The organism is Mycobacterium sp. NPDC050041, assembly GCF_049541695.1.
Taxonomy (GTDB): Bacteria; Actinomycetota; Actinomycetes; order Mycobacteriales; family Mycobacteriaceae; genus Mycobacterium.
In genome coordinates, this window is the sequence record NZ_JBMVDG010000001.1 from 1 (window position 1) to 54,988 (window position 54,988).

A 54,988-nucleotide genomic window follows, 5' to 3' on the forward strand; every position below is an offset into this window, starting at 1 on the left:
CCTGAGCAACCACCCCGCCCCAAAACACCCCCAACCCCACCCCCCCCACGTCCGTTGAAAAAAAAACCCCCCCCCCCCCCCCCCCCCCCCGCGGGCGGGGCGCCCCCCCCCCCCCCCCCCCCCCCCACGACGTACTTGAAGCTCGTTTAGACCGCCGTCACTCCGACAGCCTGAGGTCCCTTGGCGCCCTGTTCGATCTCGAACTGGACACGCTGGTTCTCTTCGAGCGACCGGAATCCGCTTCCGCTGATCTCCGAGTAGTGGACGAACACGTCAGCCGCGCCACCGTCCGGGGCGATGAAACCGAAGCCCTTGTCGCCGTTGAACCATTTCACAGTTCCCTGTGCCATACGCTTTTCACATTCTCTCATTGAACGGATGCAGAACACACCCAACACAAGGGTAGCACGCCCACCGCCCCGACGCGGCCATCGTCTTTTTCTGCGAATCAAGGAAATTCGTGCGCGCCCGGCAATTCGGCCGCGTGCCGGTTACGCGCGACTACTCCGCCGTGTACCGTTGAATGTGAACGGTTTGTGACGCCGTCCGAACCGATTCGCATCTCGACGCCCGTAATTCTCGCGCGCCGGATCGATCTGGAAGCGAGGACACCGGCCATGGTGTACGCACACGAAAGCATTGTCCGCCAACTGAACTCGTTGTTGTGAGCGCGACTGACCGGCGGGGGTCCAACAACCCCATCCGGCTCACTCTCGCCTCGGAGCTCGGCAACTACCTCGACGGCGCCTGGTGGCCTTACACCGCGTCGATCGCCCGTGAACTGCCCGACCTCATCGAGGCCGTGAGCACCCGGCTGGGCGACATCGTGGACCTCGACGTCAACTGGTCGTCGCTGCAGGGCGCTCCGGACCTGAATCCGATGCCCTTCGGCGGGAAGGTGCCGCTGCCCGGTGCGCGGATCCGTCAGCAGCGGGTCATCTCCATCACCGGCAAGCAGGGCCGGGCGAACCTGTTGGTCGTCCCATCGAGGACCACCCGAGCGCTGGCCGTGATGGTGCTGCGGCACGCCGCGTCACTGCCGATCGAGTACGGCCACGCCGACACCTCGGCGTGCCGGACCGCCGAAGAGGTCGTCCGCAACGCCCGCGCGGAGTGCGCGCAGCGTGCGCTGGCCGGACGCACCAAGACGTCGGCAGTCGACACCAAGGATTGAGCTAGGACCTGAGCTAGGAGCGCCAGAACCGGCGCACCTTCCTCGTCCGCTCGTCGCCCTCCACGTCGGCCCAGTCCCCTGCGGCATACGACATCGGTTTCGCCCCCGTGCGGCAGATGTCCAGCGTGCCGTCGTGATGCTTGACGTACGCGTCGCCGAAGCGCATGTATTTGTCGGTAGCGCCGTCTGGCAGCGTCACTTTCACGGTCATGGGGTACACCTCCGGATCAGCCGACGGCGCACGGGCCGTCCGGGCGAGAATGGATCGATCACACACGCGCACAACGCAACAGCCGATACGCGCGGAGTCTCAGAATCGTGTCGTCGGCGAATCAGGACGCACGACACACGGTGGGCGAAGTCATCGGACTTCTCTCGTAGCCGGGCGGATTCGCTCGAGATCGAGCTGCCCGATACCACGACGGTACGCCTGTTTACCGTCGGGGGTAGGGTAACGGCATGGGCCAACAACAACTTTCACTCGGCGTCCTGGCCCATTCCCGCAAGCCGGACGAGCGTCGGTTGCCCCTTCACCCGGCACACCTGAGCCGGATCGAACCCGAACTCAGGGCCCGCATCCTGCTCGAGCGTGGCTACGGCGAGGACTTCGGCGCCACCGAAGCGGAACTCACCGAACTGGTGGCCGGCGTCAAGAGCCGCGAGGAGATCATCGCCGGCAGCGACGTCATCCTGCTGCCCAAGGTGCAGGCCGAGGACCTCGCGGAGTTCGGCGACGGCGCCATCGTCCTCGGCTGGCCACACTGCGTGCAGGACGCCGCGCTCACCCAGATCGCCATCGACCGCAAGCAGACGCTGATCGCCTTCGAGGCGATGAACCACTGGCAGGCAGACGGCGGCTTCGGACTGCATGTCTTCCACAAGAACAACGAACTCGCCGGCTACTGCTCGGTGCTGCACGCGATGGCGCTCGCCGGTGTCACCGGCACCTACGGCAGGCGGCTGCAAGCGACGGTCATCGGCTTCGGCGCCACCGCACGCGGCGCGGTCACCGCGCTCAACGCCCACGGCATCGACGGCGTGCGCGTCCTCACCACCCGCGACGTCGCCGCCGTAGCCTCGCCCATCCCCGGCACCCAGATCGTCCAGATGGGTCAACACGAGGACGATCCCGACCACATATGGGCCGACACCCCCGAGGGCGGCGAGATCCCTGTCGCCCGGTTCCTCGCCGACAACGACATCGTCGTCAACTGCGTGCTGCAGAACCCCGAGAAGCCACTGATCTTCGTCACCGAGGACGACCTGCCGTCGTTCTCGCCCGGCAGCCTCCTCATCGACGTCTCCTGCGACGCGGGCATGGGGTTCTCCTGGGCGCAGCCCACATCCTTCGCCGATCCGATCATCGAGGTCGGCGACCGGCTGCTCTACTACGCCGTCGACCACAGCCCGTCCTACCTGTGGAACTCGGCGACCTGGGAGATCAGCGAGGCCCTGCTGCCGCACCTGGACACGGTGCTCGCCGGACCCGACGCCTGGGCCGAAAGCGCGACGATCCGCCGCGCCATCGAGATCCGCGACGGCGTCGTGCAGAATCCCGCGATCCTGGCCTTCCAGGACCGCGAGAAGGAGTACCCGCACCCGGTGCGGTCGAGCTGAGTCGTCCGAACAATCGCCCCCGGCGCGGATCGGTCGTACCGTGAATCCATGCCCGAAGCGATCGACGTCGCCCACCCGCCACAAGCCGTCCTCAACGTCGTCAACCGCGGGCTCCGGCTGGCGCTGCGCTCCCCGCTCGGCGCCGCGCTCAAGGAGTTCATGCTCGTCGGGTTCAACGGCCGCAAGACCGGCAGGCGCTTCTCCGTCCCCGTCAGCGCCCATCACATCGACGGCGACCTCTACGTGATCCTCGAGGCCGGCTGGAAGCACAACTTCCGCGACGGCGCACCCGCCGACGTCTCCTACGCCGGCAAGACGACGGCCATGCAGGGCCAGCTGATCAGCGACACCGCCGCCGTGGCCGACCTGGTGCACCGCGCCGCCGAGTCCTACGGCGCCAAGAAGGCGCAGCGCACCATGGGCCTGAAGTTCCCCGGCGACGCGGTCCCGTCGCTGCAGGACTTCACCGAAGCCGCGCAACGCCTCGGCATCGCCGTCATCCGGCTGACGCCGGCCCGCTGACGTGACCGATCGCAACGTGCTCGGCGGCCCGCTGCAGGAATGCAGCACCGATCCGATGACCGGGTTCTTCCGGGACGGCTGCTGCAGCACCGGGCCCGAGGACGTCGGCGTGCACACCATCTGCGCGGTGATGAGCCGCGAGTTCCTCGACCACCAGATGTCCATCGGCAACGACCTGTCGACGCCGAGGCCGGAATTCCGGTTCCCCGGCCTCAGTCCCGGCGACCGCTGGTGCGTCACCGCACGCAACTGGATGCTGGCCCACCAGGACGGCTGCGCCGCGCCCGTGGTGCTGGCCGCGACCCACGAGTCGACGCTCGCGCTGGTGGCGCTGGACATCTTGCAGCAGCACGCCGTCGATGTGCCCGACCACATCGGCGACCTCTGAGCTCACCCTGCCCGACCCTCGAAGGAGATACCCATGCCCTCATCCGTCGACGAGCTGATGGTCGCCAACCTGATCGAGGTCTTCAACGAACGCGACGCGACGACCCGGCAGGCGGCGATCGATCGCACCTACGCCGCCGACGTCCGCTGGACCGACGAGGACGGTGTCAGCACGGGCCGCGAAGCGCTCGAAGCCAAATGCGTTGCGCTGCAGAGTAATCTCGGCGACCTCCAGTTCGTCGCCGCAGGCCCGGTGCACGCGCTCCCCGGCTTCGGCCACCTCGCATGGCAACTGGTCACTGCCGACGGCAACGTCGCGATGGCCGGCTTCGACGCCGCCCTGGTCAACGACGGCGTCATCACCGACCTCTACACGGTGCTCATCCCCCCGCAGCAGTAAAAGCTGCGCAGGGCACCCGAGGCGCGGCCCTAGACTGGCCAGCCATGGCCACCCCGCCCAACTTCGCCGACCTGCCGCGCGCCTGGCAACCACGCTTCGAGTTCTTCCACGCCTACGGGCCGACGTCCACACCGCAGGGGCGCGAGGCGTACCGCGCGTTGCCGTTCGGCGCCAAGATGCGCATCGGCACCAACTTCCTGGCGTTCCTGTTCGGTCCGATCTACTTCTTCGTCAAGGGCATGTGGCGCAAGGGACTGACGCTGCTGGGCATCGGGGTGGCGCTGGGCGTGCTCGCCTACGGGGTCGAGCTGCCCGAGTTCGTGGACCGGGCGATCAACTTCGTCGTGCCCGCCATCGCCATGACCACCGCAAACTTCGCCTACTACCTTCAGGTGACACGGAACAGCGAGTCGTGGAACCCGTTCGAAGGTCAGGGCCGCCGCACATCGTGACCGCACCGAGCGCGTTCCGCTACCCGCCCACCGACGGCGGACGGCTCCGGCTGCGGAACCGCGTGCGGCGGCTCACCGGCTTCGACCTGCTGCCCTCCGATGCGACGGCGGACGGGTTCATCGCCGGCCTGAACGAGGGCGACCCCGTCGCCGAACGCTTCGTCGCCGAGACCTATCACGGCGAACTCGGCGCCAGGAAGGCCCGCGACCTCGTCGAGCGGGCCCAGCGCGTCGGCATCGACCGAGTGCCCGAGGCGCCCGCATCGATGCGCGCACTGTTCGACGAGTTCGAGCAGCTCCCGGACTGGGTCGACCCGGAACTCGTCGAGGAAGGCGCGGCGGTGTGGCGCCGCTGGGCCTACGCACTCGGCGCGCTCGGCAACGCCGGCACCAACGACACCTACACGGAGGCCTGGTTGGCAGTGCCGCTGTCGCTGTCGGGCGGCTACGCCGGTGACCGCGCGCTGCACCGCTATCTGGAGACGTCGCGGTGGTGGATCGAGGTCTGCCGGCCCGGCGCGATCCTGACCCCGGGATCGTTGGGCCGCAACATCTCTCTGCACGTGCGCATCATGCATGTCAGCGTGCGCGACCGGGTCCGCAAGCACCCGGAGTGGGACGCCGAACGCTGGGGCCTGCCGATCAGCCAGTCGGCGATGCTGTTGACCCTGCTGGGCGGCAGCATCGCGCCCGCGTTCGGGCTGTTCCTGCTCGGCCACCTGACCAGCCCCCGCGAGATGCGGGCCGTGCTGCACTTCAACCGGTACTGCGGGCATCTGGTCGGCGTGCGCTGCGACGGCTGGTTCCCCGAGACCGTCGCCGACGCCTGGCGGATCCTGTTCATGGCCGACGCCGCCCGCAGCTACGACAGCGCCGACAACGGAGCCGAACTCGTCGAGTCCTTCGTCCCGGCATTCGCCCCGAAGCCGAGTCATTCTGGGCTGCAGAGGATTCGCGCGCAGTACCACTACCGCGTGCAGGCCGGCTACCTCGGGCTGTACATGTTGCCGTGGAACCGGTCGCGCTACCGGCTGCCGTCGGCACTGCCTGGCATCCTGCTGCTACTGCTGCGTTTTCCGCTCATCGCCGTCCTCGAGATCGCGCGTCGCGTCTCACCCGCGCTGGATCGGCGGTGGCAGCGGTGGAATCTGCGGCGCTGGGAGCGCTGGCTCGAGTGGCAGTCCTCCGGTAGGGCGGCGGCGTTCGAGGCGGCGGCGCCGCTGCGACGGTGAGCGCGTCAACCTTTGTTGACGCGCGCGGGTGCGGTGTCCACCGCTGAAACCGACGTGGTGTCCGCGGCCCCATCGGCCCGCTCCTGGGGGTACCGTCGAACCATCGGGACCACTCAGGCCCCCAATCAAAGGGCCGACAATGTCTGACAAGTCACCCCGACAGTCCATGACCAAGAAGTCAGGAAAGTCGCTCAAGGAGAAACGCGCGGTCAAGCAGGACAAGGCGGCACGCGCAGCATCCTCGGCCGAAGCGCTGTTCGACAACAAGAAGCGCTGACGCAAAAGGTTTTCCGGCCGACCGGGGTCAGCCGCTCGCGCCGTTGACCACCGGCTCGGTGATCATCCCCCGCTCGACGCCCCAGATCGTCGCGATGGCCCGGTATTCGCCGGTGCCGATCAGGTGCTCGAGCGCCGCCCGCAGCGACTCGCCGAGTTCCGAGTCCTTCGCGACCGGCCAGCCGTAGGGCGCCGAGTCGAACACGTCACCGGCCGCCTCCAGGTCACCCCGGCTGAGCTTGATCGCGAAGCCCGTCACCGGTGAGTCGGCCGACATCGCGTCGACCTCGCCCTTCACCAGCGCCGCCGTCACCTCGTCCTGGCTGGTGTAGACGACCTTCTCGATCGCCGGCAGCCCCGCCGCCACGCACTCGCCGCTCTTGTTCGGGATCTCCTTGGTCTCCTGCAGCGTCCCGAACGCCACCGCGACCCGCAGCCCACACGCCGAACTCGGATCGAGGAACGACTGCGGCCGCTGCGCCCACAGCGTGCCTGCCTGCAGGTACGTCACGAAGTCGACCATCCGCTCACGGTCCGTCGTGTCGGTGAGCGCCGACATGCCGACGTTGAAGCTGCCGCCCTGCACCGACGGGAGGATGCTCTCGAAGGCGGTGTCCCGGTAGTCCGGCACCAGGCCGAGCACCCGGGCGACCGCGTTCATCAGGTCGACGTCGAAGCCGACGATCTGCCCGTCCGCGTTCTTGAACTCCATCGGCGCGTACGGGGTGTTGACGCCGATCACCAGCCGGCCCGTCGACCGGATGTCGTCGGGCACCGTCGCGGCGATCTCCGGCACGGCGCCCAGCTGCGGTCCCGGCGGCACCGTCGGCTCGGCGACGCTGGCCGGCCGTGCCTCGTTCGACGACCCCCGCCACTGCCACACCCCGAACGTGCCTGCGGCCGCCACCAGCACCAGCGCACTCGTCACCGCCAACACACGCTTGGACACGCTGCGCCGCGGCACGATCGTCCGTCGCGCTGTCACAGGCCGCCGTGCCGCATGCCTGCCCGACCGCGTGGTGCGCACCGGCACGCTCAGCGCCGTGCGTGCCGCAGCGGCAAGCTCACCCGCTGACTGGAACCGCTTGGCGGGCTTCTTCGCCATCCCCTTGGCGATCACCTCGTCGAACGCCGCCAGCCGCGGGTCGATCGCCGACGGTCTGGGCACCGGCGACACCATGTGCCCGGCGATCTGCTGCTCCAGACTGTCCGCGGGATAGGGCCGCGAGCCCGTCAGGCACTCGTAGAGCACGCACGCCAGGGCGTACACGTCGACGCGCCAGTCGATCTTGCCGCCCTCGAACCGCTCCGGCGCCATGTACGCCAGCGTGCCCAGCGTGCTGCCCGCGGTCGTCATGCCCGACTCGCCCGCCGACCGTGCCAGCCCGAAGTCGATCAGATACACGAAGTCACGATCGGTGATCAAGATGTTCGACGGCTTCACGTCGCGGTGAATGAGGTCCGAGCCGTGCGCGGCGTCGAGCGCACAGGCCACCTGCTCGACGACCGTCACCACGAACGTCGGGTCCAGCGGCTTGTCCCTCTCGCTGAGCATCGTGCCCAGGTTGCGGCCGTCGATCAGCCGCATGTCCAGGTAGAGCCGGCCGTCGATCTCGCCGAATCCGTGGATCGGCACGACGTGCGGGTCGTTCACCCCGGCCGCGGCCTGCGACTCGCGGCGGAAGCGCTGCTGGAAGGTGACGTCCTCGGCCAGATGCGGCGGCAGGACCTTGACCGCGACGATGCGATCGGTCCTGGTGTCGAAGGCCTGATAGACCTCGCCCATCCCGCCCCGGCCGATCAGCTTCTGCAGCTGGTAGTGCCCGAATGGTCTCGCTTCCACCGGTCAACTCCCCAGCGTCCAATCGGTGTGTCGACCGAACCTACCGCACGTTTGCCAGTGAGTTGAGCCGGAGCGTCGATATCAAGGGAAACCGCCCGCGCACACCCCGTGCTGGGCGACTGCCATGACACGCCCGACGGCCTTGCCGGACTGCGGTCCCGTCGCCGCGCGAATTGTGTTCCGAGGCCCAATTGTTCCGTGCGTCAACCCCGTAGGGTGCGCTGCCGCGCTGGTGACGGGCGTAACCGAGCGCTCCCCGCTGGCGTATCGTCGCACCCAAGTGTGGAAGCAGAGGACATCGCGACCATGAGTACCGATCACCAGTACCGAGAGGACGCCCCCGTGGCAGACACCACCAGCGCATCGCCCAAGGCCGAATCGAAGTGGCTCGCCAAGTCCGCGTCGCAGACCCGCGGTTCGGACAAGAAGGAAGTGCAGTTCCACTACGACATCTCGAACGAGTTCTTCAAGCTCTGGCAGGACCCGAATCAGGTCTACAGCTGCGCCTACTTCGAGAAGGACGACTACAACCTCGAGCAGGCCCAGATGGCCAAGATCGACCTGTCACTGGGCAAGCTGGGCCTTCAGCCCGGCATGACGCTGCTCGACATCGGCTGCGGCTGGGGCGCGACGATCATGCGCGCGGTCGAGAAGTACGACGTCAACGTCATCGGTCTGACGCTCTCGGAGAACCAGAAGGAGCACATCGAGAACCACTGGTTCGCGAACTCCACCAGCAAGCGCAACATGGAAGTCCGCCTGCAGCCGTGGGAGGACTTCAGCGGCTCGGTGGACCGGATCGTGTCGATCGGCGCGTTCGAGCACTTCGGCTTCAACAAGTACGACGACTACTTCAAGAAGACCTACGACTGGCTGCCCGAGGACGGCGTGCAGATGCTGCACACGATCATCATCCCGGAGGATGAGGAGATCAAGGCCAAGGGCCTGCCGCTGACGATGTCCCGCGTGCGGTTCATCAAGTTCATCATGGACTACATCTATCCCGGCGGCCGTCTGCCGCTGGCGTCGATGGTCAAGCAGCACGCGGTCAAGGCCGGCTACACGGTCACCCGCGAGCAGCACCTTCAGCCGCACTACGTGAAGACCCTCGACACCTGGGCGCGCAACCTCGAGTCCAAGAAGGACGAGGCCATCGCCATCACCAACGAAGAGATCTACGAGCGGTTCCTCAAGTACCTCGACGGCTGTGCCGACCTGTTCCGCGAGGGCTACACCGACGTCGCTCAGTTCACCCTGGAGAAGGCGCCCGCTTAGCAGATCTAGGCAAGTTGGGCTATACACAGGTCATGATCTTGGGAACGGAGGACTGCGGAGTGACGGACAGCGGGTCGGGGGGCTCGAACATGAAGGTCGCGTACGAGGACGTCCAGGCGCACTACGACATCTCGAACGAATTCTTCGGGCTGTGGCAGGACCCCACACGGACGTACAGTTCGGCCTACTTCGAGCGTGAGGACATGACGCTCGAGGAAGCACAGCTGGCCAAGATCGACCTCGCGTTGGGCAAGCTCGGCCTGGAACCCGGCATGACGCTGCTCGACGTGGGCAGCGGCTGGGGCGCCATGATGAAGCGCGCCGTGGAGAAGTACGACGTCAACGTCATCGGGCTGACGCTGAGCCACAACCAGCGCGCGCTCAGCCAGCAGATCCTCGACGAGATCGACACCGACCGGTCGCGGCGGGTGCTGCTGCGCGGCTGGGAGGAGTTCGACGCCCCCGTCGATCGCATCGTCAGCATCGAGGCGTTCGAGGCGTTCCCGAAGGAGCGCTACAAGGCCTTCTTCGACCTGTGCTACCGCAGCATGCCCGCCGACGGCCGGATGGTGCTGCAGACGATCATGGGGCACCCGCTCAAGCGGTGGCCGGAGATGGGCATCCCGATCACCATGAGCGACCTGCGGTTCATGAAGTTCATCGCCAAGGAGATCTTCCCCGGCGGGTCGGTGCCGTGCGACGAGGACGTCGTCGAATACTCGGGCGCCGCAGGCTTTTCCGTGGAGAAGCGCGACGACCTGACGCCCGACTACGTGCGCACCCTCGACACCTGGGCCAAGGCGCTGGAGGCCAACCGGGACGAGGCGATCGCGGTGACCTCCGAGGAGGTCTACGACCGCTACATGAAGTACCTGATCGGATGCTCGGACTTCTTCAACCGCAACGTCAGCTACGTCGGGCAGTTCACGCTCGTCAAGTAGTCGGCGGTGTGGCCTTCAGTCCGCGCCGCAGTTCGTCGAGGGCTTGCGCGAGCGTGACCCGCGGGGTCCACCCCCAGCGGCGGGCCCGGTCGGCGACGATCTGGCCGGTCCACGCGGGGTCGTCCTGCCACGCCGGTTCGATGCCCAGTGCCTCGGTGACCGTTCCGAAGTAGTCGCGCTGGGTGGCCGGCCCGCCGGCGACGTTGACCGCCGCGCACCCGCCGTCCACCGGCCCGCGTTCGGGGTCGTCGGCGGCGGCGATGCGGCCGGTGGCGAGGTCGGCCAGCAGGTCGGCGAGGTCGTCGACGTGCACCCACGCGAAGGTCTTGTCCGCGACGGTGCGACGTGCGGACTCGTCCTTCGCGATGTCGTTCGGGCGCAGCGTGTTCCAGATGGAACTCTCGCCGGGCCCGAGGATGGCCGGTGGCCGCACCAGCACGCGGGTGATGCCGTCGACCTCGGCCAGCGCGGCATCGGTGTCACGCTTGGTGACCGGGTAGTCACCCATGTCGTCACCGACCAGTGCCGCGGACTCGTCGACGTCGCCGACGCCCGGCGACCGGTCGTAGACGCCTGCGGTCGACATGTGCACGAGGCGGCCGACACCCGCGTCCCGCGCCGCGCGGGCGATCACCGGCGTCCCCTCGACACCGACACGGTGCTGGGTGTCGCGGTCGGTGCCCATCGGGTGCACGGTGGTGACGACGGCATCCGCGCCGGCGACCACCTCGGCTGCGAAGTCCGGGTCGCCGAAGTCCCCGACCCGTTCCTCGACCCCGTCGATCGCGGGCGCGGCGCCCGCCCGGCGGACCACCGCACGCACGGTCGCGCCGCGTTCCGCGAGGGCCGCGCAGGTGCGCGCGCCGACGAATCCGTTTGCGCCGGTGACGACGACGACAGGACTGCTCTTCTCATCGGTCATGTGATCACCATGTCATCGGGGTTACCCGAATCGGCGGCTCAGATCGCGCCGAACACCAGTGCGGTGTTGAAGCCGCCGAATCCGAACGAGTTGCTGACGGCGTAGCGGTAGTCGCCTTCGCGCGGTGCGCCGGTGACGACGTCGAGACCGATCTCGTCGTCGACCTGCTCGTGGTTGCGGGTCGGCGGGATGACCCCGTCGCGCAGCGCCTGCACGGTCAGCACCGCCTCGACGGCGCCCGCCGCGCCCAGCGAGTGGCCGAGCGCGGCCTTGGGCGCGTAGACCGCAGGGGCATGGCCACCCAGCGCGTGACGGATGGCACAGGCCTCCGCGAGGTCACCGTCGATCGTCCCGCAGGCATGGGCGTTGACGTGGTCGATGTCCGACGGCGCCAGGCCCGCGAGGTCGACGGCACGGGCCATCGCGTCACCGGCGACCTCGCCGGTCGGGTCGTGCTGGATGGCATCGAAGCTGTCCGCCGTCATCGCAACGCCCATCAATCGGGCCAGCGGTGTGACACCCCGGGCCCTGGCGTGCTGCTCGGTCTCGATCAGCATCAGCGCGCCGCCCTCGGCGAGCACCGTGCCGTTGCGGTTCCTCGCGAACGGCCGGCACGCCCCGGCCGGGTCGTCGTTGTCGGTCGACAGCATGCCCGCCGAAGCGAACGCCGCGACGGGGACGGCTTCGATCCTCGTCTCCACTCCACCACAGATCGCCACGTCGGCTTCGCCGAGGATGATGTGCCGCCAGGCCTGGGCGATGGCGCCTGCGCCCGACGCGTCGGCCATCAGCGGCGAGATGATCCCGGCCTTCGCCTTGTGGTCGAGTCCGACGGCCGCCGCCGGGGCGTTGGGCATGAACATCTGAACGGCCAGTGGCGACACCCCCCGCATGCCCTTGAGCTGCCACTCCTCGTAGGCCTTGAGTATCTCCTCGGTCGAGCCGAGCGCCAGCCCGACCGAGACCAGTAGCCGCCGCGTATCGACCTCGGGTGATCCGGCGGCCTGCCACAACCGGCGGCCCAGCACCGTCGACATCTTCTGCATGTAGGACAGCCGGCGCAGTTCGACGCGATTGAGGTGCTCGTCGAAGTCCTCGACGAGTTGCCCGCCGATACGGACCGGCGAATCGAGCTCGTCGACGAACCAGCTGTCGAGTGTGCGGATGCCGCTGCCGCCCTGCTGCAGCAGTTTCCAGGTCTCCTCCGCGTCGGCGGCGAGTGCCGTCGTGGAAGCGATCGCGGTGACGACGACGTCGGGCAGTCCGTCGCCGGTTCTCAACGGTGCCATGCCTACTGATCCCCCCCTCGAATGTCGAGCCTGCGCGTCGTAGAGGCGAAACTGATCGTCAATTTTCGTCCATCGCCGCGTTCCCTGCAACGCCTTACCCCGAGGTGCGCGGGTAGCCTCGACGCCACCGATCAGGAGGGCAGGTCCGATCGCCGATCACCGTCGCACCCGTCGTGCCGCACTGGCCGCGGCGGTGAGCCTGGCGGTGGCCATGGTCGTCGCGCCGCCGGCCGTGGCGGCCACCGTGCATCCGGTCACCGCCGAGGAACTCGGCGCGACGTGGCGGCCGGGGTGTCCCGTCGGGCCGGAGGTGTTGCGGCGGGTCGAGCTCGAGTTCGTCGGCCTCGATGACCGGACGCACAGCGGCGAGCTGGTGGTCCATCAGGACGTCGTGTCCGATGTCATCGCGGTCTTCGAACAGCTCGAGCAACTGCGCTACCCGATCGCCCGGATGCAATCCGCCTTCCGCTACCCCGGCGCCGACGATCAGCTGTCGATGGCCGACAACAATTCCTCGGCGTTCAACTGCCGTGACATCCCCGGCACCGGACGCTGGTCACCGCACGCCTACGGCCGCGCGGTCGACATCAACCCGCTGTTCAACCCCTACGTCCGCCGCGACGGCGCGTTCGAACCGGCGAACGCCGGGGCCTACACGGACCGCGGCCGCACCGACCCCGGCGTGCTGCACGGCGGCGACCCCGCGGTACGCGCGTTCACCGACCTCGGCTGGGCCTGGGGTGGGTACTGGCAGCGCCACAAGGACTACCAGCACTTCGAACGGCCGTAGAAGTTGCGCTCTGCGGGTTTGAACCCGGTCAGGCGTGGTACAGCGCCGCCATGTTGACGCAGCTGAAAATCAGTCTCCCGGTGATCGTGGCGGGCGCCGCGATCGCCATCGCTCCGGTCGCCTCCGCGACCTCGATGTTTCCTGCCGGCGGCCCGCCCGGGTGTTACGACCCAGCGGGCACGGGGTGCGCGGTGGCACCGGCTCCGGCCGGAGTCGCGGGGCCGCAGGGCGCCGCAGGCACCGTCCCCGGCGGACCCGCGGGCGTGGCGGGGCCGCAGGGTGCCGCGGGCACCGTCCCCGGCGGACCGGCCGGCGCGGCGGGACCGCAGGGCGCCACCGGTGCGATCCCAGGTGGTCCCGCGGGTACCGCGGGACCGCAGGGCGCGTCCGGCGCGATCCCGGGCGGACCCGCGGGCGCGGCCGGACCGCAGGGCGCGACCGGCGGCATCCCCGGCGGACCCGTCGGTACAGCAGGACCGCAGGGCGCGTCGGGCTGCATTCCCGGGCTGCCGTGCGCCAGCGTTCCGGCGCCGTAAGCACATCAATCGTCCGCGGCCGTCAACATGTGTTGACGGCCGGCTGACGGCACCCCGTCACAGCCGATTCAGCGCCGCCGCCCGGTCCGGCGTCACGAACGACGCGCCGGTCCGCACCGGTGCGCCAGGACGCGACACATACGGCAGCACCCGGAAGTCCGCCCGCATCTCGTCGGCCGTCACTCGGGCGCGGACATAGCCGCGCCGATTGCTGAAGTACCGGACGTGCGGGTTCTCCGGCAGCACTGCGTCAACATCGGCCCTGGTGTCCGATCCGTCGCCGCCCGAACTGATCGACGTCGTCACCAGTTCGGTCGCCACCACCGGTGACGACACGTCGCCCGGGCGCTCGTGCACCTCGGCCGCCCAGTGACTGTGCACGTCCCCGGTCAGCACCACCGCGTTGCGCACCGCCGGACCCTTCAGTCCCGCGACGATGCGGTCGCGATTGACCGCGTAGCCGTCCCACGCGTCGGGGTTCACGCCGCGCGCGGGCCCCGGCGTCAGCTCCACCTGTGAGAAGAAGACCTGCTGCCCCAACACGTCCCAGCGGGCCCGCGACCGCTGGAGACCGTCGAGCAGCCAGCGTTCCTGCTCATCACCCGTGAGCGTCGCGAACGGGTTGAACCGCTCGGCACAGTCGGTGCGGTACTCGTCGCGGCACGGCTGATCGGTGCGGTACTGCCGGGTGTCGAGCAGGTGGAAGGTGGCCAATCCACCCCAGCCGATCCGCCGGTACAGCTGCATGTCGACTCCGCGCGGTTGCGCGGACCGTCGCAGCGGCATGTTCTCGTAGTACGCCTGCATCGCCGCCGCCCGCCGGGCGAGGAAGTCGGGCTGCGGGGCCTCCGGCGTCTCGTCGGCCCAGTTGTTGTCCAGTTCGTGATCGTCGTAGACGGCCAGCCACGGCGCGACGGCGTGGGCGGCCTGCAGGTCGGGGTCGGTCTTGTACTGCGCGTACCGCCGCCGGTAGTCGGCCAGCGTGACGGTCTCCGGACCGACGTGGCTGCGCACCCCACCGGGTCTCGCCTCGTACTCGTACTGGTAATCACCAAGGTGCACAACAAGATCGGGTTGTTCCTCGGCCAGCCGCCGGTATGCGGTGAACCAGCCCTGCTCATAGTGCGAGCACGACGCCACGCACATGGTCAGCGCTGTCGCGAGGGCGTCGGGCGCCGGCGCGGTGAGTGTCCTGCCGGTCGGCGAGAGATAGCCCGCGGTGCGGAACCGGTAGAAGTACTGTGCGCCCGGCCGCAATCCCTGCAGCTCGACGTGCACGCTGTGTGCGGTCTCCGGCGTCGCCGTGGCGGTACCGCGTTGCTCGACGCGCGCGAACCGCTCGTCGGTCGCGACCTCCCACTCGACGTCCACCGGTCGCGCAGGCATGCCGCCGAACCCGCTCTCCGCCAACGGGTCCGGAGCCAGACGCGTCCAGATCAACGCACCGTCGGGTGCCGGATCGCCGGACGCCACTCCGAGGGTGAACGGGTCGGCGGGCACCAGGTTGGTGCTGCGCGCGACGGCGCAGCCCGCGAGCGGCAACACCCCGAGCGCGACCGATCCCCGCAGCAACGCCCGGCGGCTGAGTTGGGACACGGTGCAGTGTCGGCGACCGTGTTGTCCTGACGGTGACGGCCGACTGTACAGCGCCCCGCCGCCACGATGCCGTTACGCGAACACCGGATACGCTCGAAGGCGTGCCGCTGCCATTCGATCCGGAGATCCTCGCCGCGCTGCTCGCTGCGCCGCAGCCACCCGACCCGACACCTCCTCCGGTGGGCGACGTCGCCACCCGTCGGCGCAACACCACGGCGACCTTCGACCTGATCGCTGACATGATCCCAGCCGTCGATGGCATCGAAGTCGACCACCACGTGCTCACCACCGCAGACGGCGCCGACCTGCCACTGTCCTGGTACCGGCCGGTCGACGCGCCCGAGAACGGCAGTGCCGCACTGTATCTGCACGGCGGTGGGATGCTCATGACCCTCGAGCAGACCGGCCGCGGCTACGACGCGATCGTGCGGCGCTACGTCGCCGAGTCCGGAGTGCCCTTGCTAGTGGTGGACTACCGCGCCGCACCCGAGCACCCACACCCCACTCCGGTGGAGGACTGCTACGCCGCGCTGCAGTGGTTGGCAGAACACGCAGGCGAACTCGGGGTGGACCCCGGGCGGCTGGCGGCGATGGGTGACAGCGGCGGCGGCGGGCTCTCCGCGGGCGTGGCACTCTTGGCCCGCGATCGCGGTGGACCCGCGCTCGCGCTGCAGCTGCTGATCTATCCGATGCTCGACGACCGCAACACCACACCCGACCCGCAGATCCCCACCGAAGGCATGGTGTGGAGTTACGACGACAACCGCACCGGCTGGGGCGCTCTGCTCGGCGACCGCGCCGGCGGGGCCGACGTGCCCGTCTATGCGGCACCCGCCCGCGAGCAGAACCTGGCCGGGTTGCCGCCCGCCTACCTGGACACCGGCGACCTGGACATCTTCCGGGCGGAGATCGTCGACTACGCGTACCGGCTCGCCGCCGCCGGCGTGCCCACCGAACTGCACGTCCACCCCGGCTGCCCGCACGGGTTCGAGATGATCGTTCCCGACGCGGACGCCTCGCGTCGTGCGATCGCCGACCGGGTCCGACGGCTGCGCGCGATCTGACGCGCGGCAGCCACACCTAAGCTGGGGTGATGTCCGACGAGATCTCGACCGCACTGATCATCGGCGCGTTCCTGGCCATGGTCGTCGCCTTCATCGCCGGCCGTGCGCTGACCTACAAGCCGGAACTCGGCCGCCGCGTCTACTGGGGCGGCTGGGCGGTGGCCATCCCGCTGTTCGCCCTCGGCATGGCGGCGCCGCTGTGGCCCAACGTGGTGGCGGCGGTGTCGATCCTGAGTATCGCGGCGATCGGGCTGGCGTATGTCATGACGCCGTACCTGCGGATCGGCGACTACACCTACACGATGCAGGACCGCTTCCGGTCCGGCGAGTAGCCGCTCACACCGGCCTTTTGCGCTGCCGTCAATGTGGCCCTCCTCCGCTTCTTTGTGTGCTACATCTTGGACCGGCAATGCACGGGCACGAACGATGAAGATCAAATCCTCTCCGACGGCACCAGGGCGGGATTTCCGGAAGGCGGAATCATCGGTCCGGAAGGCTGTTCGCCATGAGTACCTTGTCGACGGTGGTGAACTCGTGGAACGAGTGGGATCCACTCGAGGAGGTCGTCGTCGGCTCCGCGGACGGCGCGTGTTTCGAGCCCACCGAGCCCGGCAGTCGTCCGCAGATCCGTAATGCGCCCCGCGGCACGCCTTTTCCCGAGGGACCGAAGCCACCCGGCGCCATCGAGCGTGCGAATGAGGAGTTGGCCGGGCTTCAGGCCCTCCTCGAGTCGCACGGAGTCAAGGTTCGCCGACCCACACCACACGACTTCAGCAGAAGTGTCGCCACTCCGCACTTCTCGGTCGCGAACCAGTATTGCGCCGTGTGCCCGCGCGACGTGATGATCACGATCGGAAGCGAGATCATCGAAGCACCGATGTCACGTCGGTCGCGGTACTTCGAGTTCACCGCCTACCGCGACCTCGTCTACGAATACTGGAAGGCCGACCCGCGCGTCGTCTGGACGAGCGCCCCGAAGCCATCCATGGCCGACAGCATGTATCGCGAGGGCTTCTGGGACTGGTCCGACGAGAAGCGGCATGCCGAGATGCACGCCTTCGAGTTCTGCGTGTCGCAGGACGAGGTGGTCTTCGACGCGGCCGACATCAGCAGGTTCGGCCGAGACCTCGTCGTCCAGGAGTCGATGACGTCCAATCGGGCAGGCATCACCTGGCTGAAAAGGCATCTCGAGCCCAAGGGCTTCCGCGTGCACCCCGTGCACTTTCCGCTCGACTTCTTTCCGTCGCACATCGATTGCACATTCGTTCCCCTACGCCCCGGGCTGATACTCACCAACCCCGACCGGCCGCTGCGTGCCGGCGAGGAGAAGCTCTTCCTGACCGATGATTGGGAGTTCGTTTCCGCTCCGCGACCCACATCGAGCAACTCCGAGATGCCTGACTACTGCCAGTCGTCGAAGTGGCTGTCCATGAACGTCCTGAGCATCTCGCCGACCAAGGTCATCTGTGAGGAACGGGAGCGCCCGCTGCAGGAGCTGTTGTCCAGGTTGGGCTTCGAGGTCTTCACCATTCCCTTCCGGAACGTCTTCGAGTTCGGCGGATCGCTGCACTGCGCCACCTGGGATGTGCGCCGCATCGGAGAGTGTGAGGAGTACTTCTCGGCAGGCGACTACCGCCCGCTGGTGACGTGAAGATCGGCCTGATCTGCGGCGACGGCCTCCCGGTCTCGGGACTGTTGACCGTGTTCCGCAACGTGTTCCACCTCGGACGGTCGATGGGCGTCTTCGACGACACAGTCGTCGCCGATCTCGGGTACTCGTGGCGGTCGGACAAGACGCGGTTCTTCCCGAACGGACCGGAATCCCACCCATACCCGCCGTGGCTCAGGCCGACGATCAACGACTCGATCGCGGGGCTGGACCGAGCCGAGCTGTCGGCAGAGCTCGAGGACATCCGTCGACGCGTCGCCGCCTTCGATCGGTTGGAAGAAGCCGAGCGGCAGTCGCTCGTCGACCGGATCGAGACCCTGCGGCAGGTGTACTTCGACCACTTCACGACATGGCTGGAGCGCCACGATCCGGATTGGGTCTTCGCGGTGAATCTCACTCTCCCGCATGCGGTCAGCGTGACGTCCGCGCTGTACATGGCCGCAGACCGCCACTACCGCGCGCGCCGGGGCGGGCTCGTGATCTGGGACCACGACCTGTGCGGCTCAAATGGACGCTGGGACATCGCCATTGATCGACGGTTCTATCCGTCCGTTCCCAACGGCGTGACGCCGCTGCCCGCCGAGGCGGCACACGTCGACTGGATCGTGGTATCCCAGGGGCTCGCGCGAGAGGCCGAAAGCTACGGCACCGCAGCGCGGCCGAGGGTCATCGCCAACCTGCTGCCGGCGATCCCACCGGGAATCGACGAACGCCATCACGAGTTCGCGCGACAGCTCGGGTTGAGCCTGGAACGGCCGATACTGGTGAGCCCGGTACGGATCTACCGGGTTAAGGGCGTGGATCAGTCGCTGCGCTTCCACGCGGAAGTCGTGGGTGAATGTCTCCGCCGTTCACTTCCACCGCCCTACCTGCTCGTCTTCGGAGACCTCGCCGAAGATCCGGACTACGGCGACGAACTCGTCGCCCTCCGCGACGAACTCGCCACGCAGGAGGACGTCCGATTCCTCGGCGGCGTCCCTCTCGAAACGGTGCGGGAAGCCTACGGGAACTGGCGGTTGAACGAAGTGGACCTCCTGCGGCTGGCGCGAGCGACCCACGGCGGCGTTGTCTTCACGCCCAGCGTCAGCGATTTCGAGACGATCGGCCTGGGTGCGGGACTGGCAGCTGCCGCAGAGATTCCCGCCGTGTCGACGCGATACAACGCCTTCGACGAGATCTACGGTGCCGCGGGTGTCGAATGTACGACGTTCGAGACCGACGGAACCGGCATGGGCGCAGCGGCAGTGACATTCGTCGATGTACTGGCCGCATTCGCCGGCCACGATGCCGACCTCACTGCCGCCCTGAAGCGAAACCGGCACGCCGTCGAATCCTTGTTCCCGACGGAACCGTGGAGGACACTGCTCGACTCGATGAACGGTGCCATCGCCGGGTCCGATCCTCTTGCCGAAGAGCTGACGATGTGACGTCCGAGCACCTCAGAGTGGTTCTCGTCGCGCCGCCGTATTTCGAGGTTCCGCCGAAGGATTACGGCGGAACCGAGGCCGTCATCGCGGACCTGGCCGATGGCCTCGTCGCGCGCGGGCACACCGTGTTCGTCCTGGGCGCAGGGCATTCCAGGACCGGCGCGCACTTCGTCGCGATCTCACCCGAAGCCGTTCCCGAGCGACTGGGTCAGGTCCGTCCCGAGATCGTCCATGCCATCGAGGTACGCCGGGCGATCACGCGGCTGGCGCACCGGGACGGCGTGGACATCGTTCACGACCACACCATGTCGGGCGCCCTCAACGCGTCGAGCTACGACAGCCTCGGCATCACGACGGTGTCCACCGTGCACGCCACGATCGACGCCGACATGCGCCGCTACTACTCGGCACTCGATCGAGACCTCGGGCTGGTGGCCGTCAGCCATCGTCAACGACGCTCATCGCCGGAGCTCAACTGGGTGGGGGCCGTTCACCACGGCCTTCGTATCACCGACTGGCCCTTCCGCGCGACCAAGGATGACTTCGCGCTGTTCCTCGGTCGATTCTGCCCGGAGAAGGGAACCCATCTCGCGTTGGATGCCGCTCACTCCGCCGGTGTCCCGCTGGTCCTCGCCGGCGGGTGTGTCGAACCGAGCGACGGCGCCTATTTCGCGCAGCAGGTGGTGCCCCGACTGACCGATCGCGACAAGGTGATCGGGCCTGTCGGCGGACCGGCGAAGCGTGAACTCATCGCGGCGGCCCGGTGCCTGTTGTTCCCCATCCGATGGGAGGAGCCGTTCGGGCTGGTGATGATCGAGGCGATGGTGACCGGCACACCCGTCGTCGCCCTGCGGGCCGGGTCGGTCGACGAGGTCGTCGTCGACGGCAAGACCGGATACGTCTGCGAAAAACCGTCGTCTCTCGGCGCCGCCCTCGAGGCTGTCGGCGACATCGATCCGGACGCGTGTCGCGCTCACGTCCAGGAATTCTTCGACGTGGAGCGCATGGTCACCGGCTACGAGGAGGTGTATGCGTCCGTCGCGGCATCGACGCAGTGACATGCGGCAGCGGGCCCACCCGTGCCAGGAGAACGACTTCAAGGGAGAAGCATCATGACCATCACTCGCGGGCTGCCTGCAGCCCTCATCATCGCCGCCGGCGTGGCTGTCGGATCGGCGGGCACCGGCTGGGCCGGCGGGCCCACACACGTTGTCCCGTTTCCGCCGAACCCGACTGCGGCGGGCGGTGAGCCGTTCCAGGGCGTCTACGACCTGCGGTACACCCGGGCGTCGGGGCAGGTCCTCACCGGCACGTGGACGGCCACTGCGTGCGGGCCCGGATGCGCCGACGTCACCGCGGCCGTCGAGATACTCGTGCCGTACAGCGGCAACGCCCGGCTCACCGGCAACCAATGGTCGATGACGATCAACAGGCCGGACGCCGTCATCTGCCCCGACGAACGCCGGCTTCCCGGCACCACGACCTACACCTGGGACAACACGACACTGACCGGAGGCACGAGTACCACCGCACCGGTGAACTGCGAGGGCGTGCCGCAGGGACCCAACAGGCCTGGGACGTTCACCCTGACGAAGCGCGGATAGCGCCACGTCATTGGGCTGGCTCGAGCGCTTCGAAGTACGGTTTCATCGACGGGTAATAGGCATCGAAGTCCGGCAGTGGCGACTGCTCCCTGGCTGCCACCAGGTTGTCGAGGTAGTACTCCCAGCCAGGTCCGACGTCCTCGATCCCGCGCAGGTTCTCCAGACGCTGGATCAACCGCAGTTCGGTGGTTCCGCCCGACTCTTCGAGGAACAACGCGAGGTGCCACGAGCCCGATTCATCGATCATCGTGAGGGCGAGATGGCGCGGCGGATCGCACGCCTCGATCCGCATGTCACACCACGGCGCGCCTTCTTCGAAGCCCAACTGGACTTCGATGGTCGAACCCGGCGCGCCGTCGCCTCTCCAGGTACCGAACCATCTGGCACTGCGCTCGGGTTCGGTCACGCTCGCCCACACGTCGTCGGCGGATGCGCGAAACGTCCGGGTGAAGGTGAGGTCGTACCCGGCGGCGGTGGCGAAGAGCCGGGCCGTCGGTGAGGGCGGTTTCATGCGGTGGCCTCCTCTGTCGTCGAGTCTCCGCGCCGCTCGCGGCGTGTGCGGTGGACCTCCGTGTCGAGCGCGTCGAGGTGCGCTTCCCACCTGAGCGGAGCCACGAGGCCGGCCAGCCACGTCATCAGGGGCGTCACGGCGTCCGGGTTGAGAGCGTAGATCCGCTGCCTGCCAACGACTTCAGCCGTCACCAGGCCGCAGTCCCGCAGTATTCGCAGGTGACGACTCACCGCCGGGCGGCTGATCGGAAACATCGCGCTCAGCTCGCCGGCCGGCATCGGCCGGTCACGCAGGGACTCGAGGATGTCGCGGCGAACGGGGTCCGCGACGGCCCCTGCGATCGCGTCCACAGAAAAAGCGTAACAGACTGGTTACACGTCCGGGGATCGAGTGGCCACTTGGCGCACGCCTGGCGGCCCGAAGCGCGTCATAAGTGGCCACTCGCGGGCCGGAAACGCAACAAGCCCCCTCGAGAGGGGGCTTGCACAGCGTGGCAGGTGCAGGATTCGAACCTGCGTAGGCGTAAGCCGACGGATTTACAGTCCGCTCCCATTGGCCGCTCGGGCAACCTGCCGGGATGGTCGCACCCTGGAATTTGGTGCGAGTAGCAGGGTACAACGAGGATGGGCCAAGAACGAAAACGGGCCGAACACTTCAGGGAGGGAGCGAGTCCATGGCGGATTCCAGCTTCGATATCGTCAGCAAGGTCGACCGTCAGGAGGCCGACAACGCGCTCAACCAGGCCGCCAAGGAGCTGTCCACCCGCTTCGACTTCCGCGGCACCGACACCACCATCGCGTGGAAGGGCGAGGAGGCCGTCGAGATCGTCAGCTCCACCGAGGAGCGCGTGAAGGCCGCCGTCGACGTCTTCAAGGAGAAGCTCATCCGCCGCGACATCTCGATGAAGGCCTTCGACGCGGGCGAGCCGCAGGCCAGCGGCAAGACGTACAAGGTGTCCGGCTCGATCAAAGAGGGCATCACCAGCGAGCAGGCCAAGAAGATCACCAAGCTCATCCGCGACGAGGGCCCCAAGGGCGTCAAGGCGCAGATCCAGGGCGACGAGATCCGGGTGAGCTCGAAGAAGCGCGACGACCTGCAGGCCGTTCAGGCGCTGCTCAAGGGCGCCGACCTCGACGTCGCGCTGCAGTTCGTCAACTATCGCTGACGCCCGACACTCGGATCAGCCTGATCGCAAGTCGCCGTCCGCCCGCCCGGGTGGCGCATTGACGCGGCCATCGCCTGTCGCCGCAGGTGAACGGGGTCGCCTGCTGGCGCATTGACCCCAGCGGGGCGGGCTACCTCGCACCGCTCCCGTCTCGACTCCTGAATCCGCCGTTACGGTTCGTCCGACCAGCTCAGCGGCACAGAAGGAACGTGATGGCGGCAGCCCTCCGACCATCCGGGACCCAGCGTCGGGGTACCGCATGACCACCCTGAAGTCCCGGCAGCACACCTCACCGACCCGGCCGGACACCACGGCGTCCTCACGGCGCTACGGCTACGTGCTGCTGTCGACGCTGAGCCTGGGCGGCGTGGTCGCACTGTGGGCGCTGTCGGTCCGGCTCGAGGTGTTCTCACCCTCGCTTCTCCCATCGCCCGCCGAGGTCGTCGACGCCGCCGCCGACATGTACCGGCAGGGCACCCTCGTCGACGATGCCGCCGCCAGCTTCCGCCGAGCACTGAGCGGCTTCCTGGTCGGCTCGGCCCTGGCGATCGTCGTCGGCACGCTCACCGGCCGCAGCCGCGTCGCCCGCGTCCTGCTGGAGCCGGCCATCCAGGTGGTACGACCCATCCCCGCGATCGCCCTGGTGCCGCTGGCCATCCTCTGGTTCGGGATCGGTGAGGAGTCCAAACTCTTCCTCACCAGCCTCGGCGTCTTCTTCCCCGTGTGGGTGAACACCCACGCCGGCATCGCGTCCACCCGGCAGGACTACCTGCGGGTGGCCGCCTGCCTGGGTGCGCCTCGACAACAGGTCTTCACTTCGGTGGTGCTGCCCGCGGCGTTGCCGTTCATCCTCACCGGCCTGCGACAGGGCATCGCGATGTCGCTGATCCTGATCGTCGCCTCCGAGCAGGCCGGCGTGACCGAAGGCCTCGGCTTCCGGCTCGACCAGGCCAGGCTGTTCAGCCAGCCGGACCGGTTGTTCGCCTGCCTGCTGGCCCTGGGCATCGTCGGCGCACTGGCCGACCAGCTCTTCCACCGCGGCACCCGGGGGCTGGTCCGATGGGCGACGGAGCAATCATGACGGCCGCCGGGATCGGCATCGACGGCCTGACAGTCCGCTACGCCGGCGCCTCGAGCGTGCTCGACCACCTCGACCTCACGATCGACGCCGGAACGTTCCTCGCGGTGCTGGGACCGTCAGGCTGCGGCAAGTCCACTCTGCTCAACTGCATCGCCGGCTTCGTCACACCGACCGGCGGCCACGTGTCGTTCAACGGCGCCCTGGTGACCGGACCGGGCCGTGAACGTGGCGTCGTCTTCCAGCGCGACGTGCTCTTCCCGTGGGCCTCCGTCGGCGGCAACATCTCGTTCGCCCTGCGTGCTGCCAAAGTCCCACGTGGACAACGACGCAAGCGCATTGCCGAGCTACTGGAGGCGGTCGGTCTCGCTCCCGACGTCGCACGCAGGTCGCCGCACGAACTGTCCGGCGGCATGCGCCAACGGGTCGGGATCGCCCGCGCGCTCGCCAACAGTCCACAGGTGCTGCTCATGGACGAACCGTTCGGCGCACTCGACGCCCTCACCAGAGAACAGATGCAGGACCTCGTCATCGACCTGTGGCAGCGCACCGGCACCACCATCGTCTTCGTCACCCACGACGTCGACGAAGCGATCCGCATCGCGTCCTCGATCGTCGTGATGGGCGCCGACGGGTCGATCGCCGAGCGGCTCGACAATCCGCTGCCCCTGCCTCGAACCGCGGGGCGCATCGCCGAATTCGCCGACTACGCACCGCTGCGCCGTCGCCTGCACGACCTGCTCCGCCCCACGCTGTCCGCATCTCCGGGAGACCCGTCATGAATCGAAGAATCACCGCCGCACTGGCCGCACTCGCGATCGCCGCAGCCACCGTCACTGGATGCAGCAGCGACAGCGGTGATTCCGCGCAGCCACTGACCGTCGGATGGGTGGTGGACCCGTGCTGGTCGCAGGTGCCCGCCGCGCAGGACGCCGGCTACTTCGAGCAGTCCGGCGTCGACGTCGAGGTGGTCCCGTTCCCCACCGGCGCCGCGGCGCTCGAAGCCCTCTCCGGCGGTGCTGTAGACGTAGCCACCGGCGGCGACGTGCCCACGTCGGCCGCCGCGCTGAAGAACCCGGATGTGCGGGTGATCGCGGACGGAGCACGTTGGGACGGAGGACGTTTCGTCGCACGCCGATCGGCGGGCATCAACTCGATCGCCGATCTGTCGGGCCGGAAGATCGCCGTCCCGCTCGGCAGCAGCGCCCACTACTTCGCCACCAGGTTCCTCGACGAGGCGGGTGTCGACGCCGAACTCGTACAGACCGGGCCGTCGGAGGTCGTCACCGCCATCACCAACCACGACGTCGACGCCGTCGCGGTGTTCCAGCCGCCGCTCGCGAAGGCGGTCTCCACGCTCGGAGACGACGGCATAGAACTCCAGGGGCGCGAGAAGTACAACCAGCACAGCCTCTACCTGACGACCGCCGACACCCTCGCGCAGCGCCAGGACGACCTCAGCGCATTCCTCGGCGCCGTCCGGCAGGCCGACGCCCCGCTGACCGACCGGGACCCCAAGGCGCTGTCGGCCGTGGCGAAGGCCACCGGTCTCGACGACGAGCTGATCGGCGGTGTCGCACAGGAATTCCAGTTCGACACCCGCCTCGGTCCCGAGCTGCCGGCCGATCTCGCCGACCGTGCGCGCTGGGCCCAGAGCATCGGCCGCATCCCGCAGGACGCCCAGGTGCCCGACTACGCGACCATCGTCGTCGCCGGCCCGCTCGACGGGTCCACCAAGTGAGCGACATCCGCCTCCTCGGGCTGGGAGGCACCATCTCGATGCGCGAAACAGCAAACGGTGCAGTCCCGTTCGCCGATGCGGGCGCACTCGCCGAACGGGTGGACGGATTCGGCGGCGCTGAGGACATCGCCCTGGTCGGTGGATCCGAGGTCGACTTCGCGGTGCTCGAGCGGCTGGCCACTCGGCTGTCCGAGCTCGTCGCACAGGGGGTCGGCGGCGTCGTGGTGACCACCGGGACCGACTCCATCGAGGAGGTCTCGGCGTGGCTGGCCTACCGGGAAAGCTGGCCGGTGCCCGTCGTGGTGACCGGTTCGATGATCACCGGCGCCCGACCCGACACCGACGGGACGGCGAATCTCACCGACGCGGTGACCGTCGCCTCCTCGGGGGCAGACATCGACCCGGTGGTCGTGTTCGGCGGCCGGGTATGGGCAGCCCGCGAAGTCCTCAAGGTGTCCGGACTGGCTCGTGACGCGTTCGACGCGCCCGGCCGCGGCGCGCTCGGCATCGTCGGGGGCGGCGAGGTCGCCTGGTTCCGGACCCTGCCCCGGGGCGCGGCGCACGGCGCACCCACGGTCGCGATCCGGCCCGTGCCGATCGTCGTCGCCGCACTCGACGACGACGGCGCCCTGCTCACCTTCGCCGGTTCGCGGCACCCCGCCGTCGTCGTGGCGGCCAACGGCGCGGGCAACCTGCCGCCACGGCAGGCCGCAGCGGCGCAACGGCTCATCGAGGACGGCACCGTCGTCGTCATCACCACCCGTGCGCCCGATGCCCGGGTGGCACCGAGGTATGGATATCCGGGCGGCGTGGCGACCCTCGCCGCGGCGGGCGCCGTTCTGGCACCCGGCCTGACACCGCACCGGGCCCGGCTGCTCGTCACCCTCGGCCTCGCCCAGGGCCTCGATGCCGACGGACTGCGCGGTCTCATCGACAGCGAAGCCGAGGCGCTGTGACCGTCACCGCCGCTCCCACCGAGCGGGCAGAACTGGTCGCACTGGTACGCACCCTCGTGGCCGCCGGTCAGCCGTGGTGCGAGAACAGCCTCGACGGCCCGGCGAGACCGCCCGAGGAGAGCCGCATCGCCCACCCGGTGGCCGCGCTGCTCGACGAGTGGGGATTCGACGTGACGCTGGTCGGCCGCCATCCGACGCGCCAGAACGTGCTCGCCACCAAGGTTTTCGGGCCCGGGCCGACACTGATGCTCAACGACCACCTCGACACCTATCCGTCCGGACCGCCGAGCCGGTGGTCGATCTGCTCCGACAATCCCTACGACGCAGTAGAACTCGACGGCCGCATCTACGCGCGGGGCACCTCGGACACCCGCGCCAATCTCGCTGCGCTGCTGACTGCCGCCCGGCGGGTGGTGGCCGAACCGCCACTGGGCGGAACATTGCTCGTCGCCCTCACCGTCGACGAGGAACGCAACGGCGTCGAAGGGTCGAGCTACCTGGTGGACACCTACGGTCTGCGGCCCGATGCCTCGATCACCGTCGAGCCCACCGCGTGGACCGACGGCGAGCGCAGCGGCATCGCGCTGGCGACGGCGCAGACCGGCCATGCACTCCTCGACATCGCCGCCCGCGGCCGGTCCAGCCACATCTGGCGCCCCGACACCGGTGTGAACCCCGCCCAGTTCCTCGCCGAGGCGCTGGCCGATCTGCGCATCAACCCCGTCGAAGAGTGGCCGGTGTCGGTGGTCGGCCTGACCGCGGGTGAGGCGGGCATGGCGCAGTTCACCCCGCTGTCCGCGACGGCCCGCGTCGCCGCGGTCAACATCGGGCCCGGCGTCGCGGCGGGGGATCTGCTGACCGCGTTCCAGCGGCGGCTCACCGCGTCGGCCCCGGCGGGTATCGACGTCGAGGTGAGCTTCGTCGACGGGCCGACGTTCGTCGCGGGCACGATCCCGCTGCCCGACGACGACGCCCTCGTCGTCGCCATCGACAGCGCGTACCTCTCGGTGACCTGCGAAGGGGTGCGGCACTACACCAAGCCGGCGTTCAACGACACCATCCGCTTCCGGCACGCCGGGATTCCCGCGGTCACGTTCGGCCCCGGTGATGACGGGTGGGCCGTCTACGACGAGAGCATCTCGATCGACACCATGCAGACCGCGATCCGGGTGCTCGAACACGCGGTGCGGGCGTACCTGTCCGTCTGACCTCCGATCGCGGGCCGTTGGCTACCGTCGTCGTCGTGCCCATCGACCTGCGCTCCGACACCGTCACCCGGCCCACCGCGGCGATGCGGGCCGCGATGGCCGACGCCGAGGTCGGCGACGACCAGTACGGCGAGGACCCGACCACCAACCGGTTGCAGGCCAGGCTGGCCGAGCTGCTCGGCAAGGAGGCGGCGCTGTGGCTGCCGACCGGCACGATGGCCAACCAGGTCGCGCTGCGGGTGCTCACGCGCCCCGGCGACGAGGTGATCGCCGCCGCCGAATCGCACGCCGCGTGGCACGAGGCCGGCGGCGCCGCACTCAACGCGGGCGTGCAGATCGTCGAGATCGGCAGCCGCGGCACCTTCATCGCCGACGAGATGCTGGCCGCGATCAAGCCCTCTGGCCTTCCGGTTTTTCCGATCACCACGCTGCTGCAGATCGAGAACACCCACAACCGCGCAGGCGGCGTGGTGTTCCCGCAGCCTGTCGTGGTCGAACTGTGCGCCCTGGCCCGCGAACGAGGCCTGGCCACCTTCCTCGACGGCGCCCGGCTGTGGAACGCCGCCGTCGCCACCCGCAGCACGCCCGATGAGCTGGCGGCGCCCTTCGACCTGGTGTCCGTCGCGTTCTCGAAAGGCCTCGGCGCACCCGGCGGGTCACTGCTCGCGGGCAGCGCCGACCTCATCGCCCGGGCCGACCGCCACCGCAGGCGGATGGGCGGCGCGATGCGGCAGAACGGCATCTTCGCCGCCGCCGCGCTGCACGGCCTCGACCATCATCTCGACCGACTCGCCGACGACCACGCGAACGCCCGCATCATCGCCGAGACCCTGGCCGGCGTCATCCCGATCGACCTCGCGACGGTGCAGACCAACATCGTCGTGTTCCGTCTGCCCGCCGAGATGGCGCTCGACGCCGCCGCATTCGTCAGCCGGGCCCGCGATCGCGGTGTGCTGCTCAACGCGTTCGGGCCGCGTACGGTGCGCGCCGTCACCCACCTGGACGTCGATGCCGAGCAGTGCCGAAGCGCCGCGCAGACACTGCTCGAACTGCTCAGCTGACCGGTGCGACGGCGCTCACGTCGGTGTGCACCGGTGTCTTCTCGCCCTTGTCGTCGAGGATGAGCAGGCCGACCGGCTCCCGGGCCTCGAACGCCGACGGCTCCAGCCTCGCGGTCATGCCCGGCCCCACGTCGATGGTCTGCAGCGCGGCGCCCTGGAGCGTCGGGTAGAGGCTCAGCCCGCGCACCTCCGACACCGTCGGTGCCTTCCGGATCCATGGGTCGGCGCAATTCCACTCGTCGAAGCTGAGTTCCGGCGTGACGCCCGTCCACCACAGGTACAGCACCCGGTCGCCCACCTTGGGGTCGCGTGAACCCACATTGACGGTGCGCGGCGCCGCACCATCCAGCGACACGATGGTCAGCGACGCCGACCCGCAGTCGGCGCCGGACTCGCGGAACACCGCGTAGGCGAGGCTGTCGCCGTCCGGACTGATCACCGCCCGCTCGACCGGGGTGTTCGCGTTCGTGTTCCCCAGTGGCTTCGGCGGCTCGTCGGCACGGACCGAATACAGGATGTGCGGACCGTTTGACGGCAGCGGCTGCGCCTCGGCCCGCGCCACCACCGCGGTGTCCCCGCGCGACGCGATCAGCAGCGGCGGACCGGACGGGACGGGCGTCGCCGGAAGGTCGAGTGTCCGGCGCAGTGTCGGGGCCGGGTCCGCCACAGCGAGGTCGAGTTGCATCAGCCGGTCCGGCTCCTCGACCCACACGACGGTGCTGCCGCCACCGGTGCCCAGCCACGGACCGACCGGCACCTCGATGGTCCGCGGATACCTGCTCTCGGTGTCGAGCACGGCCAGCCGGCCCTCGCTGCGGGCGAACACGAACCGGCCGTCCTCGGTGAGGATCGGCTCGCCGGTGGCGGCGAACTCGCCGGGTTCGGTCGCGACGAGCGTGCCCCCCTGCGCCAGCCCGATCTCGTTGGCCGCCCGGAACGCCAGGATCGGCCCAGTGGTCTCCTGCTCAGGCTGTGGCGCTTCCTGGCACCCCGCCAGCAGCGCCGTCGACGCCAGGCCCACGAGCAGAGTTCGCACCATCACGCCGTCGATTATCCGGGCGGCGGCGCCGACTCTCGCAAGGCGTCGAGGAGCGCGGGAAGGGACACGGCGGCGAAGCCGATGGCCGAATCGCCGATCCCGTACGGGATGACCAGCGTCTCGACGTGCAGGAGCGCGCCACACGAGTACACGACGTTCGGCACGTAGCCGTCCTGCTCGTCAGCGCCCGGGCTCAGCAACGGTCGGCGGAGTCGGCCGACGATCCGGGTCGGATCGTCCAGATCGAGGAGCAGCGCCCCGATACGGTACGTGCGCATCGGACCGACGCCATGGGTGAGCACCAGCCACCCCTCGGACGTCTCGATCGGCGGGCCGCAATTGCCGAGTTGCAGTACTTCCCAGGGCTCTTCGGGCTGCTGGCACGGGGACGCGTCGGTCCACACGCACCGATGGTGGGAGAAGCCGACGGAGTTGGTCTCCCGGTCCGAGCGCGACATCGCCGCGTAGCGGCCCGCGATCCGGCGGGGAAACAGGCCAAGGCCCTTGTTGGCCGCGGCGGCACCGACCATCGGCGTGGAGGTGAAGGTGCGGAAATCCGTTGTCGCGAGCAACTGTTGGCTGATCAACGAACCGCTGTATGCCGTGTAGGAGGCGTAGTAGGTGACGGCGCCGTCGTCGTCGACGAAGCGCAGGAACCGCGCGTCCTCCATACCGGCCGCCTCGGCGCCCATCGCCGGGACGAGCACCCGCTCACTGAGAGGCACCTCGTCGGGGAACCGGATGCCGTAGGTGCGTTCGCCGACCGCCCGGATCGCCGTGATCGTCTTGTGTGCGCGCCCGCGGGTGCTCCGGTGCGTGTTCAGCCGATCCAGACGCTCGCTCAGATCGGCACGGGTGAAGCTGTCGCCGAGCGGATCGAGGACGTAGTCGGCGGCCTCACCGGCCGCGTCGAGCCGGGTCAACTCGCTGCGGAACACGGCGGCCTCGAGCAGGGTGGCGTCGGTCGAGCCGACGGAGGCATAGGCGGGCGGGGCGTCGAGCAGAACCCCGCCCGCGGCGTCGACGGTCCCGGTGCGGAACCCGATCGAGGAACGGTGCCCCTCACCGATGCCGCGGACACTCATCACGAACCGCAGGCTGCCTGCGGGCACATCGGTCTGGTCGGGGTGCGCGACCATGCTGGGATTGCACAGCGCCGCCCCTTCGATGGCGTACTCACTGGTGAACGCCGCGCCGACGAGCAGCGTCCGCTCCGGGGTGAGTTCCACGTCGCGATCGAGGCGGTCAGCGAGTTCCCGGGCGTGCCTGCGGAACGTCCCGAGCACGTCGCGGTGCCGCCCCTGGAAGCGGCCCAGCACATCGTCGAGAGTCGACCGGACGGTGTCCTCGTCCAGCGCGAGGATGCGGCGCAGCACCACTCCCGCCCGGGATTCCTGGTGTTCGAATCCCTCCTGGCCCGGCACGAACAACTGGGTGATCACCCGCGACCTGTCCGGCGTGAGTCGCACCGGACTCCGAGTGGCGAGCGGACTCGCCACCGAGGTCATCGGGGCACGGTCGCGAGCCGGCGAGCGTGTTGGAACGTCGAGAGCACCGCCAGTGTCGACTCGGCGCCTCTGTTGAGGTTCACCCCGTCGGCGTGCAGGCCGTCATATCCGCCACCGGTCTCGGGGTCCCACATCACCTGCGCCGAATCGTTGTCGCCCTCGAACCAGGCCGCCGCCCGGCGCACGCCGTCGGGCCATGCCGGGTCGGGATCGACGGCAGCGGCGCGTGCGCACGCGTCGGCGAGTGTGGCCACCTCGATGGGCTGCTGGTCGAAGCCGGGCCGCGCATCGCTGTTGTCCCGGCCACCCACCGGCGTGGGTGAGAAATGACCGTCCACGGTTTCGTAGTCGACCAACCAGGCCAGCAGATCGAGTCCGCGCCGGCGAAGCTCGGAGTCGTCGAGCGCGGCGCCGGTCGCGATCATCGCCTCGGCGAGAACGGCGTTGGCGTAGGCCAGCCGCGCCTCCGGCCACGGCCAAGCGGGGTCGCCGGTCGGGGCAGGAAGGGAGTCGCGGTAGTCGTTGAGCAGTCTGCGTGCCCCCGCGTGATCGGGTTGGGCGCTGAGCAGTTCGGCCGCCCCCAGGGCTGCGAACGCCATCGCCCGAGGTGAAGTCGACCGCGCCTGAACGGCACGCTCGAACTGCATGAGGGCGGTCTGCTTCGCCCATGCGACCGGACTGTGTGCCGCCGCCGTTCCCGTGGCCCAGACGCAGCGGCCCCACGGGTCGTCGAGGCCCGGCTCGTCGGTCCAATGGCCGCTGCTGTCCATCCGGTTGCGGCAGGGCCCGGTCAGGGTCTGCGCGTCGCCGAGGAAGCGCAGCGCGAGCCCGGCAAGACCGTTCAGCGTGCGGTCCACCTCGGGTTGCCGGACGACCACGACGATGACCCGCGCCATGTCATCGGTGCAGTAGCCGTGTTCGCGCCGGGGCGCGTCGAGGCAGGCGTGCTCGAAGGTGCCGCGACTGTCCGTCATCCGTCGCAGATGGTCGAAGAGCGGGACGGGTGTGTTCATGCAGCTGCCATCCGTTCGTGGAGTACGCGTTGCGCCAGAACGAGATACGCATCCGCGACGATGGACCACGACATCGTCGGCGCCAGCCTGCGCGCCTCGGCGGCCATGGATCCCGCCAGCCTCGGTTCGGTCAGCACCCGCCGCAGTGCTGACGTCATCGCGTCCGGGTCGCCATGGTCGACGATGATTCCGGCCCCGGTGCCCAGGAGTTCGACGGCGTGCGGGAAGGCGGTGGCCACGACCGGACGGCCGTGTGCGATGGCGTCGACCAGGACCCCGGAGGTCACCTGGTCAGTGGAGTCGTAGGGAAGCACCACCGCCGCGGACGACTGCACCAGAGAGGTCAGCGACGCCGCGGTCCGGTAGTCGTCGTCGAACGACACCGAACCCGCCAGACCGTGGCGCCTGGCCTGCTCACGGCGAGCGTCGCGATACGCCTCGCCGTCGTTGGCCAGCACCTTGGGGTGGGTTCCGCCGGCGACCAGGTACCGCGGTTGGCCCGTGAGGCCGTGCAGCGACCGCATGGCCTCGATCACCCGCTCGATGCCCTTGCCGGGCCCGATCAGGCCCCAGGTCAGCAACGTGGGTCTACCGGAACGCTTGGTCGGCACCTGCGTGGGGATCCGGGCGCCGTGCGGAATCGTGGTGACCTTACGACTGTCCACGTCGAAGCCCTGACACAACCGGACCTTGGCGGCATCTGACATCACGACCACTCGATCGGACAGCGTCGCGAGCCGCTCAAGAACCCAACGTTGGTGCGGCGTAGGCTTTTTGAGCACCGTGTGCGCCACCACGATCGACGGGATCCGCAGTTCGCCGACGATGTCGACGACTTCGTCGCCGTCGGCGCCGCCGTAGAGGCCGTACTCGTGCTGGATGACAGCCACGTCACTCTGGTTCAGCAGTCCGGCCCCGGCGCGCACCGAGGACGCCGAGCCGTTGACGACCTCGCCGATGACGCAAGCGGCCGAGGTGGGCGAGTCGCCGGCGATCCGCACGACGTTGATGTCGGAGCCGTGTGACGTCAAGCCGTCGGCAAGGGCCGCGCTGAAGGTGGCCAAGCCACATCTGGTCGGCGGGTATGTACTGAGAATTCCGACGCTGGGGCGCGGGAACGACTGCGCTGCATTGTCGAAAGTCGATGGTCGGAGAAAGGACGAAACGGTCAAGGTGATCCCGGCTTTGCGGTTGCCACCGGTGTGTCCGGCGTGAGCGATTGCTCGGGCGATCGGCGGTGAGACGGCCGACCCTTCCCGGACTGGCTGGTTGCCCAACTCGTTCGACCGTACACCCAAAGCCGCCGCTGCGGTGCAGGCGGCGGTCCCGGCGGCGGTGCTTTCAGCCCCGAATCGCCCTCCCATTCGGTTGCCCGGCCCTACCCTGATCGGATGGCACCGGCTCAGCGCGAACCCAATGTCGTCGTCCTCGGCGGAGGCTCATGGGGCACCACCGTCGCGTCCATCTGCGCCAGGCGCGGACCGACACTGCAGTGGGTGCGGTCGGAGTCGACGGCCAAGGACATCAACGAGAATCACCGCAACACCAAGTATCTCGGCGACGACGTCGCCCTGACCGAGACGCTGCGCGCCACCACCGATTTCGCCGAGGCCGCCAATCAGGCCGACGTCGTCGTGATGGGGGTGCCGTCGCACGGATTCCGCGGCGTGCTGGAGGAACTGGCAGGCGAGCTACGGCCGTGGGTTCCGGTGGTGTCGCTGGTCAAGGGCCTCGAGCAGGGCACCAACATGCGGATGAGCCAGATCGTCGGCGAGGTCCTGCCCGGCCACCCGGCCGGAATCCTGGCCGGGCCGAACATCGCCCGTGAGGTCGCCGACGGTTACGCGGCCGCCGCGGTGCTCGCCATGCCCGACCAGCACCTGGCGGCACGTCTCGCGGAATTGTTCCGTACCAAACGTTTTCGCACCTACACCACCGACGACGTGGTGGGAGTGGAGATGGCGGGCGCGCTGAAGAACGTCTACGCGATCGCCGTGGGCATGGGCTATTCGCTGGGCATCGGCGAGAACACCCGCGCGATGGTGATCGCCCGCGCGGTGCGCGAGATGTCGAAGATGGGCGAGGCCCTCGGCGGGCACCGCGACACCTTCGCGGGGCTGGCAGGCATGGGTGACCTCATCGTCACCTGCACCAGCCAGCGCAGCCGCAACCGGCACGTCGGCGAGCAACTCGGCTCAGGCAAGTCGATCGACGAGATCATCGCGTCGATGAACCAGGTCGCCGAGGGCGTGAAGGCCTCGAAGGTGATCATGGAGTTCGCCGACGAGTACGGCCTCAACATGCCGATCGCCCGTGAGGTGGACGGCGTGATCAACCACGGCTCGTCCGTCGAGCAGGCCTATCGCGGACTGGCCGCCGAGAAGCCCGGCCACGAGGTGCACGGCCAGGGGTTCTGACCTCAGTTGAAGTAGGGGCTGGTGCCCTCGGGTCGGTCGATCAGCGGGTTGCTGCTGACGACCCAGCTGGCCGTGGGGCTGATGACGAAGCCGTTCTGGGTGCGGGTGTCGACGCACGACGTGATGGTGCCGTCGGTGCCGCAGCTGACCGTCTGGAAGCTGAGCCGGCTGTTCGGTGGCAGCGGCTTGGGAGCTTCCGTCCCCGCGTACAGCGGCGCCGAGGTGCTGGAGAATCCCGGCGCCCCGGGCCCGCCGCTGACCAGGTTGGCGCCGCCGGGCGCACCCGGCAGTGCACCACTGCAGCCGTAGCCACCGTTGCGCTGCAACACACAGGTGATGCCCTCAGGCGTGGCGAAGGCGTACCAGGAGCCGTCCGTCACGGCGTAGTCCGGCAGCTTGGCCGGTGCCCAGGCGTTGACGTTCGGCAGCGGCGGTGGCGGCGGCGGCGCAGGTGGTTGGGCTGCCGCGACCCCCGGCATTCCGACGACGACCGCCCCCACGGCACTGGCCGCGCCGATCAGCATTCTGGTCAGCACGCGCTCACCCTAACGCGGTTGCGCCGACCGCGGGCACCGATGGCCGTCAGTACCGGCCGGGGCCGCGGCCTGCCATGTCCTCGAGGCGGCGGATCCGCTCCTCGATCGGCGGGTGCGTCGAGAACAGCTTGCCCATCTTCTCCCCGGCCCGGAACGGGCTGGCGATCATCAGGTGGGCCTGGTCGGCCAGTTGCGGCTGGGGCGGCAGCGGGGCCGCCTCCACGCCGCCGGCGATCTTGCGCAGCGCCGACGCCAGCGCCAGCGGGTCACCGGTCAGCTCGGCGCCGGACTGGTCGGCCTGATACTCCCGTGACCGGGACACCGCGAGCCGAACCACCGTCGCCGCGATCGGCCCCAGCAGCGAAACCAGCAGCAGGGCAAAGGGATTTGCTCCGCCCTCACGGTTACCGCCGAACATCGACGCGAACATCGCGATGTTGGCCAGCGCGGTGATCACCGACGCCATCGCCCCCGCCACACACGAGATCAGAATGTCGCGGTTGTAGACGTGCGACAGTTCGTGGCCGAGCACCGCGCGCAGCTCACGCTCGTTGAGGATCTGCAGGATCCCGGTGGTGCAGCACACCGCGGCATTGCGCGGGTTGCGCCCCGTCGCGAACGCGTTCGGGTTGGCGGTGTCGGAGATGTAGAGCCGCGGCATCGGCTGCCGGGCGGCGGTCGCGAGCTCGCGCACGATGCGGTACATCGCCGGCGCCTGCATCTCGTTGACCGGCTGGGCGTGCATCGCCCGCAGCGCCAGCTTGTCGCTGTTGAAGTAGACGTAGATGTTCATACCGACGGCGAACAGCACTGCCAGGAACATGATCGACCGGCCGAACAGCGCGCCGACGAACACGATCAGCGCGGACATGGACACCAGCAACAGGAACGTCTTGAACCTGTTGGCGTGCGGGTGCCAACTCATCGCGGGGCTTCCTCCTGTCGTGGATCTGAAGAGGTCTTCGCCGGTTGAACGCTCCGGACCGCCGTCCGGGTTCCGTGAACTCAGCCGTGCCGGTTCACGGTGTAGTCGACCAGCGACGCCATCGCATACCGTCCGGGCCCGTCGGGCAGCTGATCGAGCTCGTCGCGCGCCTGCGCGGCGTAGCGCGCCACGGTCTCCTTCGCCGCCGTCATCCCTGGTGAGCGCCGCAGCAGCCGCAGCGCCTCGGCCAGGTCGTCGTCGTTGTCGATCGGGGCGGCGAGCAGTTCCCGCAGCCGGTCGGCGTCGGCGCCGGTTTCCCGCAGGGCGTAGAGCACCGGCAGGGTGTGCACGCCTTCACGCAGGTCGGTGCCCGGCACCTTGCCCGACTCGTCGGGGTCGCTGTCGATGTCGATGATGTCGTCGGAGATCTGGAACGCCGTGCCCACGATGCCGCCGAGGCGGCTGAGCCGCTCGATCTGCTCCTCGTCGGCGCCGGAGAACGTCGCACCGAAGCGACCGGACGCGGCGATCAGGCAGGCCGTCTTCTCGTAGACCACCTTGAGGTAGTGCTCGATCTCGTCGACGCCCTCGGCGGCGCCGCGCGTCTCCCGCATCTGACCCGTGACCAGCTGGGCGAAGGTGTCCGCGATCACCCGGACGGCGTCCGGGCCGAGCCGCGAGACCAGCCGCGACGCCGTCGCGAACAGGTAGTCGCCCGCCAGGATCGCGATGTTGTTGCCCCACCGGGCGTTGGCCGACGGGGCACCGCGGCGCATCTGCGCCTCGTCCATCACGTCGTCGTGGTACAGCGTCGCCAGGTGCACCAGCTCGATGACGGCGCCGGCCACCGAGACCTGCCAGCCGTCGGGTTCGGGCCCCAGCTGCGCGGAGAGCACCGTGAACAGCGGGCGGAACCGCTTGCCCCCGGCCTGGAAGAGATGCTGCACGGCCTCGGCCATCAACTCGTCGGCTCTGCCCAGCTCAGAGGACATCAGCTCCTCGATGCGGGCCACGCCGTCGCGGACGTCGGACGCGAACGTCGCGTCGCCGAAATCCACGCCTGCCACCACGGTCGCCGGTGTCCTCACCTCTCCAACATACTGGGGACGATGAGAACCAGGGCAGACGTGGTTGTGGTGGGCGCCGGACCCGCGGGGTCCGCGGCTGCGGCGTGGGCCGCCCGCGACGGTCGCGACGTGCTGGTGATCGATTCCGCGCAGTTCCCCCGCGACAAGGCCTGCGGCGACGGCCTCACCCCGCGGGCGGTCGCCGAGCTGGAGCGGCTGGGGCTCGGGCCGTGGCTGGACGGCCGGATCCGGCACCGCGGGCTGCGGATGGCCGGCTTCGGCGCCGACGTCGAGGTGCCATGGCCGGGACCGTCGTTCCCGCCCACCGGCAGCGCCGTGGCGCGCACCGAGCTCGACGACCGCATCAGGTCGGTCGCCGCAGACGATGGTGCGAAGATGCTGCTCGGCGTCAAAGCGGTTGCGGTGCGGCATGACTCGTCGGGTGCCGTCGAGGCGGTGGTGCTCGACAACGGCGACGAGGTCGGCGTGGGCACGCTCATCGTCGCCGACGGCGCCCGCTCCACCCTCGGCCGCGTGCTGGGCCGAAAGTGGCATCAGGAGACGGTCTACGGCGTCGCAGTGCGGGGCTATCTCGCAAGCCCGCGCAGCCACGAGCCATGGATCACCTCGCACCTGGAACTGCGGTCACCGGAGGGCAAGGTGCTGCCGGGCTACGGGTGGATCTTCCCGCTCGGCAACGGCGAGGTGAACATCGGCGTCGGCGCGCTGGCCACCGCAAAGCGGCCCTCGGACGCAGCGTTGCGGCCGCTGATGTCGTACTACACCTCGCTTCGCCGCGAGGAGTGGGGCTTCGACGGCGAACCGCGCGCGCCGCTGTCGGCGCTGCTGCCGATGGGCGGGGCCGTCTCGGGAGTCGCGGGACCCAACTGGATGCTGATCGGCGACGCCGCCGCCTGCGTCAACCCGCTCAACGGCGAGGGCATCGACTACGGCCTGGAGACCGGCCGACTGGCCGCCGAACTGCTCGGCGCGGCGGACCTGTCGACGGTGTGGCCCGCGGTGCTTCAGGAGCACTACGCGCGCGGGTTCTCGGTGGCGCGGCGGCTGGCGCTGCTGCTGACTCTGCCGCGCTTCCTGCCGCTGACCGGCCCGGTGGCGATGCGGTCGACGACGCTGATGCGGATCGCGGTACGGGTGATGGGCAATCTGGTGACCGACGATGACGAGGACCGGATCGCGCGGATGTGGCGGGCCGGCGGGCTGGCCTCGCGAAAGCTGGACGCGCGCAAGCCGTTCAGCTGAATAACCGCCGAAAATGTTTGCGACGGCTACCTTTTCGTCGCCCGGCCGTCGTCTGCCATTCAGCTCGGCCGGTTACGGTCGACCGCGTGGCCGTTGTCGACCACGAGCTGCCGAAGCCTCCGTCATCGATCGACGATGCGCCGCCGAGGAGGACCCGTACGCCCGAGGAACGGCGCGTCGAGGTCTGCCCCGTCTGCCACACGGCGCTGCCCGCCGTGACCGCCCGCTGCTTCTTCTGCGAGTGACGGTCACTCCGACGGGCTGAGCTCCTCGTCGACAGCGCGCGGATTCTTCCTCCGTCGCGCGCTGGCCTGCTCGATGAGTTCTGCGGTCGACAACTTCGCCTTCTGCTCGGTCAGGCTCTGCTTGGTCAACCCCAGGGCGATCAGCACCTCGACGAACACGATGATCAGGCCGGCCCAGTAGGCCCACTTCATCGTCGGATCGGGCCGTGTGGTGAAGAAGAGAATCAAGAAGATCGGTCCGACGATGCCGAAAACGAACACCACGAGCTGGATCTTGACGTACCGCCAGAACGTCTGCATTCGCCGATCTCCTCGTCGCCCGGGTGGACGCGTGAATGCTATCCCGCCGGGCCCGCGACGGGACTACTCTGGAGTCCACGCGGGTTGTTCACTGTGACAGCGAGGAGATCCGCGAATGATCGCATCGCACAGGCCGGCCCGGCTGCTCTGGGTGGCCGCAGCATCAGCCGTGATGGCGCTCGGCCTCAGCGCCCCGGTCACCGCGAAACCGATGGGTCCGTGCGGCGATGTCACCTACGTCGGCAAGTGTGAACCGATCAGCGAGCGCGACACCACTCCGCCGCGCCAGGGCCACCCCGACGCGCCGATCCTGCCGCAGGGCACCGGCGGCCCGCTCGGTTGAGAAGCCGGGCTAAGTACCAGGTTTCACGGCGGCGTGCAGGGCGACGATGCCGCCGCTGAGGTTGCGCCACCGCACCTGCGACCACCCGTTGTCCTCGATCCGCCGGGCCAGATCCGGCTGCTCCGGCCAGGCCCGGATCGACTCGGCCAGGTAGACGTAGGCGTCCGGGTTCGACGACACCGCGCGAGCCATCCTCGGCAGCGCCTGCATCAGGTACTCCTTGTACAGCGTCGAGAACGGCCCGAACGTCGGAGTGGAGAACTCGCACACCACCAGTCGCCCACCGGGCCGCGTCACCCGCGCCATCTCGCGGAGCCCCGCCGCATGGTCGACGACGTTGCGCAGCCCGAAGCTGATGGTGACCGCGTCGAACACGCCGTCGTCGAACGGCAGCCGGGTGGCGTCACCGGCCACCTTGGGGACGTCGCGGCGCGCGCCCGCGGCCAGCATGCCCACCGAGAAGTCCGCCGCCACACACCACGCGCCGGACGCCGCCAGCTCGACGGTCGAGACGGCCGTGCCCGCGGCGAGGTCGAGCACCTTGTCGCCGGCACCGATCTGCAGCGCCGCGCGGGTCGCCCTTCTCCAGAACCGGTCCTGCCCCAGCGAGAGCACGGTGTTGGTCAGGTCGTAGCGGCGGGCGACGCCGTCGAACATCGACGCCACCTCGTGCGGATTCTTCTCCAACGACGCCCGGCTCACGATGCCGACGCTACCTGTGAATCCGCAGCCGCCGGGAATGGTGGCGCCCCAGCGGTGCTTATACGGCGACATGAGTGCAAAAGTCTGGTTCATCACCGGGACGTCGCGCGGGTTCGGGCGCGAGTGGACGATCGCCGCCCTCGACCGCGGCGACCGGGTGGCCGCCACCGCCCGCGACACCTCGACGCTCGACGACCTGGTCGACAAGTACGGCGACGCCCTGCTGCCGATCCGCCTCGACGTCACCGACCGCAACGCCGACTTCGCCGCGGTCAAGCAGGCCCACGACCACTTCGGGCGGCTCGACATCGTGGTCAACAACGCGGGCTACGGCCAGTTCGGCTTCGTCGAGGAGCTCTCCGAGCAGGAAGCGCGCGACCAGATCGAGACGAACGTCTTCGGCGCACTGTGGATCACCCAGGCGGCGCTCCCCTATCTGCGGGCCCAACGCAGCGGCCACATCCTCCAGGTGTCGTCGATCGGCGGCATCACGGCGTTCCAGAACGTCGGCATCTACCACGCGTCGAAGTGGGCACTGGAGGGGTTCTCCCAGGCGCTCGCGCAGGAGGTCGAGTCATTCGGCATCCACGTGACCCTCATCGAACCGGGCGGCTTCGACACCGATTGGGCCGGTTCGTCGGCCAAGCGCGCGACCCCGCTGCCCGCCTACGAGCAGGCGCACGCCCAAGCCGACGCCGCCCGAAGCAAGCGCACGGCGAAGTACGGCGACCCGAAGGCGTCGGCCGCCGCGGTGCTCAAGATCGTCGACGCGGAGAAGCCGCCGCTGCGGGTGTTCTTCGGTGAGCTCCCGCTGCAGCTGGCCCGCGCCGACTACGAGAGCCGCCTCGCGACGTGGGAGCAGTGGCAGCCCGTCTCCGTCGAGGCAGGCGGCTGAGGCTCGCGTACTAGGCGGCCTTGAGGCGGCGCAGGCCCTGCACCGCTTCGTAGTGCCCGATCAGCTCGTCGCAGATGGCGGGCCAGGTGCGGTCCAGCACGCTGCGGCGGGCGGCCACCGAATAGCGATGCCGCTCGGCGATCAGGTGGTCCACCGAGTCGGCGAGCTTGGCCTCGAACTCGGCGACGGGCAGCAGCAGGCCGGTGCGGTAGGGCGCGACCAGGTCGCGCGGACCGCCGGCATCGGGCGCGATGACCGGCACACCCGAGGCCATCGCCTCCTGCACCGCCTGGCAGAACGTCTCGTGCTCGCCGGGATGGACGAACACGTCCATGCTCGCGTAGGCGGTGGCCAGTTCCCCGCCGTACAGCGCCCCGGTGAACACCGCCGACGGCAACACGGCCTGCAGTTTCGCGCGGTCGACGCCGTCGCCGACGACCACCAGTTGCAGATCGTCGCGGCCCGCCAGCACGGCCAGGCGTTCGACGTGCTTCTCCGGCGCCAGCCGGCCCACGAAGCCGACGATCGGCCTGCCGTCCGGTGACCACTGCTGCCGCAGGCCGTTGTCGCGGGCCGACGGCGCGAAGCCGGTGATGTCGACGCCGCGGGCCCAGCGGTGCACCCGCGGGATGCGGTGGGCGGCCAGGTTCTCCATCGCCGAGGTCGACGGCGCCAGCGTGCGGTCGGCCTTGCTGTGCAGCCTGCGGGTCCACGCCCACGACGCGCGCGACAGCACGCCGACGCCGTAGCTCTCGGCGAAGCCGGCCACGTCGGTCTGGAACACCGCGACCGTCGGCACCCCGAGATAGCGGGCCGCGTGCACGCCGCCCCACCCGAGAAGCGCCGGCGACGCCAGGTGCACCACGTCGGGATCGAAGCCGCGCAGCACCTGGACCATCCGCGGCCGCGGCATCCCCAGCGGCAGCGAGTTGATCTTCGGGAACATCCGCGACGGCACCCGGTGGACGCGGACGCCGTCGTGCACCCGGTCGGCGGGTGGTTCGCCGCGGGGGGTGTCGGGGGCGATGATCAGCACCTCGTGACCGGTGCGGCGGAGGTGCTCGACCACCCGGAGCACGGAGTTGGTGACTCCGTTGACGTTGGGCAGGAAGGACTCGGCGACGATGGCAACTCGCACGCCGTGATCGTCTCAGCGTGCGCTTTCCCGGAGGTTGCGTGCAGGCATACGCGACACGAAAACCCGGGATCGCGTGGCGGCGAGCGCGCGGTACCGTCGCCTTCATGACCGCGAGCAGGAAATCGGTGGCGCTCGGGCTGATGGTGCTGCTGCTCTTCACCGCCGCATGCAGTCGCGGCATCGACGGCGCCGCCCAGCGTGATCCGGTCGAGCCGGGCACCGCCGTCACCGAGGACGGGTACGGCATCGTGATCGGCTTCCCCGAGGCGCCCGCGCGCATCGAGGTGTTCACCGAGCCGCAGTGCCCACACTGCGCGGACCTGCAGACCGACTTCGGCGCCGACTTCGAGCGCTACATCGACCTGGGACAGCTCGCGGTGACCTACCGCCCGCTGACGTTCTTCGACCAGGACGGCAACGACCACTCCGCCCGGGTGAGCAACGCGATGTTCCTGGCCGCAGGCCCGGGCACGTCGGCGCCCGACTTCCAGAACTTCGTCGAACAGCTGTGGGCGCAACAGGATTCACCGAAGGCGCCGTCGAACACCGACCTGGCGAAGCTCGCGACCGACAGTGGTGTCGGCGACGCGAAGGCCGAGGAGATCTCCGCGGGCACCGAAGGCGTCGACACCGCGGAGATGACGGCACTGAACACCGAATTCCTGTGGGAGATCAACCCGCTCGACGCAGGCACACCGACCGTGTACGACCTCGTCAACGACGAGAAGCTCGACATCTACGACGACAACTGGCTGGCGAAGCTGCTGTCCTCGGTGTGACGGTCAGGGCCGCAACGCGACCCGGATGCAGTTGTCCTGCTTGTTCTTGAACATGTCGTAGGCCCGCACGCCCTCCTCGAGCGGCAGGTCGTGGGTGATCAGCTTGGCCGGGTCGAGGTCGCCCTGCTCGACGTAGTCGAACAACCGCTTCATGTAGCGCTGCCCGTGCTGCTGAGCCGATTTCAGCGTCAGGCCCTTGTTGGTCACCACACCCATCGGGAACTTGTCGGTGAGGCCGTAGACGCCGAGCACCGAGACCACGCCACCCTTGCGGCAGGCCAGGATGGCCTGCCGCAGCGCGCTCGCCCGGTCGGTCTCCATCCGCAGCAGCTGCTTGGCGCGGTCGTAGACCTGCTGCACGCCGGTGCTGTGGCCCTCCATGCCGACGGCATCGATGCACGCGTCGGGTCCACGCCCACCGGTCATCTCGCGCAGCATCTCCTGCACGCTGTCGACCGCGGTGTAGTCGACGGTCTCCAGTCCGAAGCCGTCGCGCGCCAGCGCCAGTCGCTCGGGAATGCGGTCGATCACGATCGCCCGGTCGGCACCCAGCAGCAGCGCGCTGCGGGCCGCCATCAGCCCGACGCCGCCCGCACCCCACACCGCGACGGTGTCGCCGCCGGAGATGTCGCAGAAGTCGGCGCCCATGAATCCGGTCGGGACCGCGTCGGAGAGGAACAGCGCCTGCTCGTCGGTGATGTCGCCCGGTATCGGGAAACAGTTGGTGTCGCCGAACGGCACCCGGATGAACTGGGCGTGCGATCCGGCGTAGCCGCCGAATTCGTGGGTGTAGCCGTAGATCCCGCCGGACGGATAGCCCAGCAGCGGCTGCTGCAGTTCGGCGTTCGGATTGGTGGTGTCGCAGCAGGAGTACAGCTCGTGCTCGCAGTACCAGCACCGGTCGCAGGCGATGAACGACGGCACCACCACCCGGTCGCCGACCCTGATCTGGCTGACCTCGCGACCGGTCTCGACGACCTCGCCCATGAATTCGTGGCCGAACACGTCGCCTTCGCGCATGCCGGGCAGGTAGCCGTCGACGAAGTGCAGGTCCGACCCGCAGGTGGTGGACAGCTTCACCGCGAGGATCACGTCGTGGGGGTTGAGCAGTTCCGGGTCGTCCACGGTCTCGACCGACAGGTCGTTGACACCTTGCCAACACAGCGCGCGCATGAATGGCCTTTCGTCAGCGCGCGGAGTCGCGCGCGCTCGGATTGGATCGGATGGTCGGCACCTCGCCGGTCTGCAGCAGCGCCCGCACCCGGTAGAGCACCTTGAACGCGAGCGCACCGGTCAGCAGGCCGGGCGCGGGGCTCTTGGTGTGCACCGTCACCTCGGTGCCCAGGTCCCGGGGTGCCTCGCGATAGGTGACGACGATCTCGTTGCGCTCGTCGTCGATGCCTGCGAACCGGACGCCGGCGATGTCCTCCTGCAGCCGCGACTCCCACGTCGTCTTCACCGGACCGGCCTGCAGCCGCCACCGGTAGCGGTCGGGGCCGGTGACCTCGACCTCGCCGACGTCGCCGAGCACCACCGAGAGCTCGTCGGGGTTCCGCCAGAACTGCCGGACGCGCTCGAGCGGCACGCTGATCGTCACCGACTGGGTGGCCGTGCGTTGCGGCAGCTGGTCGGCCAGCTTCCCGGCCACCTCGGCCGCCTGTTTCTTCGCGGTGTCCAGAGCACTCATCGCCCGTTCCCTTCCGATGCCGTCGACGGGTCGCGATACCCGCGAAGGGAGCAGCCAAACGGCATGCGGGCAATACGATGACGCGCATGATGCGGTCAGCCGCCGTGGTGCTCGCGACCTGCGTGCTCGCACTGTCCGCCGGCGTGGTCGCGCCGGCGCAGGCGTGCGGCTGCGGCGCCTACATCCCCGCGCAGGAGGGTCCCGCCGTCACCGAGGAGCGGGCGCTGGTCGCCTGGGACGGCACAAGCGAGGACGTGTTGATGTCCTTCGACGTGCGGGGCAGTTCGGCGTCCGCGGCCTGGGTGATGCCGGTGCCGTCGGCGGCGCGGGTCACCCTCGGTGAGCCGGAGGTGTTCGACGAGATCGACCGGCTCACCGCGCCGCGCATCGAATACCGCGACTCGTGGTGGCCCACCTTCGACTGGATGGAGGGCTTCGCGAGCGAAGCACCCGACACCACGCCGGCCCCGACCGGTGTCAACGTGCTGGCCCGGCAGCGCATCGGTCCGTTCGACGTGACGCGGCTGACCGCCGGCGATCCGGCCGCGCTCGCCGATTGGCTTGCGGGCAGGGGCTTTCCGCACCCACCGGGGCTGGATCGCAACCTCGCGCCCTACGTGCGGGACGGCTGGGAGATCGTGGCGGTGCAGCTGGTCCCCGGCGCCGCGGGCGAGTCGCTGACCGGTGGCCTGCAGCCGCTGCGGCTGTCGTTCCGCTCCGACGAGGTGGTCTACCCGATGCGGCTGTCGCAGTCGGCGACGACGCCGCAGACCGTCGACCTGACCGTGCTGGCCGATCACCGGATGAACCCGTCGCAGATCCCGGTGGCAGGCAATGATCCGTCGCTCACCTTCGCCGGGCGGATCGAGGCGATGCCGCCTGTGCTCGCCGAGTACGCCGGCGAGGCGGCGTTTCTAACCCGGTGGAAGAACACCATCGACGACCCGTCCGCGATCGACGGCGACTACGTGTTCGTCCAGGCGTCGGCCGACTTCCCGTTCCAGGAGGTGGTCTACCGGTACCGCGACCGCGGCGACATCACCGGGCTGCTGCTGGTCGCGCTGGTGGCCGTCAACGGGATCGCCGTGGTCGTCGCGCTGATCGCCGGTGCGATCGTCCGCTCGCGGCGCCGCGGTCAGCCGACGATGGGCTGATCCGCCACGTCGGGGCGGGCCTCGTCGGCCGGCTCCACGTGCAGCCGCTTCTGCAGGTATGCCAGCCCCATCAGCGCCGCCCCGGCCACCAGCCAGCCGACGACCGCGATCGAGCCGGCGGGGATGATCGCCAGCGACGCGTTGCGGTCCTGCACCCGCACCAGGTCCGGGTTGTTCACGTCGTACTCGACGTAGATCCGCATGCCCGCCTCCAGCTCCGACGGGTACAGCACACCGAGTTCGGGCCGGTAGGTCACCCGGTCCGGTGTGACGAACTCGATCGTCGACCGGCGCGGGCCTGCGCTGAGGACGTTCGCCTCGGCGACACCCATGTTCCGCTCGATCTGCCGGTCGTTGCGCCACGCGCCGAGCACCATCAGCGAAGACTGCAGGGTGACCAGGCAGGCGGCGATCACCACGCCGATGCGGACCCGACGGATCACCCGCTCGGCGCGGGTCTCGGTGCCGTCGCCGTAGAGATGTGGAATCGCGATGCGCCACAACACCTTCAGCCGATCGACGAGCCGGTGCAGCGCCGCTGGCAGCGTCACAGGGCGGCCCTGATCGACGCGTGCAGTGCCCGCAACGACGACCGGTCGGCCTTCACCTCCAGCACCCGCATGCCCTCGTGCGGTTCGTCGAGCACGTCGGCCAGGTCGTCGACCTCGATCTGGCGGCTGTCCACGTGATAGGCCCGGCACAGCGCGCCGACGTCGACGTCGTGCGGGGTGCCGAAGACGCGCGCCGACACGTCGGAGAACCGCGGGTCGCCCTGCTCGAGGAGTTCGAAGATGCCGCCGCCGTTGTCGTTGGACACCACGATCGTCAGGTCCCGCGGCGTGGGCTCCGTTGGACCGATCAGCAGGCCGGAACTGTCGTGCACGAACGTCAGGTCGCCGAGCAGCGCGATGGTCCGCGGCACCTCGTCGCCGCTGCCGGTCTGCTCGTGGGCCAGTGCGGCGCCGATGGCGGTCGACACCGTACCGTCGATGCCCGCCACGCCGCGGTTGGACCGCACCGTCACGCCGCGCGGGGTCAGCCCGACCAGGGCGGCGTCGCGCACCGGGTTCGACGCGCCGAGCACCAGCTGGTCGCCCGCCCGTAGCGCGTCGGTCACCGCGGCGGCCACGTGCAGGCCGGTGGTCAGCGGGTGGGCCGCGAGCTGGTCGCGGACCGCGTCGACCGCATGCCGGTGCGCGTCGGCGCACCGCCGCAGCCAGGCCGAGTCCGGCGCGCCGGAGATGACCGCCCGGGTGCCGGTGGCCTGGGAGTTGCCGGAGACGTCGGGCCAACGCGGACCGGTGGTCAGCGCGTACACCGGCACCGACGGGTCGGCCAGCAGCGCCGACACCGGCCGGTGCAGCGTCGGCCGTCCGAGCATGATGACCTGCTTGGGCCGCAGCAGCCGAAGGGCCAGCGGGTGCAGCGGATTGGCCGCGGGCGGCGCGGTGGGCTCGGCGACGGTCGGCAGGCCCGCGAGATTCTCCTGCACACCTGCGCCGTGGCCGGCGATGACCACGGTGTCGGGGGTGAGGTCGATGTCGACCGGCTGATCGAACGACACCCGCGGCGTGTGCGTCCACGGCCTGCCGTCCGGGCGCCCCTGCGGCACCGGCCCGCCGTCGTGAGCGTCGGGCACCAGCGGCTCGCGCAGCGGGATGTCGAACTGCACCGGACCGGCGTTGGCACTGCGTGCGCCGGTCGCCGCCACCAGCACGCGGCACGTCGCCGACCGCCACTGGGCGTTGAGCGAGCTCATCCGTTCCGGGTTGTCCTCGGCGAGGCCGAGGCTGATCATCTCCCGCACCTGGGTGCCGAAGTAGCCCAGCTGCTCGAAGGTCTGGTTGGCGCCGGTGCCCAGCAGCTCGTAGGGCCGGTTGGCGCTCAGCACGATCAGTGGCACCCGGGCGTAGTTGGCCTCGACGACGGCGGGGCCGAGGTTGGCGACCGCGGTGCCCGACGTCATCGCCACGCACACCGGCGCGCGCTCGGCGACGGCAAGGCCGATCGCCAGGAAGCCGGCCGTGCGCTCGTCGATCCGCACGTGCAGACGCAACCGTCCCGCGCGGTCGGCGTCGTGCAGCGCGAAGGCCAGCGGCGCGTTGCGCGACCCCGGGCACAGCACGACGTCACGGACGCCGCCGCGAATCAGTTCGTCGACGACGACACGGGCCTGCGTCGTCGAGGGGTTCATCGCTACAGCTTATCGGCGAAGAAATCGAGCGCCGCTTTGTTGACGGCGTCGGGGTGCTCGAGGAACCCGAGGTGGCCGGTGTCCGGAATCTCCAGGTAGCGGCCGTTGGGCAGTGCGTCGGCGACCTCGCGGCTGAGGTGGGCGGGCAGCAGGACGTCGTCGGCGAAGCCGATCACCAGCGTGCGGTGGCGGATCGCGCCGTACGCCGGCAACCGGTTGGTCGTCGGCGAGGCGTTGAACTGGCTGCGCGTCCCGGGCGTCGACTGGGTCGGCCACATGGTGAACATCTCGAACCAGTCCTGCACCACGCGGTCGTTGTTCAGCGTCTTCGGCGAGAAGTTCTCGAGCAGCCGGATCTTGGCGTCGTAGGCGGCGGGCAGCGTGACGCCCGAGGTCTCCAGTTCCAGCTCGGCGCGGCGGAACAGCTCGCGGGCCTTGTCGTGACGGCCACGGGTGGCCATCAGCACCGCGCTGTCCACCAGCTCGGGGCGGGCCAGCATCAGCTCCTGGGCGATGTAGGAGCCCATCGACACACCGACCAGGCGCACCGGCGCGAGGTCGAGCTTCTCGATCAGGGCAGCCGTGTCGGCGACCATCTGCTCGGTGCCGAAGCCGTCGGCGTTCGCGGTCGCGCCGATGCCGCGGTTGTCGAAGGTGATGGTCCGGTAGCCGGCCCGGGCGAATGCCGGCACCTGGTGCAGATGCCAGGTCCGTCCGGCGCCGCCGTGACCGGCGATGAACAGCACCGGCTGCCCTTTGCCACGATCGTCGTAAGCCAGATTCACGCCGACGACGCTACCGCCTGGCGATCTGTGGAACATCAGCCGCGGTGTGCGCGGCTGAGACTCCACAAATCGCTAGGGGGCGGGGGTGAAGGCGATCACCGGGATGGTCCGGTCGCCTGCGAGCTGCTCGTAGCCGGCGTAGCTGGGGATGAACTCGCATGCCAGCCGCCACAGCCGGGCGCGCTCGTCGCCGGTGACCTCCTCGGCGATGTAGTCGCCGGTGTGGCCGCCGGCCGACAGCGTCACCCGCGGATTGGCCGTGACGTTGAAGTACCAGGCCGGGTGGCGGGAGCCGCCGTAGTTCGACGCGATGACGATGACCCGGCCGCCGTCGGTGAAGTAGGTCAGCGGCGTGGTCCGCCGCTTGCCCGTCCTGGCGCCGGTGTGGATCAGCAGCACCTCCGGCGTCACCATCGCCGAGGACAGCCGGCCCTTGGACAGCCGAAGCAGCGGCCGGTCGATGCGGTGCGCGACGTGCTTGAGCGCCCAGCGCACGGGCTTGGGACTGGTCAGCCGCGCGCCGATACGCAGCATCGGCGAACCTGCCGTCGGGTCGACTTCGGGGATACCCACCGGGGCATCGTAGGCGAGGAACGGTCACATCGAACTACGCTTCGAGGCGTTGCGCCAAGGGCCGGAGGGGAAATGGTCACCACCAATGAGAACGACGTCACCGCGCTGCCACTGGTGCCGGCGAATCCACTGCCGCTGAAGCAGCGCCTCGACGAGGTGCGCAAGACCCACACCTGTCAGGTGACGTTCCGTGAGGCGGGCGGTCAGGTCACCCGGGTGACGCTGGGCCCGAAGTGGTTCGCGCCGCCGATCGTGTGGGTGATGTCGCCCGCCGGTGCACGGGACGTGTTGAGCCGCAAGGACGATGCATGCGACCGGACCGCCGTGCACCACGAGATGCGGATGCTGATGGGCGACAACCTCGCCGATCTGCCGAACGCGCCGTGGCTGCCCCGCAAGCGCACGCTGCAGCCGTTGTTCACCAAGCAGTACGTGCGCCGCTTCGGCGACCACATGGCCCAGGCCGCGGCGATGGTCGCCGACGGCTGGCTGGCCGAAACGGGTGGGGACGGCGTTGACGTCGACCTCGACGCCGACAGCCGCCGGCTCACCATGCGGGCGCTGGGCCGTTCGGTGCTCGGCATCGACCTCGACGAACGTTCGTACGCGTTGGCCGAACCCCTCAACATCGCGCTGTCGCACATCGCCGACCGCGGGATGCGGCCGGTCAATCCGCCACGCTGGCTGCCGCTTCCGTCCCGGCGGCGCGCGGTGGCCGCCTACACCTCGATGCACCGCCTCGCCGAGGACATCCTCGCGTCGTGCCGCGCCGACCCCGGCATCGACGCGCCCCTGGTGCACGCGCTGATCGGCGCGACCGACCCGGAGACCGGGCAGACACTGTCCGACGACGACATCTGCAACGACCTGATCGCGTTCATCGTCGCCGGCCACGACACCACGGCCACCACAATCGCCTATGCGTTGTGGGCGCTGGGCCACCACCGCGACATCGCCGACCGGGTGGCCGCCGAGGCCGCCGCACTCGGTGACCGCACCCTGACCGCCGACGACGTCAGCCGGCTGCCCTACACCACGCAGGTGGTGCACGAGGCGCTGCGGCTGTGCCCGCCGGTGTCGGTGGCCGGCCGAACCGCCATGCGCGACATCGAGGTCGCCGGCTGCCGGGTCGAGGCGGGCAGCATGGTGCTGGTCGGCATCTACGGCATGCAGCGCGACCCGGCGCTGTGGGAGGACCCGCTGCGGTTCGACCCGGACCGGTTCAGCGCGCAGAACTTCGGGAAGCTCGACCGCTGGCAGTACATCCCGTTCGGTGGCGGGACGCGGACCTGCATCGGCGACCACTTCGCGATGCTCGAGCTCGTCCTCTCGGTCGCGACGGTGCTGCGCGACGTCGAGATCACCTCCGGCGGCGACGACTTCCCGCTCGCGGTGCCGTTCACCACCGTCGCCGACGGCCCGATCCCGGCGCGGGTGCGCGCACGGCGGTGATGTCGGCGCGGTCTCGTTCGCCCAGCGGCGGTCAGCGCGCCGAAGTCGCCGTGGAGCGGCGGGACCGGACGGCGGCCAGGGCGCGGTCCCACAGCAGCATCGTCGACTGGCCGAGCTGGCGGTGGGTGAACACGGTGTCCTTGGCCAGCGCCGCCGCCGCGGCGGCCTTGGTCGACGCCGACGCCTTGGACATGTGACCGCTGTCGAACGGCGGCTGGGGGTCGTACTCGATGATCAGCTGGGTGACCTTGGCGTGCGCCTCACCGGCGATCTCTCCGGCCAGCCACATCGCCAAATCGATGCCCGCGGAAACGCCGGCCGCGGTGACCACCTTGCCCTCGCGGACGACGCGCTCGTCGGTGACCGGGATGACGCCGAAGGTCTTGAGCATCGGCACGATCGCCCAGTGTGAGGTCGCCCGAAGGCCTTCCAGCACACCGGCTGCGGCCAGGATCAGCGAACCCGAGCACACCGAGGTGGTCCAGGCCGTCGTCGTGTGGGCGCGGCGGATCCAGTCGAGCAGCTTCTCGTCCCTGGCGTGCTCCACCGACGTCATGCCGCCCGGCACCAGCAGGATGTCCGGCGACGGTGTCTCGTCGAACGAGTGGGTGGCGCCCACCACGAGCACCCCGCTGTCGGCGGTGATCGGCCCGGGCTGGTGCCAGACGAAGCGCACCTCGGCGTCGGGCAGGCTGCGCAACACCTCATAGGGGCCGATGAAGTCCAGTGCGGTGAAACCCGGATAGAGGACGATGGCGATCTGCGGCATGGTGATTCCTTCTGCTCAGGCGAATGTTCTGCGGTAGTGGTCGGGCGAAACCCCGAGGCGCCGGACGAAGTTGCGGCGCATGGTCTCCGCGGTGCCGAAGCCGCATCGGGCGGCGATGGCGGTGACGGTGTCGTCGGTCTCCTCGAGTTGGCGGCGGGCCGCGTCGGTCCGGATCCGCTCGACGTACGCGCTGGGCGGCACGCCGACCTCGTCGGTGAAGACCCGGGTGAAATGCCGGGGACTCATGGCCGCCCGGCGTGCCAGGTCCGCGATGCTGTGTGCGGCACCGGGTTCGGCGTCGATCGAGTCCTGCACCTCGCGGATGGGCGTGCGCCTGGCCCGCGGCAACCACACCGGCGCGGCGAACTGCGTCTGCCCGCCGGGCCTGCGTAGGTAGAGCACCAGCCAGCGGGCCACCGTCTGCGCGATCTCGGTACCGTAGTCGTCCTCGACCAGCGACAGCGCCAGGTCGATACCCGCCGTCACCCCGGCGGCGGTCCACACCTGCTCGGAGCTGCGCACGAAGATCGGCTCCGGATCGACTGCGACGGAGGGGTATTCGCGTGCCAGCTGCGCCGCGAACGCCCAATGTGTGGTGGCCGGGCAGCCGTCGAGCAGTCCGGCCTCCGCGGCGATGAACGCGCCCGTGCAGACGCTGACGACGCGGCGCGCGTGTTCGGCGGAAGCGCGAACCCAGGCGACGGCGGCGCTGTCACGCTTCAACGCCTCGACGCCCCACCCGCCCGGCAGTACGACGGTGTCGACCGGCCGGCGGGCATCGGGCAGCGGCTGCGCGACGAAGGCAAGGCCGGTACCCGTCGTCACCGCCTCGCCGTCCACCGAGGCGACGACGACTTCGTAGCCGTCCTCGTCCCGGCCGTCGGCGGCCAGGGCCAGCGTCGCGCCGGTGAACACCTCGAACGGTCCCACCAGGTCGAGCGCCTGCACTCCGGGAAACCCGAGGAGCACCACCGACCGCCGCATGCTCCTCAGTGTCAGGTACCCGGGGCGTGGCGTCTACGCCATGCATCCCACACTTCAGGACACGGCGGTGTGCCGATAGGCGGACCTGATCCTGCTCGGCTTGACGCGAACCGGCACGGCGCACGGTTGCAGGGCGGCGACGGCGCGGCCGTCGAGTTCGACCTCGACGGTCTCGCCCGCCGCCACCCGGCCGAGAATGCGGCCGGCGCAGGCGCGCAGGTCAGCCAGCGACACCTCGATGCCGTGCACTTGCGGGCGGTCGACGCCGCACAGCCGGGCGACGGGCCTGCCGCGTCTGAGCACCTCGAAGACCTCGCCGGACTCGGCGCGCTCGAGGTAGCCGCGGGTATCGCTGCGCAGCTGGCCGATGCCGATGGTCGTCACCGACATGTGCATCACAATTCCGACCCTCTACCACACCAGCCCGGGCGGCGAGGTATTCGAGAATGACACCGGCACAACGCATGTTGAATCCACCCGACCATGTTCTGAATCTTACATGTGAACCGACGTTCCGGGATGATTACCGACGACGGCCGGCAGCTCCGAGCAGCGTGGTGAGCACGAGTTCCCGCACCACCGCCTGTGACGACTCGGACTCGACATACTGCACGAGACGGCCGAGATCCACCACCAGAGCGAACGCCGCGTGCACTGCGAATCGCGCCTCCCCCTCGGCGAGGTCCGGCCGCGCGGCGGTCACCTGGCGGACCCAGGCCTCCACGGTGGCGCGCTGCATGTTGTGCAGCGCCACCCGGTCGGGCGCAGGCACGTTCACCCGTTCGGCGTAATAGACGTGGGCCACCCCGGGACTCGCGAACGACCGGCGTACGTACGCGTCCACCAGGCCGTGGACAGCCTCATGGCAGTCGGCCGCCCCGGCGAGGATCGCGGACACGTCGCCGGAGACCCGATCAGCCGCGCGGCGGTAGGCCGCGGCCAGGATCGCGCTCTTGCCGGTGAAGAACCGGTAGATCGCCGACGTCGCCAGCCCCGTCGCCTCGGCGATGTCGTCCATCCCGGTGTCGCGGTAGCCGCGGTCGTTGAACAGCAGCATCGCCGCGTGCAGGATCTGCTCGTATTCCCCTGCGGCGGCGCCCACCGTCCTGGCCGGCGGTGTCGCCGGGTCCGGGACCTCGGAGGGCAACTCCGCGTCGCGCACCGCGCGGGTGATCGCGGCCAGCGTAGCGCGCACGCGTTCGTTCGGCAGTCGCGCGCGGTGGTCGGTGATGCTGCCGATGACGCTGAGCACCGCGGAGGACAGTATCCACCGCTGCCGTGAGTCCAGGTCCGGCCGCAGCAACGAAAGTGGTTGCTGCAGGCGGCGGTTCACGAGTTTGATCTGGCCGTTGAGCGTCAGCTGGTCGTCGGGTTCGAGGTAGCGGCCCTCCCAGCGGTAGAGGCCACCGCTGGTCCGGTTCTTCAGTGTGGCGTCGACCAGGGCGTCCACGGCGCGGTCCCAGGTGCGCTCCGCCGGTCCCGTGGTGTCGGAGTCGATGAACGCGGTGCACTCGTCCAGTTGCTCACCGAGACCCAGGACCGCGGCGCGGAACAGGTCGTACTTGCGGGAGTAGTGCCGGTAGAGCGAGGCCGCGGTGACGCCGACGCGTCCGGCGATGTCCTCCATGCTGACCCCGTGGTAGCCGAGCTCACTGAAGGCCTCTGCCGACACACCGGCGATCTGCTGCTTCCGGTCTTTGGGTCGCTTGCGGCGATCCGCGCGGACCCCTGCGGCGGGAGGCATGACGCCACCCTATCCGCCGGACGTCATCGGCAGAACAGGCATCAGTTTAGTGCCGCGAGAATCACACTTCACCGGTACTGATCCGGTGGAGACTCGTCGAACAGACGTTAACATCAGCTGGTGTCACCGGGTGAGCGGGAGGCACTCGGTGATCCGGCGGATCCACCAGTCCCGCCGCTCGGGCGTCGCGGCCAGCGCCGTCAACCGGGCAGGGTCGGGGTCGACGGGACGGGCAGGCAGCTGCCCGTCGACCGGCAACAGCGATTCGGCCACGTCGTCGACGAACAGCCCGCCGGTGCCCAGCCCGCAGGCGTGCGTGAGTGTCGGCAGCGCCGCCGCCGCGAGCAGACCCCGGGATATCCCGACCGCCGAGTCCAGGGCGCTGGACACGACCACCGGAATCCCGACTTGCCCGGCGATGTCGAGCAGTCGGCGCACGCCGCCCAGCGGGGCCACCTTGACCACGGCGATGTCCGCGGCGTCGGCGCGCACCACCCGCAGCGGGTCGTCGGCCTTGCGGATGCTCTCGTCGGCGGCGACGAGGACGTCGATCCGTCGCCGCAGTTCGGCGAGTTCGGGCACTGTGGCACAGGGCTGTTCGAGGTACTCCAGCGGCCCGTCGGCGGTGAGCGCGGCCGCGGCGGCGACGGCTTCGTCCACGGTCCACCCGCCGTTGGCGTCGACGCGCACCGTCGGCACCGACGCCCGCACCGCATTCACCCGGGCGACGTCGTCGGCCA

The 54,988-nt window shown here is 69.5% G+C and carries 61 protein-coding genes and 1 tRNA gene (1 of these 62 cut by a window edge); 32 read left to right on the plus strand and 30 right to left on the minus strand.

Annotation, left to right across the window (positions count from 1 at the left end; genetic code table 11):
* Window positions 1-146: 146 nt before the first annotated feature.
* Window positions 147-350, minus strand: a complete 204-nt coding sequence (locus ACPCHZ_RS00005; RefSeq protein ID WP_264012975.1) for a cold-shock protein — start codon at window positions 348-350, stop codon at window positions 147-149.
* A gap of 314 nt (window positions 351-664) precedes the next feature.
* Between ACPCHZ_RS00005 and ACPCHZ_RS00010 the strand changes: the two genes are divergently transcribed.
* Window positions 665-1,174, plus strand: coding sequence for a DUF5994 family protein (locus ACPCHZ_RS00010; RefSeq protein WP_364973101.1), 510 nt, complete (start codon window positions 665-667; stop codon window positions 1,172-1,174).
* A gap of 13 nt (window positions 1,175-1,187) precedes the next feature.
* On the opposite strand, the gene ACPCHZ_RS00015 is transcribed toward ACPCHZ_RS00010, so the two are convergent.
* On the minus strand, window positions 1,188-1,385 hold the full coding sequence (locus ACPCHZ_RS00015; RefSeq protein WP_423482874.1) for a hypothetical protein: 198 nt from the start codon (window positions 1,383-1,385) through the stop codon (window positions 1,188-1,190).
* 248 nt (window positions 1,386-1,633) lie between these two features.
* On the opposite strand from ACPCHZ_RS00015, the gene ACPCHZ_RS00020 reads away from it, so the two are divergent.
* Genes ACPCHZ_RS00020 through ACPCHZ_RS00045 form a run of 6 tightly spaced genes read left to right on the plus strand, consistent with a single transcriptional unit; the run spans window position 1,634 to window position 5,784 of the window.
* The gene (locus tag ACPCHZ_RS00020; protein ID WP_423482875.1) at window positions 1,634-2,791 is read left to right on the plus strand and encodes a N(5)-(carboxyethyl)ornithine synthase; all 1,158 of its coding nucleotides are present in this window, start codon (window positions 1,634-1,636) and stop codon (window positions 2,789-2,791) included.
* 48 nt (window positions 2,792-2,839) lie between these two features.
* Window positions 2,840-3,313 (plus strand): hypothetical protein, encoded by a 474-nt coding sequence (locus ACPCHZ_RS00025; protein WP_423482876.1) that lies wholly within the window; start codon window positions 2,840-2,842, stop codon window positions 3,311-3,313.
* Window position 3,314: 1 nt separating this feature from the next.
* Window positions 3,315-3,701, plus strand: a complete 387-nt coding sequence (locus ACPCHZ_RS00030; RefSeq protein ID WP_264012969.1) for a DUF2237 family protein — start codon at window positions 3,315-3,317, stop codon at window positions 3,699-3,701.
* Between the two features lie 33 nt (window positions 3,702-3,734).
* Window positions 3,735-4,100 (plus strand): nuclear transport factor 2 family protein, encoded by a 366-nt coding sequence (locus tag ACPCHZ_RS00035; protein WP_423482877.1) that lies wholly within the window; start codon window positions 3,735-3,737, stop codon window positions 4,098-4,100.
* A gap of 44 nt (window positions 4,101-4,144) precedes the next feature.
* Window positions 4,145-4,552: a DUF2628 domain-containing protein gene (locus ACPCHZ_RS00040; protein ID WP_423482878.1), complete on the plus strand. Its 408-nt coding sequence runs from the start codon at window positions 4,145-4,147 to the stop codon at window positions 4,550-4,552.
* On the plus strand, window positions 4,549-5,784 hold the full coding sequence (locus ACPCHZ_RS00045) for an oxygenase MpaB family protein (protein WP_423482879.1): 1,236 nt from the start codon (window positions 4,549-4,551) through the stop codon (window positions 5,782-5,784). The genes ACPCHZ_RS00040 and ACPCHZ_RS00045 overlap by 4 nt, the downstream gene beginning before the upstream one ends.
* 304 nt (window positions 5,785-6,088) lie before the next feature.
* Here ACPCHZ_RS00045 and ACPCHZ_RS00050 read toward each other — a convergent pair whose 3' ends face one another.
* Window positions 6,089-7,903 carry a bifunctional serine/threonine-protein kinase/transporter substrate-binding domain-containing protein gene (locus ACPCHZ_RS00050; protein ID WP_423482880.1) on the minus strand — a complete coding sequence of 605 codons (1,815 nt, stop codon included), beginning with the start codon at window positions 7,901-7,903 and terminating at the stop codon, window positions 6,089-6,091.
* Window positions 7,904-8,245: 342 nt separating this feature from the next.
* Here ACPCHZ_RS00050 and ACPCHZ_RS00055 point away from each other — a divergent pair, with 342 nt between their 5' ends.
* A complete protein-coding gene (locus ACPCHZ_RS00055; RefSeq protein ID WP_423482881.1) occupies window positions 8,246-9,178 on the plus strand; it encodes a cyclopropane mycolic acid synthase family methyltransferase in 933 nt (310 codons plus the stop codon).
* A gap of 89 nt (window positions 9,179-9,267) precedes the next feature.
* Window positions 9,268-10,119, plus strand: a complete 852-nt coding sequence (locus ACPCHZ_RS00060; protein ID WP_364973755.1) for a cyclopropane mycolic acid synthase family methyltransferase — start codon at window positions 9,268-9,270, stop codon at window positions 10,117-10,119.
* Here ACPCHZ_RS00060 and ACPCHZ_RS00065 read toward each other — a convergent pair.
* A complete protein-coding gene (locus ACPCHZ_RS00065) occupies window positions 10,112-11,041 on the minus strand; it encodes an NAD-dependent epimerase/dehydratase family protein (protein WP_423482882.1) in 930 nt (309 codons plus the stop codon). The two genes, ACPCHZ_RS00060 and ACPCHZ_RS00065, sit on opposite strands and share 8 nt — an antisense overlap.
* Window positions 11,042-11,079: 38 nt before the next feature.
* Window positions 11,080-12,330, minus strand: a complete 1,251-nt coding sequence (locus ACPCHZ_RS00070; RefSeq protein ID WP_423482883.1) for a KasA/KasB family beta-ketoacyl-ACP synthase — start codon at window positions 12,328-12,330, stop codon at window positions 11,080-11,082.
* 211 nt (window positions 12,331-12,541) lie between these two features.
* Between ACPCHZ_RS00070 and ACPCHZ_RS00075 the strand changes: the two genes are divergently transcribed.
* Entirely contained in the window at window positions 12,542-13,120 is a 579-nt protein-coding gene (locus ACPCHZ_RS00075; RefSeq protein ID WP_423483757.1) for a M15 family metallopeptidase, read from the plus strand.
* A gap of 50 nt (window positions 13,121-13,170) precedes the next feature.
* On the plus strand, window positions 13,171-13,656 hold the full coding sequence (locus ACPCHZ_RS00080; protein WP_423482884.1) for a hypothetical protein: 486 nt from the start codon (window positions 13,171-13,173) through the stop codon (window positions 13,654-13,656).
* A gap of 57 nt (window positions 13,657-13,713) precedes the next feature.
* Here ACPCHZ_RS00080 and ACPCHZ_RS00085 read toward each other — a convergent pair whose 3' ends face one another.
* Complete coding sequence (locus tag ACPCHZ_RS00085) at window positions 13,714-15,252, minus strand: alkaline phosphatase D family protein (RefSeq protein ID WP_423482885.1); 1,539 nt, start codon at window positions 15,250-15,252, stop codon at window positions 13,714-13,716.
* A 101-nt stretch (window positions 15,253-15,353) separates the two neighbouring features.
* Between ACPCHZ_RS00085 and ACPCHZ_RS00090 the strand changes: the two genes are divergently transcribed.
* The 6 genes from ACPCHZ_RS00090 (at window position 15,354) to ACPCHZ_RS00115 (ending at window position 21,016) form a co-directional block, all read left to right on the plus strand.
* Entirely contained in the window at window positions 15,354-16,316 is a 963-nt protein-coding gene (locus tag ACPCHZ_RS00090; protein ID WP_423482886.1) for an alpha/beta hydrolase, read from the plus strand.
* A gap of 29 nt (window positions 16,317-16,345) precedes the next feature.
* On the plus strand, window positions 16,346-16,648 hold the full coding sequence (locus tag ACPCHZ_RS00095; RefSeq protein WP_423482887.1) for a hypothetical protein: 303 nt from the start codon (window positions 16,346-16,348) through the stop codon (window positions 16,646-16,648).
* A gap of 173 nt (window positions 16,649-16,821) precedes the next feature.
* Complete coding sequence (locus ACPCHZ_RS00100) at window positions 16,822-17,967, plus strand: serine/threonine protein kinase (protein WP_423482888.1); 1,146 nt, start codon at window positions 16,822-16,824, stop codon at window positions 17,965-17,967.
* On the plus strand, window positions 17,964-19,412 hold the full coding sequence (locus ACPCHZ_RS00105; RefSeq protein ID WP_423482889.1) for a hypothetical protein: 1,449 nt from the start codon (window positions 17,964-17,966) through the stop codon (window positions 19,410-19,412). Before ACPCHZ_RS00100 ends, ACPCHZ_RS00105 begins: the two co-directional genes overlap by 4 nt.
* Window positions 19,409-20,470: a glycosyltransferase family 4 protein gene (locus ACPCHZ_RS00110; RefSeq protein WP_423482890.1), complete on the plus strand. Its 1,062-nt coding sequence runs from the start codon at window positions 19,409-19,411 to the stop codon at window positions 20,468-20,470. Before ACPCHZ_RS00105 ends, ACPCHZ_RS00110 begins: the two co-directional genes overlap by 4 nt.
* Before the next feature lie 54 nt (window positions 20,471-20,524).
* Window positions 20,525-21,016 carry a hypothetical protein gene (locus tag ACPCHZ_RS00115; protein WP_423482891.1) on the plus strand — a complete coding sequence of 164 codons (492 nt, stop codon included), beginning with the start codon at window positions 20,525-20,527 and terminating at the stop codon, window positions 21,014-21,016.
* A gap of 7 nt (window positions 21,017-21,023) precedes the next feature.
* Here the strand turns inward: ACPCHZ_RS00115 and ACPCHZ_RS00120 are convergent, their stop codons facing one another.
* The 3 genes from ACPCHZ_RS00120 to ACPCHZ_RS00130 form a co-directional block, all read right to left on the minus strand.
* Window positions 21,024-21,527 (minus strand): SRPBCC family protein, encoded by a 504-nt coding sequence (locus ACPCHZ_RS00120; protein ID WP_423482892.1) that lies wholly within the window; start codon window positions 21,525-21,527, stop codon window positions 21,024-21,026.
* Entirely contained in the window at window positions 21,524-21,877 is a 354-nt protein-coding gene (locus ACPCHZ_RS00125; protein ID WP_423482893.1) for an ArsR/SmtB family transcription factor, read from the minus strand. Before ACPCHZ_RS00125 ends, ACPCHZ_RS00120 begins: the two co-directional genes overlap by 4 nt.
* 141 nt (window positions 21,878-22,018) lie before the next feature.
* Window positions 22,019-22,101, minus strand: a tRNA-Tyr gene (locus ACPCHZ_RS00130).
* A gap of 99 nt (window positions 22,102-22,200) precedes the next feature.
* On the opposite strand from ACPCHZ_RS00130, the gene ACPCHZ_RS00135 reads away from it, so the two are divergent.
* The 7 genes from ACPCHZ_RS00135 (at window position 22,201) to ACPCHZ_RS00165 (ending at window position 28,736) form a co-directional block, all read left to right on the plus strand.
* Window positions 22,201-22,692: a YajQ family cyclic di-GMP-binding protein gene (locus ACPCHZ_RS00135; RefSeq protein WP_264016049.1), complete on the plus strand. Its 492-nt coding sequence runs from the start codon at window positions 22,201-22,203 to the stop codon at window positions 22,690-22,692.
* Window positions 22,693-22,951: 259 nt separating this feature from the next.
* Window positions 22,952-23,773: an ABC transporter permease gene (locus tag ACPCHZ_RS00140; RefSeq protein WP_423482894.1), complete on the plus strand. Its 822-nt coding sequence runs from the start codon at window positions 22,952-22,954 to the stop codon at window positions 23,771-23,773.
* On the plus strand, window positions 23,770-24,552 hold the full coding sequence (locus tag ACPCHZ_RS00145; protein WP_423482895.1) for an ABC transporter ATP-binding protein: 783 nt from the start codon (window positions 23,770-23,772) through the stop codon (window positions 24,550-24,552). Before ACPCHZ_RS00140 ends, ACPCHZ_RS00145 begins: the two co-directional genes overlap by 4 nt.
* Window positions 24,549-25,511, plus strand: coding sequence for an ABC transporter substrate-binding protein (locus tag ACPCHZ_RS00150; RefSeq protein ID WP_423482896.1), 963 nt, complete (start codon window positions 24,549-24,551; stop codon window positions 25,509-25,511). Before ACPCHZ_RS00145 ends, ACPCHZ_RS00150 begins: the two co-directional genes overlap by 4 nt.
* Entirely contained in the window at window positions 25,508-26,467 is a 960-nt protein-coding gene (locus ACPCHZ_RS00155; RefSeq protein ID WP_423482897.1) for an asparaginase, read from the plus strand. The genes ACPCHZ_RS00150 and ACPCHZ_RS00155 overlap by 4 nt, the downstream gene beginning before the upstream one ends.
* Window positions 26,464-27,675 (plus strand): M20 family metallopeptidase, encoded by a 1,212-nt coding sequence (locus tag ACPCHZ_RS00160; RefSeq protein WP_423482898.1) that lies wholly within the window; start codon window positions 26,464-26,466, stop codon window positions 27,673-27,675. Before ACPCHZ_RS00155 ends, ACPCHZ_RS00160 begins: the two co-directional genes overlap by 4 nt.
* 35 nt (window positions 27,676-27,710) lie before the next feature.
* Complete coding sequence (locus ACPCHZ_RS00165) at window positions 27,711-28,736, plus strand: threonine aldolase family protein (protein WP_423482899.1); 1,026 nt, start codon at window positions 27,711-27,713, stop codon at window positions 28,734-28,736.
* Here ACPCHZ_RS00165 and ACPCHZ_RS00170 read toward each other — a convergent pair.
* The 4 genes from ACPCHZ_RS00170 to ACPCHZ_RS00185 are packed head-to-tail and all read right to left on the minus strand — an operon-like array spanning window position 28,729 to window position 33,393.
* Complete coding sequence (locus tag ACPCHZ_RS00170; protein ID WP_423482900.1) at window positions 28,729-29,778, minus strand: hypothetical protein; 1,050 nt, start codon at window positions 29,776-29,778, stop codon at window positions 28,729-28,731. The two genes, ACPCHZ_RS00165 and ACPCHZ_RS00170, sit on opposite strands and share 8 nt — an antisense overlap.
* A gap of 8 nt (window positions 29,779-29,786) precedes the next feature.
* Complete coding sequence (locus ACPCHZ_RS00175) at window positions 29,787-31,283, minus strand: glycoside hydrolase family 130 protein (RefSeq protein WP_423482901.1); 1,497 nt, start codon at window positions 31,281-31,283, stop codon at window positions 29,787-29,789.
* On the minus strand, window positions 31,280-32,296 hold the full coding sequence (locus ACPCHZ_RS00180) for a glycosyltransferase (RefSeq protein WP_423482902.1): 1,017 nt from the start codon (window positions 32,294-32,296) through the stop codon (window positions 31,280-31,282). Before ACPCHZ_RS00180 ends, ACPCHZ_RS00175 begins: the two co-directional genes overlap by 4 nt.
* Window positions 32,293-33,393 (minus strand): glycosyltransferase, encoded by a 1,101-nt coding sequence (locus ACPCHZ_RS00185; protein ID WP_423483758.1) that lies wholly within the window; start codon window positions 33,391-33,393, stop codon window positions 32,293-32,295. The genes ACPCHZ_RS00180 and ACPCHZ_RS00185 overlap by 4 nt, the downstream gene beginning before the upstream one ends.
* 294 nt (window positions 33,394-33,687) lie before the next feature.
* Here ACPCHZ_RS00185 and ACPCHZ_RS00190 point away from each other — a divergent pair, with 294 nt between their 5' ends.
* Window positions 33,688-34,713, plus strand: coding sequence for an NAD(P)H-dependent glycerol-3-phosphate dehydrogenase (locus ACPCHZ_RS00190; RefSeq protein WP_423482903.1), 1,026 nt, complete (start codon window positions 33,688-33,690; stop codon window positions 34,711-34,713).
* A gap of 2 nt (window positions 34,714-34,715) precedes the next feature.
* Here ACPCHZ_RS00190 and ACPCHZ_RS00195 read toward each other — a convergent pair whose 3' ends face one another.
* The 3 genes from ACPCHZ_RS00195 to grcC1 all read right to left on the minus strand — a co-directional run bounded on the left by ACPCHZ_RS00195 (window position 34,716) and on the right by grcC1 (window position 37,262).
* A complete protein-coding gene (locus ACPCHZ_RS00195) occupies window positions 34,716-35,237 on the minus strand; it encodes a hypothetical protein (RefSeq protein WP_423483759.1) in 522 nt (173 codons plus the stop codon).
* A gap of 58 nt (window positions 35,238-35,295) precedes the next feature.
* Entirely contained in the window at window positions 35,296-36,174 is an 879-nt protein-coding gene (htpX, locus tag ACPCHZ_RS00200) for a zinc metalloprotease HtpX (RefSeq protein ID WP_423482904.1), read from the minus strand.
* A gap of 80 nt (window positions 36,175-36,254) precedes the next feature.
* On the minus strand, window positions 36,255-37,262 hold the full coding sequence (gene grcC1 / locus ACPCHZ_RS00205; RefSeq protein WP_423482905.1) for a nonaprenyl/(2E,6E)-farnesyl/geranylgeranyl diphosphat synthase: 1,008 nt from the start codon (window positions 37,260-37,262) through the stop codon (window positions 36,255-36,257).
* A gap of 21 nt (window positions 37,263-37,283) precedes the next feature.
* On the opposite strand from grcC1, the gene menJ reads away from it, so the two are divergent.
* Window positions 37,284-38,504 (plus strand): menaquinone reductase, encoded by a 1,221-nt coding sequence (gene menJ, locus ACPCHZ_RS00210; protein WP_423482906.1) that lies wholly within the window; start codon window positions 37,284-37,286, stop codon window positions 38,502-38,504.
* An 86-nt stretch (window positions 38,505-38,590) separates the two neighbouring features.
* Window positions 38,591-38,749 carry a hypothetical protein gene (locus ACPCHZ_RS00215; RefSeq protein ID WP_364973180.1) on the plus strand — a complete coding sequence of 53 codons (159 nt, stop codon included), beginning with the start codon at window positions 38,591-38,593 and terminating at the stop codon, window positions 38,747-38,749.
* 3 nt (window positions 38,750-38,752) lie between these two features.
* Here the strand turns inward: ACPCHZ_RS00215 and ACPCHZ_RS00220 are convergent, their stop codons facing one another.
* Window positions 38,753-39,049, minus strand: coding sequence for a hypothetical protein (locus ACPCHZ_RS00220; RefSeq protein WP_423482907.1), 297 nt, complete (start codon window positions 39,047-39,049; stop codon window positions 38,753-38,755).
* A gap of 115 nt (window positions 39,050-39,164) precedes the next feature.
* Here ACPCHZ_RS00220 and ACPCHZ_RS00225 point away from each other — a divergent pair, with 115 nt between their 5' ends.
* Entirely contained in the window at window positions 39,165-39,392 is a 228-nt protein-coding gene (locus ACPCHZ_RS00225; protein WP_423482908.1) for a hypothetical protein, read from the plus strand.
* A gap of 9 nt (window positions 39,393-39,401) precedes the next feature.
* Here ACPCHZ_RS00225 and ACPCHZ_RS00230 read toward each other — a convergent pair whose 3' ends face one another.
* On the minus strand, window positions 39,402-40,094 hold the full coding sequence (locus tag ACPCHZ_RS00230) for a demethylmenaquinone methyltransferase (protein ID WP_364973189.1): 693 nt from the start codon (window positions 40,092-40,094) through the stop codon (window positions 39,402-39,404).
* 70 nt (window positions 40,095-40,164) lie between these two features.
* Here ACPCHZ_RS00230 and ACPCHZ_RS00235 point away from each other — a divergent pair, with 70 nt between their 5' ends.
* Complete coding sequence (locus ACPCHZ_RS00235; RefSeq protein WP_423482909.1) at window positions 40,165-40,989, plus strand: SDR family oxidoreductase; 825 nt, start codon at window positions 40,165-40,167, stop codon at window positions 40,987-40,989.
* Between the two features lie 10 nt (window positions 40,990-40,999).
* Here ACPCHZ_RS00235 and ACPCHZ_RS00240 read toward each other — a convergent pair whose 3' ends face one another.
* Window positions 41,000-42,127: a glycosyltransferase family 4 protein gene (locus ACPCHZ_RS00240; RefSeq protein WP_423482910.1), complete on the minus strand. Its 1,128-nt coding sequence runs from the start codon at window positions 42,125-42,127 to the stop codon at window positions 41,000-41,002.
* Window positions 42,128-42,231: 104 nt separating this feature from the next.
* Here ACPCHZ_RS00240 and ACPCHZ_RS00245 point away from each other — a divergent pair, with 104 nt between their 5' ends.
* Window positions 42,232-42,906 (plus strand): DsbA family protein, encoded by a 675-nt coding sequence (locus ACPCHZ_RS00245; protein WP_423482911.1) that lies wholly within the window; start codon window positions 42,232-42,234, stop codon window positions 42,904-42,906.
* Window positions 42,907-42,909: 3 nt separating this feature from the next.
* Here the strand turns inward: ACPCHZ_RS00245 and ACPCHZ_RS00250 are convergent, their stop codons facing one another.
* Window positions 42,910-44,079, minus strand: a complete 1,170-nt coding sequence (locus tag ACPCHZ_RS00250) for a zinc-dependent alcohol dehydrogenase (RefSeq protein WP_423482912.1) — start codon at window positions 44,077-44,079, stop codon at window positions 42,910-42,912.
* A 13-nt stretch (window positions 44,080-44,092) separates the two neighbouring features.
* Window positions 44,093-44,593 carry an SRPBCC family protein gene (locus ACPCHZ_RS00255; RefSeq protein WP_423482913.1) on the minus strand — a complete coding sequence of 167 codons (501 nt, stop codon included), beginning with the start codon at window positions 44,591-44,593 and terminating at the stop codon, window positions 44,093-44,095.
* An 86-nt stretch (window positions 44,594-44,679) separates the two neighbouring features.
* Between ACPCHZ_RS00255 and ACPCHZ_RS00260 the strand changes: the two genes are divergently transcribed.
* A complete protein-coding gene (locus ACPCHZ_RS00260) occupies window positions 44,680-45,747 on the plus strand; it encodes a DUF2330 domain-containing protein (protein WP_423482914.1) in 1,068 nt (355 codons plus the stop codon).
* On the opposite strand, the gene ACPCHZ_RS00265 is transcribed toward ACPCHZ_RS00260, so the two are convergent.
* The 4 genes from ACPCHZ_RS00265 to ACPCHZ_RS00280 form a co-directional block, all read right to left on the minus strand.
* Window positions 45,729-46,292, minus strand: a complete 564-nt coding sequence (locus ACPCHZ_RS00265; RefSeq protein ID WP_423483760.1) for a DUF3592 domain-containing protein — start codon at window positions 46,290-46,292, stop codon at window positions 45,729-45,731. The two genes, ACPCHZ_RS00260 and ACPCHZ_RS00265, sit on opposite strands and share 19 nt — an antisense overlap.
* Before the next feature lie 2 nt (window positions 46,293-46,294).
* Window positions 46,295-47,941, minus strand: a complete 1,647-nt coding sequence (gene menD / locus ACPCHZ_RS00270; RefSeq protein WP_423482915.1) for a 2-succinyl-5-enolpyruvyl-6-hydroxy-3-cyclohexene-1-carboxylic-acid synthase — start codon at window positions 47,939-47,941, stop codon at window positions 46,295-46,297.
* 2 nt (window positions 47,942-47,943) lie between these two features.
* Window positions 47,944-48,726 carry an alpha/beta fold hydrolase gene (locus ACPCHZ_RS00275; protein WP_364973210.1) on the minus strand — a complete coding sequence of 261 codons (783 nt, stop codon included), beginning with the start codon at window positions 48,724-48,726 and terminating at the stop codon, window positions 47,944-47,946.
* A gap of 72 nt (window positions 48,727-48,798) precedes the next feature.
* Window positions 48,799-49,299 carry a nitroreductase/quinone reductase family protein gene (locus ACPCHZ_RS00280; RefSeq protein WP_423482916.1) on the minus strand — a complete coding sequence of 167 codons (501 nt, stop codon included), beginning with the start codon at window positions 49,297-49,299 and terminating at the stop codon, window positions 48,799-48,801.
* Window positions 49,300-49,371: 72 nt separating this feature from the next.
* On the opposite strand from ACPCHZ_RS00280, the gene ACPCHZ_RS00285 reads away from it, so the two are divergent.
* Entirely contained in the window at window positions 49,372-50,751 is a 1,380-nt protein-coding gene (locus ACPCHZ_RS00285) for a cytochrome P450 (RefSeq protein ID WP_423482917.1), read from the plus strand.
* Window positions 50,752-50,782: 31 nt separating this feature from the next.
* Here ACPCHZ_RS00285 and ACPCHZ_RS00290 read toward each other — a convergent pair whose 3' ends face one another.
* The 5 genes from ACPCHZ_RS00290 to ACPCHZ_RS00310 all read right to left on the minus strand — a co-directional run.
* Entirely contained in the window at window positions 50,783-51,520 is a 738-nt protein-coding gene (locus ACPCHZ_RS00290) for a DJ-1/PfpI family protein (protein ID WP_423482918.1), read from the minus strand.
* Between the two features lie 15 nt (window positions 51,521-51,535).
* Entirely contained in the window at window positions 51,536-52,504 is a 969-nt protein-coding gene (locus tag ACPCHZ_RS00295; RefSeq protein ID WP_423482919.1) for a GlxA family transcriptional regulator, read from the minus strand.
* Window positions 52,505-52,558: 54 nt separating this feature from the next.
* A complete protein-coding gene (locus ACPCHZ_RS00300; protein ID WP_423482920.1) occupies window positions 52,559-52,894 on the minus strand; it encodes a type II toxin-antitoxin system Phd/YefM family antitoxin in 336 nt (111 codons plus the stop codon).
* A gap of 133 nt (window positions 52,895-53,027) precedes the next feature.
* A complete protein-coding gene (locus ACPCHZ_RS00305; RefSeq protein WP_423482921.1) occupies window positions 53,028-54,248 on the minus strand; it encodes a TetR/AcrR family transcriptional regulator in 1,221 nt (406 codons plus the stop codon).
* A gap of 123 nt (window positions 54,249-54,371) precedes the next feature.
* Window positions 54,372-54,988, minus strand: the 3' portion of a protein-coding gene (locus ACPCHZ_RS00310) for an o-succinylbenzoate synthase (RefSeq protein WP_423482922.1). 340 nt of this gene lie beyond the right edge of the window; 617 of the gene's 957 nt are visible here — the last part of the coding sequence; its start codon lies beyond the right edge, outside the window; it ends in the stop codon at window positions 54,372-54,374.

Coding starts and splice junctions, on each gene's coding strand:
- ACPCHZ_RS00250 (WP_423482912.1), bottom strand. CDS start 44,079: ATGCGCGCGCTGTGTTGGCAAGGTGTCAACGACCTGTCGGTCGAGACC.
- ACPCHZ_RS00120 (WP_423482892.1), bottom strand. CDS start 21,527: ATGAAACCGCCCTCACCGACGGCCCGGCTCTTCGCCACCGCCGCCGGG.
- ACPCHZ_RS00285 (WP_423482917.1), top strand. CDS start 49,372: ATGGTCACCACCAATGAGAACGACGTCACCGCGCTGCCACTGGTGCCG.
- ACPCHZ_RS00140 (WP_423482894.1), top strand. CDS start 22,952: ATGACCACCCTGAAGTCCCGGCAGCACACCTCACCGACCCGGCCGGAC.
- ACPCHZ_RS00195 (WP_423483759.1), bottom strand. CDS start 35,237: ATGCTGATCGGCGCGGCCAGTGCCGTGGGGGCGGTCGTCGTCGGAATG.
- ACPCHZ_RS00075 (WP_423483757.1), top strand. CDS start 12,542: ATGGTCGTCGCGCCGCCGGCCGTGGCGGCCACCGTGCATCCGGTCACC.
- ACPCHZ_RS00235 (WP_423482909.1), top strand. CDS start 40,165: ATGAGTGCAAAAGTCTGGTTCATCACCGGGACGTCGCGCGGGTTCGGG.
- ACPCHZ_RS00035 (WP_423482877.1), top strand. CDS start 3,735: ATGCCCTCATCCGTCGACGAGCTGATGGTCGCCAACCTGATCGAGGTC.
- ACPCHZ_RS00255 (WP_423482913.1), bottom strand. CDS start 44,593: ATGAGTGCTCTGGACACCGCGAAGAAACAGGCGGCCGAGGTGGCCGGG.
- menJ (WP_423482906.1), top strand. CDS start 37,284: ATGAGAACCAGGGCAGACGTGGTTGTGGTGGGCGCCGGACCCGCGGGG.
- ACPCHZ_RS00305 (WP_423482921.1), bottom strand. CDS start 54,248: ATGCCTCCCGCCGCAGGGGTCCGCGCGGATCGCCGCAAGCGACCCAAA.
- ACPCHZ_RS00135 (WP_264016049.1), top strand. CDS start 22,201: ATGGCGGATTCCAGCTTCGATATCGTCAGCAAGGTCGACCGTCAGGAG.
- ACPCHZ_RS00025 (WP_423482876.1), top strand. CDS start 2,840: ATGCCCGAAGCGATCGACGTCGCCCACCCGCCACAAGCCGTCCTCAAC.
- menD (WP_423482915.1), bottom strand. CDS start 47,941: ATGAACCCCTCGACGACGCAGGCCCGTGTCGTCGTCGACGAACTGATT.
- ACPCHZ_RS00220 (WP_423482907.1), bottom strand. CDS start 39,049: ATGCAGACGTTCTGGCGGTACGTCAAGATCCAGCTCGTGGTGTTCGTT.
- ACPCHZ_RS00095 (WP_423482887.1), top strand. CDS start 16,346: ATGTCCGACGAGATCTCGACCGCACTGATCATCGGCGCGTTCCTGGCC.
- ACPCHZ_RS00290 (WP_423482918.1), bottom strand. CDS start 51,520: ATGCCGCAGATCGCCATCGTCCTCTATCCGGGTTTCACCGCACTGGAC.
- ACPCHZ_RS00180 (WP_423482902.1), bottom strand. CDS start 32,296: ATGAACACACCCGTCCCGCTCTTCGACCATCTGCGACGGATGACGGAC.
- ACPCHZ_RS00295 (WP_423482919.1), bottom strand. CDS start 52,504: ATGCGGCGGTCGGTGGTGCTCCTCGGGTTTCCCGGAGTGCAGGCGCTC.
- ACPCHZ_RS00020 (WP_423482875.1), top strand. CDS start 1,634: ATGGGCCAACAACAACTTTCACTCGGCGTCCTGGCCCATTCCCGCAAG.
- ACPCHZ_RS00225 (WP_423482908.1), top strand. CDS start 39,165: ATGATCGCATCGCACAGGCCGGCCCGGCTGCTCTGGGTGGCCGCAGCA.
- ACPCHZ_RS00040 (WP_423482878.1), top strand. CDS start 4,145: ATGGCCACCCCGCCCAACTTCGCCGACCTGCCGCGCGCCTGGCAACCA.
- ACPCHZ_RS00245 (WP_423482911.1), top strand. CDS start 42,232: ATGACCGCGAGCAGGAAATCGGTGGCGCTCGGGCTGATGGTGCTGCTG.
- ACPCHZ_RS00115 (WP_423482891.1), top strand. CDS start 20,525: ATGACCATCACTCGCGGGCTGCCTGCAGCCCTCATCATCGCCGCCGGC.
- ACPCHZ_RS00080 (WP_423482884.1), top strand. CDS start 13,171: ATGTTGACGCAGCTGAAAATCAGTCTCCCGGTGATCGTGGCGGGCGCC.
- ACPCHZ_RS00015 (WP_423482874.1), bottom strand. CDS start 1,385: ATGACCGTGAAAGTGACGCTGCCAGACGGCGCTACCGACAAATACATG.
- ACPCHZ_RS00145 (WP_423482895.1), top strand. CDS start 23,770: ATGACGGCCGCCGGGATCGGCATCGACGGCCTGACAGTCCGCTACGCC.
- ACPCHZ_RS00175 (WP_423482901.1), bottom strand. CDS start 31,283: ATGACCTCGGTGGCGAGTCCGCTCGCCACTCGGAGTCCGGTGCGACTC.
- ACPCHZ_RS00260 (WP_423482914.1), top strand. CDS start 44,680: ATGATGCGGTCAGCCGCCGTGGTGCTCGCGACCTGCGTGCTCGCACTG.
- ACPCHZ_RS00150 (WP_423482896.1), top strand. CDS start 24,549: ATGAATCGAAGAATCACCGCCGCACTGGCCGCACTCGCGATCGCCGCA.
- ACPCHZ_RS00065 (WP_423482882.1), bottom strand. CDS start 11,041: ATGACCGATGAGAAGAGCAGTCCTGTCGTCGTCGTCACCGGCGCAAAC.
- ACPCHZ_RS00300 (WP_423482920.1), bottom strand. CDS start 52,894: ATGTCGGTGACGACCATCGGCATCGGCCAGCTGCGCAGCGATACCCGC.
- ACPCHZ_RS00005 (WP_264012975.1), bottom strand. CDS start 350: ATGGCACAGGGAACTGTGAAATGGTTCAACGGCGACAAGGGCTTCGGT.
- ACPCHZ_RS00060 (WP_364973755.1), top strand. CDS start 9,268: ATGAAGGTCGCGTACGAGGACGTCCAGGCGCACTACGACATCTCGAAC.
- ACPCHZ_RS00070 (WP_423482883.1), bottom strand. CDS start 12,330: ATGGCACCGTTGAGAACCGGCGACGGACTGCCCGACGTCGTCGTCACC.
- ACPCHZ_RS00100 (WP_423482888.1), top strand. CDS start 16,822: ATGAGTACCTTGTCGACGGTGGTGAACTCGTGGAACGAGTGGGATCCA.
- ACPCHZ_RS00190 (WP_423482903.1), top strand. CDS start 33,688: ATGGCACCGGCTCAGCGCGAACCCAATGTCGTCGTCCTCGGCGGAGGC.
- htpX (WP_423482904.1), bottom strand. CDS start 36,174: ATGAGTTGGCACCCGCACGCCAACAGGTTCAAGACGTTCCTGTTGCTG.